General features: G+C 64.7%; 46 protein-coding genes and 1 pseudogene (2 of these 47 running past the window's edge). 28 read left to right on the plus strand and 19 right to left on the minus strand.

All coding sequences use genetic code 11. The features are described 5' to 3' along the window. A protein-coding gene (locus AC1DOX_RS16000; RefSeq protein ID WP_441618392.1) for a DUF3300 domain-containing protein crosses the window boundary here: on the plus strand, positions 1 to 178 show its 3' portion. Its footprint begins 974 nt before the window's first position; 178 of the gene's 1,152 nt are visible here — the last part of the coding sequence; the start codon falls outside the window, past its left edge; it ends in the stop codon at positions 176 to 178. A gap of 130 nt (positions 179 to 308) precedes the next feature. Here AC1DOX_RS16000 and AC1DOX_RS16005 read toward each other — a convergent pair whose 3' ends face one another. The 3 genes from AC1DOX_RS16005 to AC1DOX_RS16015 form a co-directional block, all read right to left on the minus strand. Further along, positions 309 to 1,328, minus strand: coding sequence for a hypothetical protein (locus AC1DOX_RS16005; protein ID WP_477101452.1), 1,020 nt, complete (start codon positions 1,326 to 1,328; stop codon positions 309 to 311). Positions 1,329 to 1,396: 68 nt separating this feature from the next. Further along, entirely contained in the window at positions 1,397 to 1,984 is a 588-nt protein-coding gene (locus AC1DOX_RS16010; RefSeq protein WP_441618396.1) for a hypothetical protein, read from the minus strand. 138 nt (positions 1,985 to 2,122) lie between these two features. Then, entirely contained in the window at positions 2,123 to 4,048 is a 1,926-nt protein-coding gene (locus AC1DOX_RS16015) for a putative Ig domain-containing protein (RefSeq protein ID WP_441618398.1), read from the minus strand. Positions 4,049 to 4,298: 250 nt separating this feature from the next. Between AC1DOX_RS16015 and AC1DOX_RS16020 the strand changes: the two genes are divergently transcribed. Together AC1DOX_RS16020 and AC1DOX_RS16025 are read left to right on the plus strand one after the other, a co-directional pair. After that, positions 4,299 to 4,631 carry an ElaB/YgaM/YqjD family protein gene (locus tag AC1DOX_RS16020; protein ID WP_441618400.1) on the plus strand — a complete coding sequence of 111 codons (333 nt, stop codon included), beginning with the start codon at positions 4,299 to 4,301 and terminating at the stop codon, positions 4,629 to 4,631. Positions 4,632 to 5,043: 412 nt separating this feature from the next. After that, positions 5,044 to 5,310 (plus strand): hypothetical protein, encoded by a 267-nt coding sequence (locus tag AC1DOX_RS16025; protein ID WP_441618402.1) that lies wholly within the window; start codon positions 5,044 to 5,046, stop codon positions 5,308 to 5,310. 192 nt (positions 5,311 to 5,502) lie between these two features. Here AC1DOX_RS16025 and AC1DOX_RS16030 read toward each other — a convergent pair whose 3' ends face one another. Continuing rightward, positions 5,503 to 6,669, minus strand: a complete 1,167-nt coding sequence (locus AC1DOX_RS16030; protein WP_441618404.1) for a zinc-binding metallopeptidase family protein — start codon at positions 6,667 to 6,669, stop codon at positions 5,503 to 5,505. A 259-nt stretch (positions 6,670 to 6,928) separates the two neighbouring features. On the opposite strand from AC1DOX_RS16030, the gene AC1DOX_RS16035 reads away from it, so the two are divergent. The 4 genes from AC1DOX_RS16035 to AC1DOX_RS16050 all read left to right on the plus strand — a co-directional run bounded on the left by AC1DOX_RS16035 (position 6,929) and on the right by AC1DOX_RS16050 (position 9,649). Beyond that, positions 6,929 to 7,606 carry a hypothetical protein gene (locus tag AC1DOX_RS16035; RefSeq protein ID WP_441618406.1) on the plus strand — a complete coding sequence of 226 codons (678 nt, stop codon included), beginning with the start codon at positions 6,929 to 6,931 and terminating at the stop codon, positions 7,604 to 7,606. Between the two features lies 1 nt (position 7,607). Further along, positions 7,608 to 8,252: a hypothetical protein gene (locus tag AC1DOX_RS16040; RefSeq protein WP_441618408.1), complete on the plus strand. Its 645-nt coding sequence runs from the start codon at positions 7,608 to 7,610 to the stop codon at positions 8,250 to 8,252. A 35-nt stretch (positions 8,253 to 8,287) separates the two neighbouring features. Beyond that, the gene (locus tag AC1DOX_RS16045; RefSeq protein ID WP_441618410.1) at positions 8,288 to 9,220 is read left to right on the plus strand and encodes a transporter; all 933 of its coding nucleotides are present in this window, start codon (positions 8,288 to 8,290) and stop codon (positions 9,218 to 9,220) included. Between the two features lie 243 nt (positions 9,221 to 9,463). Continuing rightward, the gene (locus tag AC1DOX_RS16050; RefSeq protein ID WP_441618412.1) at positions 9,464 to 9,649 is read left to right on the plus strand and encodes a hypothetical protein; all 186 of its coding nucleotides are present in this window, start codon (positions 9,464 to 9,466) and stop codon (positions 9,647 to 9,649) included. A gap of 65 nt (positions 9,650 to 9,714) precedes the next feature. On the opposite strand, the gene AC1DOX_RS16055 is transcribed toward AC1DOX_RS16050, so the two are convergent. Next, positions 9,715 to 10,302 (minus strand): HD domain-containing protein, encoded by a 588-nt coding sequence (locus AC1DOX_RS16055; protein ID WP_441618414.1) that lies wholly within the window; start codon positions 10,300 to 10,302, stop codon positions 9,715 to 9,717. 346 nt (positions 10,303 to 10,648) lie between these two features. Here AC1DOX_RS16055 and AC1DOX_RS16060 point away from each other — a divergent pair, with 346 nt between their 5' ends. The 4 genes from AC1DOX_RS16060 to AC1DOX_RS16075 are packed head-to-tail and all read left to right on the plus strand — an operon-like array spanning position 10,649 to position 15,649. Then, the gene (locus AC1DOX_RS16060; RefSeq protein ID WP_441618416.1) at positions 10,649 to 11,353 is read left to right on the plus strand and encodes a DUF3348 domain-containing protein; all 705 of its coding nucleotides are present in this window, start codon (positions 10,649 to 10,651) and stop codon (positions 11,351 to 11,353) included. A 9-nt stretch (positions 11,354 to 11,362) separates the two neighbouring features. Beyond that, positions 11,363 to 14,227: a DUF802 domain-containing protein gene (locus AC1DOX_RS16065; RefSeq protein WP_441618418.1), complete on the plus strand. Its 2,865-nt coding sequence runs from the start codon at positions 11,363 to 11,365 to the stop codon at positions 14,225 to 14,227. Next, a complete protein-coding gene (locus AC1DOX_RS16070; protein ID WP_441618420.1) occupies positions 14,224 to 14,931 on the plus strand; it encodes an OmpA family protein in 708 nt (235 codons plus the stop codon). Before AC1DOX_RS16065 ends, AC1DOX_RS16070 begins: the two co-directional genes overlap by 4 nt. Beyond that, positions 14,924 to 15,649, plus strand: a complete 726-nt coding sequence (locus tag AC1DOX_RS16075) for a DUF2894 domain-containing protein (protein ID WP_441618422.1) — start codon at positions 14,924 to 14,926, stop codon at positions 15,647 to 15,649. Before AC1DOX_RS16070 ends, AC1DOX_RS16075 begins: the two co-directional genes overlap by 8 nt. Positions 15,650 to 15,682: 33 nt before the next feature. On the opposite strand, the gene AC1DOX_RS16080 is transcribed toward AC1DOX_RS16075, so the two are convergent. After that, positions 15,683 to 16,588, minus strand: coding sequence for an adenylate/guanylate cyclase domain-containing protein (locus tag AC1DOX_RS16080; RefSeq protein ID WP_441618424.1), 906 nt, complete (start codon positions 16,586 to 16,588; stop codon positions 15,683 to 15,685). A 192-nt stretch (positions 16,589 to 16,780) separates the two neighbouring features. Here AC1DOX_RS16080 and AC1DOX_RS16085 point away from each other — a divergent pair, with 192 nt between their 5' ends. Both AC1DOX_RS16085 and AC1DOX_RS16090 read left to right on the plus strand, forming a co-directional pair. Beyond that, entirely contained in the window at positions 16,781 to 20,191 is a 3,411-nt protein-coding gene (locus tag AC1DOX_RS16085; protein ID WP_441618425.1) for an adenylate/guanylate cyclase domain-containing protein, read from the plus strand. 4 nt (positions 20,192 to 20,195) lie between these two features. Next, complete coding sequence (locus tag AC1DOX_RS16090) at positions 20,196 to 20,882, plus strand: HD domain-containing protein (RefSeq protein ID WP_441618427.1); 687 nt, start codon at positions 20,196 to 20,198, stop codon at positions 20,880 to 20,882. Here AC1DOX_RS16090 and AC1DOX_RS16095 read toward each other — a convergent pair. Then, on the minus strand, positions 20,863 to 21,888 hold the full coding sequence (locus AC1DOX_RS16095) for a patatin-like phospholipase family protein (protein ID WP_441618429.1): 1,026 nt from the start codon (positions 21,886 to 21,888) through the stop codon (positions 20,863 to 20,865). The genes AC1DOX_RS16090 and AC1DOX_RS16095 overlap by 20 nt on opposite strands. A gap of 216 nt (positions 21,889 to 22,104) precedes the next feature. Then, positions 22,105 to 22,311, minus strand: coding sequence for a DUF6494 family protein (locus AC1DOX_RS16100; protein ID WP_441618431.1), 207 nt, complete (start codon positions 22,309 to 22,311; stop codon positions 22,105 to 22,107). Between the two features lie 214 nt (positions 22,312 to 22,525). On the opposite strand from AC1DOX_RS16100, the gene AC1DOX_RS16105 reads away from it, so the two are divergent. Together AC1DOX_RS16105 and AC1DOX_RS16110 are read left to right on the plus strand one after the other, a co-directional pair. Beyond that, positions 22,526 to 23,632 (plus strand): CapA family protein, encoded by a 1,107-nt coding sequence (locus tag AC1DOX_RS16105; protein WP_441618433.1) that lies wholly within the window; start codon positions 22,526 to 22,528, stop codon positions 23,630 to 23,632. 107 nt (positions 23,633 to 23,739) lie between these two features. Further along, on the plus strand, positions 23,740 to 24,756 hold the full coding sequence (locus AC1DOX_RS16110) for a cysteine synthase A (protein ID WP_441618435.1): 1,017 nt from the start codon (positions 23,740 to 23,742) through the stop codon (positions 24,754 to 24,756). A 77-nt stretch (positions 24,757 to 24,833) separates the two neighbouring features. Here the strand turns inward: AC1DOX_RS16110 and AC1DOX_RS16115 are convergent, their stop codons facing one another. Together AC1DOX_RS16115 and AC1DOX_RS16120 are read right to left on the minus strand one after the other, a co-directional pair. Then, positions 24,834 to 25,520, minus strand: a complete 687-nt coding sequence (locus AC1DOX_RS16115) for a hypothetical protein (RefSeq protein ID WP_441618436.1) — start codon at positions 25,518 to 25,520, stop codon at positions 24,834 to 24,836. A gap of 218 nt (positions 25,521 to 25,738) precedes the next feature. Continuing rightward, complete coding sequence (locus tag AC1DOX_RS16120; protein ID WP_441618438.1) at positions 25,739 to 26,170, minus strand: phasin family protein; 432 nt, start codon at positions 26,168 to 26,170, stop codon at positions 25,739 to 25,741. A 318-nt stretch (positions 26,171 to 26,488) separates the two neighbouring features. Here AC1DOX_RS16120 and AC1DOX_RS16125 point away from each other — a divergent pair, with 318 nt between their 5' ends. From AC1DOX_RS16125 to AC1DOX_RS16160, 8 genes are all read left to right on the plus strand, one after another. Beyond that, positions 26,489 to 29,749, plus strand: a complete 3,261-nt coding sequence (locus AC1DOX_RS16125) for an ATP-binding protein (protein ID WP_441618440.1) — start codon at positions 26,489 to 26,491, stop codon at positions 29,747 to 29,749. 121 nt (positions 29,750 to 29,870) lie between these two features. Next, complete coding sequence (locus tag AC1DOX_RS16130; protein WP_441618442.1) at positions 29,871 to 31,256, plus strand: FAD-binding oxidoreductase; 1,386 nt, start codon at positions 29,871 to 29,873, stop codon at positions 31,254 to 31,256. A gap of 104 nt (positions 31,257 to 31,360) precedes the next feature. Continuing rightward, the gene (locus AC1DOX_RS16135; RefSeq protein ID WP_441618444.1) at positions 31,361 to 31,570 is read left to right on the plus strand and encodes a hypothetical protein; all 210 of its coding nucleotides are present in this window, start codon (positions 31,361 to 31,363) and stop codon (positions 31,568 to 31,570) included. A gap of 65 nt (positions 31,571 to 31,635) precedes the next feature. Then, positions 31,636 to 32,835 carry a polysaccharide pyruvyl transferase family protein gene (locus tag AC1DOX_RS16140; RefSeq protein WP_441618446.1) on the plus strand — a complete coding sequence of 400 codons (1,200 nt, stop codon included), beginning with the start codon at positions 31,636 to 31,638 and terminating at the stop codon, positions 32,833 to 32,835. 263 nt (positions 32,836 to 33,098) lie between these two features. Beyond that, on the plus strand, positions 33,099 to 34,112 hold the full coding sequence (locus AC1DOX_RS16145) for a LysR family transcriptional regulator (RefSeq protein ID WP_441618448.1): 1,014 nt from the start codon (positions 33,099 to 33,101) through the stop codon (positions 34,110 to 34,112). A gap of 167 nt (positions 34,113 to 34,279) precedes the next feature. Next, on the plus strand, positions 34,280 to 35,827 hold the full coding sequence (locus AC1DOX_RS16150; protein WP_441618450.1) for an efflux transporter outer membrane subunit: 1,548 nt from the start codon (positions 34,280 to 34,282) through the stop codon (positions 35,825 to 35,827). After that, positions 35,824 to 37,002: an HlyD family secretion protein gene (locus tag AC1DOX_RS16155; RefSeq protein ID WP_441618452.1), complete on the plus strand. Its 1,179-nt coding sequence runs from the start codon at positions 35,824 to 35,826 to the stop codon at positions 37,000 to 37,002. The genes AC1DOX_RS16150 and AC1DOX_RS16155 overlap by 4 nt, the downstream gene beginning before the upstream one ends. Positions 37,003 to 37,027: 25 nt before the next feature. Then, positions 37,028 to 38,551, plus strand: a complete 1,524-nt coding sequence (locus AC1DOX_RS16160; protein WP_441618454.1) for an MFS transporter — start codon at positions 37,028 to 37,030, stop codon at positions 38,549 to 38,551. 36 nt (positions 38,552 to 38,587) lie between these two features. Here the strand turns inward: AC1DOX_RS16160 and AC1DOX_RS16165 are convergent, their stop codons facing one another. Further along, on the minus strand, positions 38,588 to 40,111 hold the full coding sequence (locus AC1DOX_RS16165; RefSeq protein WP_441618456.1) for a CoA-acylating methylmalonate-semialdehyde dehydrogenase: 1,524 nt from the start codon (positions 40,109 to 40,111) through the stop codon (positions 38,588 to 38,590). A gap of 401 nt (positions 40,112 to 40,512) precedes the next feature. On the opposite strand from AC1DOX_RS16165, the gene AC1DOX_RS16170 reads away from it, so the two are divergent. The 3 genes from AC1DOX_RS16170 to lpdA all read left to right on the plus strand — a co-directional run bounded on the left by AC1DOX_RS16170 (position 40,513) and on the right by lpdA (position 43,836). Beyond that, entirely contained in the window at positions 40,513 to 40,902 is a 390-nt protein-coding gene (locus AC1DOX_RS16170) for a hypothetical protein (protein WP_441618458.1), read from the plus strand. Between the two features lie 108 nt (positions 40,903 to 41,010). Further along, positions 41,011 to 41,853: a cytochrome c gene (locus AC1DOX_RS16175; RefSeq protein WP_441618460.1), complete on the plus strand. Its 843-nt coding sequence runs from the start codon at positions 41,011 to 41,013 to the stop codon at positions 41,851 to 41,853. A 138-nt stretch (positions 41,854 to 41,991) separates the two neighbouring features. Next, positions 41,992 to 43,836 (plus strand): dihydrolipoyl dehydrogenase, encoded by a 1,845-nt coding sequence (lpdA, locus tag AC1DOX_RS16180; RefSeq protein WP_441618462.1) that lies wholly within the window; start codon positions 41,992 to 41,994, stop codon positions 43,834 to 43,836. Positions 43,837 to 43,884: 48 nt separating this feature from the next. Here the strand turns inward: lpdA and AC1DOX_RS16185 are convergent, their stop codons facing one another. Beyond that, positions 43,885 to 44,868 carry a GlxA family transcriptional regulator gene (locus AC1DOX_RS16185; RefSeq protein ID WP_441618464.1) on the minus strand — a complete coding sequence of 328 codons (984 nt, stop codon included), beginning with the start codon at positions 44,866 to 44,868 and terminating at the stop codon, positions 43,885 to 43,887. 131 nt (positions 44,869 to 44,999) lie between these two features. Here AC1DOX_RS16185 and AC1DOX_RS16190 point away from each other — a divergent pair, with 131 nt between their 5' ends. Next, positions 45,000 to 45,641 (plus strand): HD domain-containing protein, encoded by a 642-nt coding sequence (locus AC1DOX_RS16190; protein ID WP_441618466.1) that lies wholly within the window; start codon positions 45,000 to 45,002, stop codon positions 45,639 to 45,641. On the opposite strand, the gene AC1DOX_RS16195 is transcribed toward AC1DOX_RS16190, so the two are convergent. The 3 genes from AC1DOX_RS16195 to AC1DOX_RS16205 all read right to left on the minus strand — a co-directional run bounded on the left by AC1DOX_RS16195 (position 45,642) and on the right by AC1DOX_RS16205 (position 50,228). Next, a complete protein-coding gene (locus tag AC1DOX_RS16195; RefSeq protein WP_441618468.1) occupies positions 45,642 to 46,034 on the minus strand; it encodes a response regulator in 393 nt (130 codons plus the stop codon). Between the two features lie 235 nt (positions 46,035 to 46,269). After that, positions 46,270 to 47,475 carry a CAP domain-containing protein gene (locus tag AC1DOX_RS16200; protein ID WP_441618470.1) on the minus strand — a complete coding sequence of 402 codons (1,206 nt, stop codon included), beginning with the start codon at positions 47,473 to 47,475 and terminating at the stop codon, positions 46,270 to 46,272. Between the two features lie 941 nt (positions 47,476 to 48,416). Next, entirely contained in the window at positions 48,417 to 50,228 is a 1,812-nt protein-coding gene (locus AC1DOX_RS16205) for a hypothetical protein (protein ID WP_441618472.1), read from the minus strand. A gap of 620 nt (positions 50,229 to 50,848) precedes the next feature. On the opposite strand from AC1DOX_RS16205, the pseudogene AC1DOX_RS16210 reads away from it, so the two are divergent. Continuing rightward, positions 50,849 to 51,475 (plus strand): annotated as a pseudogene (locus tag AC1DOX_RS16210) (tyrosine-type recombinase/integrase). A gap of 403 nt (positions 51,476 to 51,878) precedes the next feature. Here the strand turns inward: AC1DOX_RS16210 and AC1DOX_RS16215 are convergent. From AC1DOX_RS16215 to pilV, 4 genes are all read right to left on the minus strand, one after another. Then, entirely contained in the window at positions 51,879 to 52,160 is a 282-nt protein-coding gene (locus AC1DOX_RS16215) for a DUF2502 domain-containing protein (protein ID WP_441618474.1), read from the minus strand. Positions 52,161 to 52,897: 737 nt separating this feature from the next. Continuing rightward, positions 52,898 to 56,092, minus strand: a complete 3,195-nt coding sequence (locus AC1DOX_RS16220) for a pilus assembly protein (RefSeq protein WP_441618476.1) — start codon at positions 56,090 to 56,092, stop codon at positions 52,898 to 52,900. Between the two features lie 508 nt (positions 56,093 to 56,600). Further along, positions 56,601 to 57,629 (minus strand): PilW family protein, encoded by a 1,029-nt coding sequence (locus AC1DOX_RS16225; protein ID WP_441618480.1) that lies wholly within the window; start codon positions 57,627 to 57,629, stop codon positions 56,601 to 56,603. Beyond that, positions 57,626 to 57,671, minus strand: partial view of a type IV pilus modification protein PilV gene (gene pilV / locus AC1DOX_RS16230; protein WP_441618482.1) — the 3' portion only. 545 nt of this gene lie beyond the right edge of the window; only the last 46 of its 591 coding nucleotides appear in the window; the start codon falls outside the window, past its right edge; its stop codon occupies positions 57,626 to 57,628. Before pilV ends, AC1DOX_RS16225 begins: the two co-directional genes overlap by 4 nt.

Here is a 57,671-nt window from a genome sequence, read left to right on the forward strand (position 1 = left end):
CGGGGGCCGGGACAATGGCTTCCAGGGTGTCGGCAGCGGAGGGAGCGCGGTACAGCGTGACGCCAATCGGGGGAATACGAGCCTGCAGTCAGGCTCAGGCCGCTCCGGCGGCTTCGGTGGTGGCGCGCGCGGAGGCGGCGGCTTTGGCGGCGGGCGAGGTGGCGGTGGGCGACGTTAGGGAATCAAAGTCTGTTGGGAGTGGTGCAGGCCGGGTTCCTCTCCTGATATATCGAAAAAACCTGCAGCAACAGGCCCCAACTGCGCAGTAGTCGCCGGCCGGGCCACGCCTGCCCGGCAACGCCTCGCTTTCACAGCAGGCGCTCTGCCTCCTCGAGCAAAACTGTGGGCGACAACATGTCGCCGCGCGCGAAGCGCACCAGCGTGATGGATCGCACCAGCGGCGGATCGCCCGGGACGTGGGCCGTGAGCAGATCGATCTCGTGTGCCGGCCCCGCGTTGTCCGCGTCGACAAGCACGTTCATGGCACTCAGCCGCAAGTGTCGCTGCTCGATCGAAAAACAGGCGCGTGCATCCGCGAGGACCTCCGCCAGACATTCCAACTGACGGTCGAGCGCCCCTTCTTCCGGCCCGAGTTGCGCAAGCTCCTGCTCGTTCACCGCAATCTGCTCGCTCAGGCCGGCTTGCTCGTCGGGAGTGGCATCGCCATCGCCGCCGAGCATCGAACGCATGCCGGTGCCTTGCTGCTGGAGCAGGCGCAGACGCGACACCAGCAGCGTCTGTTCGCGCGTGAGTACGTCGCGGCGTGATTTGCCGGCAGCGAAACGGGCGAGGCCCTCCATGCCGAACTGGTCGAACATCCGCCGCACGATTTCCTCGCGCAGTTCTGCCTCGGTGCGCGCGATGATCCTCGCCTTGTGATCGCCGAAACTGATGGTGGTTTGCGGCACTTCCGTGCGCATAACCTCCCCTTCCAGCGCGACGCCGAGCGTGCGCCGCTCTATCATTTCCATCCCCAGCACCGCAACGGCCTGCTCCGCATCCGGCGACTGGTTGAAGAACTCCCGCAGTTCGGGAGAGCGGCTGAAGGCCAGCTGCACGTCCTGCGGCGTGCCGAAGAAAGTGTGGATATAGGGGTCGTTGCCCCATGCCTGGATGCTGGCCTCACGAGGCGCGGGAAGACCCCTGACGAGCTCGCGCACATAATCCTGCGCTTGCTCCAGCGCAGGCCGGAGCCGCTGCTGGTAGCGAGACACCAGCCGCAGGCGTGGATAGAGCCGGGTCACGCGCTCGGCCAGTTCGGCAATCTCTTGCTTGCGGTGCCCAGGGGCCGACGCCTTGCGCCGGCGCACCCAACCCAGAAATCCCATCTGCATGCTCCTGCCCGGCCTCAGCCTGCCCGGTTCGCTGCTTGGTCAAACTCCTGGCGCCACCCCACTCAGCGGGCGGTCTTGGGCGTGACAGAAACGGCAAGGGCTTCCGTGTAGACGGCCTGCACCTGGTCACCACGGCGAACGGCCTTCAGCTGCTGCGGATCCTCGACATGCACGTCCACCGTCTTGCCTCTTGGCCCCTTGAGCGTCACCAAGCCGGTCTTGGCGTTGACCGCCACGACATCGGCAGTGACCGTCACCTCGCGCCCGACCATGCCCCCGGGCTTGGCGCCAGGAGCGGCCCTGTCCGAGATCTCGCGTTCGGTGCTGGAGCGCATGCCGCTCTGTCTGGCGAGATTCACTGACAAGGCCTGCGTGTACTCGACGGTGACCGTGTCGCCCGCGCGAAGCTGCTCGAAGTTGCGCACGTCCTCGCCGACCTGCACGTCGGAGACCTTGCCCTGCTTGTTCCTGATCGAAATGGTGCGCGTGGCGGCATCGATGGCCGTCACCGTGCCAGTGGCCTTAACCGTTCTGGTTGTCTTGGTAGCCCCCACCCCCGACACCGTGTCCACCTTGGTCTCGGGCTGTGCCATCACGGGAAGGATTGCCGCGCCAAGCACGGCCGCCACGATCAGCTTGCTGAGATTCATGACGAACTCCTTGAGCCCGGTCTGGCCCCATACCGTCGTTCGGTGGCGCCGGCACGACGCTCGCGCTTCTACCGAAGAGGTCAATCAACCATAGCATATGGACAGTTGATCGCCTGCCCTCGCGCGTCTCACTCAAAGCTAGTGAAACAATTCTGTGTAGGACAAGACCCCGCGCCCAGTTCCACCCGCTACGAGGACCCTGCCGTCTGGCAGCAACGTCGCCGTGTGTTGCTCGCGCATTTGCTCGAGACTGCCGACCTGGGACCAGCTTCCAGTCGCGGGGTCGTACAGCTCGCTGGCGAACAAATCCCTGCCGTCGATGCCGCCAGCCACCAGCACACGCCCGCTGGTCAAGCGCGTGGCGGTATGGAAGTCACGTGCCTGGCGCAGGCTGCCTGTCATTGACCACGTGCCCGTCGCCGGTTCGTAGAGTTCAGCGGTTGGGAGCGCTTTTTTACCATCGCTTCCCCCGACTACGAGCACCCTGCCGTCGGTGAGCTGCGCGGCGGCATAGGCGTTGCGGGCCTGACTCATGCTGCCGGTTGGAGACCAGGTTCCCGTGGCGGGGTCATAGAGTTCGGCCGAGGACAGTGCGTCGCCGCCGATACCTTCGCCGCCGGCTACCAGGACCCTGCCGTCCGGCATAAGGTTGGCAGTGTGCTGCTCGCGCGCCTGGCCGAGGCCGCCGGTCGGCGACCAGGTGCCCGTAGCCGGATCGTAGAGTTCGGCGGAAGACAGTGCGCCTTTACTGCTGCCCTGGCCCTCGCCGCCTGCCACCAGTACGCGGCCATCGCGCAGCAGCGTGGCGGTGTGACTGTCACGCTGCTGGCCGAGGCTGCCGGTCTGCGACCAGTTACCCGCGACCGGGTCAAACAGTTCCGCCGAGGAAAGCGGGTTGCGCCCAGCATCGCCGAAGCCCCCCGCCACCAGAACCCGGCCGTCGGGCAGAAGATTGGCCGAGTGCGCTTGCCTGCTTAGCCCAAGACTGCCGGTCTGTGTCCAACTGTTCGTGGACGGGTCATACAACTCGGCGGAGGACAGCGCCCGCTTCCTGTTCCCTGCCGCCACCAGGACTCGCCCGTCGGGCAATAGCGTGGCCGTATGCCGGAAGCGCCCTTGATTCATGGCATCGGCGGGCAGCCACTCACCGACCTGGGCTGCTGCCACCGTCATAGTGAACTGTGTGGTGACGCTGCCGGCACTATTGCTGGCGGTAACAAAAAACGTCGTCTGGGCCAGTTCAACAGTCGGCGTGCCACTGATTTCCCCGGTCTGCGTGTTGAGGCTCAATCCCGCCGGCAACGCAGGGGATACCGAAAACTGGGTCGCTTCGCCACCGGAGTAGACGGGCTCGTTGTACACGATCGACACGCCGACAATGTACTCGGGTAGCGGATCCACATAGACGAAGCCGGCTGGCGGCACGGCCAGCGCAGCCACTTCGATCGTCAACTGGGCCTCGACGCTGTCCACGCTGTTGCCGCCCGTCACCGTATAGACCGCCGGTGCCGTGACTGCCGTGGGGATACCAGAAATAATGCCGGTCTGCGGGTCAATGGCGAGGCCCGCCGGCAGCGCCGGCGACACGCTGTACTGCGTGATCTCGCCCCCTGTGCTGATCGGCGTGTTGGGCGTGATCGGCGCATTGGTCGGGTAAATGACCGACCGGTCCAGGTAGTCCAGGCCGTCCGGCGCGACGGGAACGTCCTTGACCTCGATTTCGACCCGGGTGGAGGCGCTGCCTGCGGCGTTGCCGCAGGTGACCGTGTAGACCGTTGCATGGCTGACCCCGGCAGGCGTGCCACTAATCGTGCCGTTCTGCGGATCGAGACTCAGACCTGGAGGAAGTGGCGGAGAAACCGTGCATTGGGTGATGGCGCCCCCGCTGTTGCTCACCGTTTCCGGGACGCTTGGGACGCCTGCTGCGTAGATCGGTGATTCGTCACGCTCGACCAGACCGGCCGGAGGCGCCAGCGTAGTACCGCCGCCGTCGCTATTGCCGCATCCCGTCACCGCAATTGCCAAAGGCATGAGCAGAATCGCCAGCCAGCGCAGATTCGCCATTTCGGACTCCCGCCGGTTCCTTAATGTGATTAGCATAGGTCGCTGCACTGCGACGGAGTGGCGGAAATCAGTGAGCCTGGGAACGCCGGTACGGACGCGGACAGCCGGGCGCCGCATCTATTCCGCTGTCGCTCTTGCCATCTTCCAGCCCGCTTTTCTTATGGCGGGCTGTCAACGCAAGCCTATATTGGACGCAGTGCCAGTCGTGCTGCGCGACGCACTGCGATGATTTCGCAAACAGGAGGGCAAAATGAACGACATCCAACCCAATTTCTCCATGCACAAGGACACATTGGCCCGCGACGTCGATGCACTGGTGGCCGACGTGCAGGCGCTTCTTCGAGATGTCAAAGCCGAAACCGGCGTAGGGGCAGGCCTCGGGCGCCACGCACTCAAAGCCCGGCAGCGCGCGCTGCAGGAGCGTCTTGCTGCGCTGCGCGAAGACAGCCATGCCAGAGTTTCCGAGTGGGCGAGAACTACCGATCGCTACGTCCATGAGCATCCGTGGCAAAGCATGGGTACCGTGGCCGCCATCGCGGCAACCACAGGCGCTATCGTCGCGCTGGCCACCAGCCACCGTTAGGTCAGGTATTCGTCACTGCGGCGTCAGCATGGCAATGGCTACGTGATAGTTGTGCATGGGCCACGTGGCATTTGCTGCGCCGTCAGTGATTGGCAGCCAAAACATCGACCGAATCTGCAACGCAGAAACTGCGCCAGCAGAGTGCGATTGACCACGCGCAATGGCGGCGGTCTGCCTGCCTGCCTGCCTGCCTGCCTGCCTGCCTGCCTGTGAACAGCAGGATGTTATTCAGGAGGCCAGCCACGGATGGGCTGACGGAAGAGGAAGTGGCGATTTTGGCGGTACAAATCGACGCTGAGGCGTCGCGCATCCGTGTCGTCGCAAGAACCACCGAACTGTAGGACCTTGGTCCAATTGAAGGCCAGCATTGATCTGGACTAACGTGTCTTGGAGCCAACTGAGGAGCAAGAACATGAAGCACGTAGCCATCCTCGCCGCTGCCATATTTGCGGTGTCCGCTTTGCCCGCCATCGGGCAAACGGCGAGCGGAACGAAGTCCCAACCACCTAGCGACGAGATTGTCCACATGCGCCAGGAAATCGCCGCTGCGCGAAAGGCATACGACACCAAGGTTGGCGAGGCAAAGAAGGTCTACGACGAGGCGAAGGCAGCCGCAGCGAAAGAACGCGATGCAGCTATCTCTGCCGCACGCGCGAACGCGCACCAGAAGAAGTCATAGCTGTTCCTCGTCCAGCATCGCGCGCCTGAATTCAGAAGGCGCTCGACAAAATGGAAAGGCGGGCGAGATAGCCCAGTCACCCAAACCTATCTCGCCTGTGTACTAACACGTCGTTGCAGCTTGCGCTCTGCACGCACGTCCCTATTCCGAATCCCATTCCTGTGTCGGCCTCAGGCCAGCACCTTGCCCTCGTCAGCCGTCTTTTCGATCGCACCCCCGGTTTTGCGCGTCGAAGATGATCATGTGCACGAGTTGCAGTTTGGCCACCACAGGCCTGGACATGATGAACGGATAGAAGTCCGGTTGCCCCATGCTGCGCGCCAGCTCGTTGAGGACCATGATCACCTCGATCCACGAGTTAAGCAGCGACAGGAAGCTCGACGCCCCGGGATCATCCGGCGCGTACAGGTCTTCGCTCGCAAACGGGGTCACCCTGCCATCGATATCCTCGGCTTCCAGCCCGAAGCCAAGCGCAGTGCCCATGGTGTCGACCACATGCAGATAGTGCGCCCAAGTCTCGGCCCAGTCTTCCCAGGGATGCATCGTGGCGTAAGAAGAAATGTACGAATTGGCCCAGCCTGCCGGTGGCCCCAATTCGTAGTTGCGCTTCAGCGCCTCGGCATAGCTGGCGCGTTCATCGCCGAAGAGTTGCCGGAACGGCTCCAGCCACTTCGTGTCGCGCACTAGCAAATCCCAGTAGTAGTGGCCGATCTCGTGCCGGAAGTGCCCGAGCAGCGTGCGATAGGGCTCGCGCAGGTCGTGTTTGATCTTCTCGCGCTTGACGTCGTCGGCTTCCTCGACATTCATGGTGATAAGGCCGTTCGCATGGCCAGTCATCACTGCCGGGGCTCCCGGCGGCGAGCGCAGGAAATCGAACATCACGCCTCGTTCGGGGTCCTCCTCGACCCTCGACCTCACCGGAAGCCCGAGCGCGAGCAATTGCGCCACAAGACGCCGCTTGGCCACTTCGATTGCAGCCCAATAGTGCGCGTTGTCAACGTCATTGAGATCCGGGATCGTGCGGTTGAGACGGCAGGCAATACAAAGCGAAGCGGGATCACTCGCATCCAGCATCCAGTTGCACAGAGCCGGTGTCTCGCGATTGCCGCAGTATTTATAGAGGCGATCGTCCCCATCGACGCGCAGCGTGCCGGGCTCGGGGCCGGGGTCGAGCGCGACCAGCGCGAGGGAATCCGGCAGATAACCCAACTGAGACTCGCAATTCAGGCACTGGGTGTTGCGGAAGAAAATGGCTGTGCCGCAACGGCAGTGGTAGGCGCGGGAGAGCTTCTCGTCTCTCTTGCGAAGTTGCCAATCCGTGATCAGCCGATTGGTGAGCGATTCGAACAATTCCAGCATGTGGCGCCCCCAGTGCGGATGCGATGGGTAGTCCAGGCAGACCTTGCAGCCCAGTATAGAAAACCCTCGGCGGCGGGTTTCACCACAGGCTCCGAAACCTGAGCACTATCGTTTTCCCGAAATCCGCCACGCTCGATTTTCTGCAGAAAGCGCTACCCACTGAACCGGGGTTGACTATGATTCACCTAGATCAGTAGCTGATGCATCTTTTGGACCCGCTGTTCTTAATGCAATCCCCTGTTCCTGGAGAGGAATCTGCATGCCAGCTATGAATCCGTCGCACCGCGATCGCGCTCAAGAACGGAAGCCGGTCCTTGACGTCGTGGACCGCGTCTCCGAGATGTGTTTCGGCCTTTACATGGCGCTGACGTTCGTTGGCGCAGTCTCTGCCACCACCGCGGGGCCGGATGCGCCACACACCATGTTGCGCGCGGCCATCGGCTGTAACCTCGCATGGGGACTTGTCGACGCGATCATGTTCCTCGTGCGCACGCTGGCGGGACGCGGGATGCTCCAGAAGCTTGCGTTGACAATAAAGCAGGAGGACAGAACCTCAGGCGTTGCGGCGATCCGCGACGCGTTGCCGCCCGCCATGAATCCGCATATTGCCGACGATGACCTCGAGCCGATCCGTTTGCGACTTGTTTCCGGAGCGGATGTCCCAGACCGGCCGACCCTGCGACTCGCCGACTTTCTTGGCGCGATCCGCATCTTCTGCATCGTCGTGCTTTCGACGTTTCCCGTTGCGCTGCCTTTCGTCCTGCTACACGACGTGGCCACGGCCCTTGTCGTCTCCAGGGTTCTGACGCTCGCCATACTGTTCGGTGGCGGCATGGCGTTGGGGCACTACGCGGGGATCAACCCGTGGCGAGCGGGCCTCGGCATGATGGCGCTCGGCGTGGCCGTGACCATCGCCGTCATTGCGCTGGGCGGATGACATGCGGGTGCGCCTGCTGGCAGTTGCGATATGGCTGGCGTCGAACTGCGTGCACGCGCAGGAAATCGCCACCACCCCGGAGCGCACGGCACCGGATGCGCCGCCGCCCGCGTGGAGCTTCCTGGCGACTGGCTTCTGGAACATGCCGCGGCAGGAAGGCAGCTATGGGTCTGGCATCTTTGCGGCCGATCATGGCCAACTCCACCTGGAAGCGCGCGTCAACTACGAGGCGATACATGCCCAGTCGGGCTTTGTCGGCTGGTCGTTTTCCGGCGGCGAAACCTTCCAGTACAAGGTCACGCCGATCGTTGGCTTCGTTGCCGGCAGCGCGCACGGGCCGATTGCCGGCCTGGAGGCCAGCCTTGCTGTGGGCAAGTTCGACTACTACATCGAAGCCGAATACCTGCCGGGAACGGGCACGACAACGCCCTATACCTATGCCTGGAACGAGCTGGCCTATCGTCCTGTTCCATGGCTCAGGTTCGGTTTCGTTGCTCAACGTACGCGGATCTACGGTGGCGAGCGTGAGTTTCAGCGCGGTGGGCTGCTACAACTCACCTTTGGCAAGGTCACAGGCAGCGTCTACTGGTTCAATCCAAAGTCGCAAGAGCAGGTAGTGATCGCTGCGCTGACCGTCGCGTTCTAGCGGGATCGAGGCGGAATCGCCAGGAGGAGACATAGATGCCAGGGTGGGACAGGCCCGCCGTGCTTGCCCTGTGGCTCCGACGGCTATTGCCTTGCCTGGGCGCGCTCGTCAACGGCTGCATGGCCCAGGAACTTGAGCCGCGCGCCTATTCGGCGGCGCCGATTGGCACGCATTTCCTGCTGGCAACGTACGCAAGGCTCGGTGGCGATGTACTGACCGACCCTTCCCTGCCAATTACGGACGTCAACGCGAAGATCGACATTTTTGCGTTGGGCTATCTGCAGGTGTTCGACCTGCTTGGCCGCACGGCTTCCGTTGGCGTCGTGCTGCCCTACTCGCGCGCCAACGTCACGGGGAACGTGTTCGACGCGCCGAACAGCGTCTATCGTGCCGGCGTCGGGGACGCCTATCTGCGTCTTGCGGTGAATCTGCTGGGCGGCGCCGCAAAGACACCCGCCGAGTTCGCGAGGCATCCGCCAGTCCCCACGCTGGGGGCAAGCCTCACGGTGGTCGCGCCGAGCGGGCAATACCACGCGAACAGACTCATCAACATCGGCGCAAACCGTTGGGCCTTCAAGCCGGAACTTGGCGTTTCGGTGCCGTTTGGTAACAACTGGTTCGCCGAAAGTTCGTTTGGCGTGTGGCTCTTCACCGCCAACGACGAATTCCTGGGCAGCAGGCAACGTCAGCAGAGCCCGATAGCGGTGGTGCAACTGCATGGCGGATACCAGTTCCGGCCCGGCCTGTGGCTCGCCGCCGACGCAGGCTTCTACGGCGGAGGCAATACCACAGTGGACGGCGTCCGCAACGACGATCGCCGCACCAATACTCGGTATGGGCTGACGTTATCGGTACCCCTCGTGGCGAACTGGTCCGGCAAGATCGGGGTGTCCAAAGGCTGGATCACGCGCGCCGGCGGCGACTACAAGGCTATCACGCTAACGGTGCAATATCGCTGGACTGACTGACCGTCAATCCTGGGCGCTTCGCGCACATGGCGGTCTGCCAATGTCGGCACTGGCAAGTCCCGTGATCGGGCAGTCCCTTTTGGCTGTGTCTGGGTAAGGTGAAAGTGCGCCTGCGGCGAGTCAACCGCGGTTGGCGCTTTCCCCTAGTGTCCCGGAATGCAAAGAATGTGTCCCACCAGGTCAAATCATTTGGCAACAAGCTCCCATACTGGAAAGCACGTTTACCCGTGTCGAGTCGTTGCCATGATTGCTGTTGGTGTGTGGATTGTTTGCTCCTTTTTGGTCGGCCTGATGGCTCATACGCTCGGGCGCTTCGGCACCGGCTGGGCGATCTTCTCGATGATGTTTTCCCCATCCCTCGGCCTGCTTCTGGTGGCCATTCTCGACAAGAAAACGCCGAGACTGCGCACGGCCTCCGCGCTGCACTGAATCGGCGGGAAATGCCGGGCGGCCTTGACCGCCGATCTGACGTCCATCCTTCGAAGACCAGTTTTCTAGGCCGGTGGATTGCTGAAGTGTTCTTGCACGAGCCTGGCGGCCGCCTCCCAGAGGGCTGGCGCGCCACGCTGTATGGTCGGCCCGTAACGTGCAAAGACCTGTTCTTCATTGACCTTATGCGCGGTCCAGGTACCACCGTCCGTTGCGACGTTATGGAGTAGTGGCTGGAAGCGGTCCAACGCTTTGGCAAACTTCGCGTCGTCGCTCTCCGCCGCCTCGAATTCAGACCAAAGATTGCGAAACTCGGTGGCCTGCGCATCCGGCAGCAAGGAAAAGATCCGCTCCGCCGCCAGTTGCTCCCGCACCGCCTGGCCGGCATGCATCGACGGATCATGGAACGGCGTATCGCCGGCATCGATCTCCACGATATCGTGGAGAAGAAGCATCTTCACCACGCGGAGCACATCGATAGGCGCTGCCGCATGCTCTGACAGTACGAGCGCATACATGGCGAGATGCCAGGAATGTTCGGCACTATTTTCTCGACGCGACCGATCGATAAGCGGCGACAGTCGTACGACGCTCTTTAGCCGATCAATCTCTCGAAGGAAGGCGAGCTGGCGCTCCGGGTGGGAAAGGTTCACGGTGAAAACAAAGAGTTCAGGATCACCGGAAGAAGTCTAGCAGCCACCATGCGAGCCCTGGTCAGGCAATGCCGTCGTCCATCGCTTCTTCGGGCAAGTGCCGAGTGCCAAGTACCCATAGGCGTCGATTTCCTGCCTGGTTCGCGCCTCGCTCGCAGCGAGCGCCGAGGTAACTTCGCCGGGGTGATCGACGGCCATGAACTCGACCGGCACTCTGCTTACCCCCGAGTCTCTATCGACGATGCCTTGCCGGACCTTGAGCCAGCAAGATTGCATTGCCAGTACTAACGCCAGTTCCGTCACGGCCGCGACCGTGTAAACTCCACTTTTTTTTCATCCTGGCGACATGACGCAAGTGCCACAGCGCACGGGTTTCAGCGGCCCGAAACTGCTACGCCTGCTGGCCAGCCTGACCGACGCCGGGGCCTCCGGCGCCGCGCCGCCGCTTTCCGCCGTGATGAGTCGGTGGCTTGGCTGGACCGACGCCATCGCGCTGTCGGCCGCGCTCAACGGCAGTCCGCCGGAAGTGCCGTCCGAGGCACCGGCGCGCGGGGGTAGTGGCGTAGGTATCGGCGCGAGTATTGGCGATCCCGCCGGCACCCATGTGCGCGCCATGCTGACCGCCGCGATCACCGGGCAAGGCACATCGTCCGACAGCCGCCGCCGCATGCCGGCGCGCCCGGCCACGCCCGATGCGGCCGAGACCGACTTCGCCGTCCATCGCCAGCGCTACATCGCGCTGCAGCAACAGATGGAGCGCGATGTAGCCGGCCTGCGCGGGCGGCTGCGGACGGCACTGGCGTCGCGCACGCCGCGGGCGGCCCGGCTGGCCATGCTGGATACCGTCATGGAGCAGGTGCTCGGCACGCGCGAACAGGCCGTGCTTGCCGCGGTGCCGGGGATGCTGGAACCGCATTTCACACGGCTGCGCGATGCAGAGGGCGCGTGGCTCAACGTATTTCGCAGGGACATGCAGAGCGTGCTGCTGGCCGAACTGGAGATCCGCTTCCAGCCGGTGGACGCCCTGCTCGCCGCCCTGCGCGAAAGCTGACCGATCGACATGAACAAACACCTCACACCACTCGTTGTATTCCTCGCGGGCCTCGCCGTCGTCGGCTGGGTCGGCGCTGGCTACGCGGGCACGAATGCGCTGGCGCTGGCCGTCACGCTGCTCATCGGCGGCTTCTACGTGGGCGGCGCGTTCGAACTGCACCGCTACCGGGAGGCCACCCCCACGCTGACCGCCGCGGTTGCCGACCTTACCGCGCCGCCGACAAGCCTCGGCGCGTGGCTCGACCGCCTGCACCCCAGCCTGCGCACCGCCGTGCGCCTGCGTGTGGAAGGCGAGCGCGTGGCGCTGCCCGGCCCGGCGATGACGCCGTATCTGGTCGGCCTGCTGGTGCTGCTGGGCATGCTCGGCACCTTCCTCGGCATGGTGGGCACACTGCGCACCACCGGCGTGGCGCTGGAAAGTGCCGCCGACCTGCAAGCCATCCGCGCCTCGCTGGCGGCGCCGGTCAAGGGCCTTGGCTTCGCGTTCGGGACGTCGGTGGCGGGCGTGGCCACCTCGGCCATGCTTGGGCTGCTCTCGACGCTCGCCCGCCGCGAGCGCGTGCAGGCGGCGCAGTTGCTGGACGAGCGCATCGCTACCACGCTGCGCCCGCATTCCCGCCATCACCAGCACGACACGGTATTCGCGTTGCTGCAACGGCAGACCGAACTGATGCCCACGCTGGTGGATCGACTGGAAACCATGGCCGCGGCGATGGCCCGCCAGAGCGAAGCGCTCGGCGAGCGCCTGTCGGCCAGCCAGGACGCCTTTCACGCGCGCACCGACGTCGCCTACGCGCGGCTGGCCGATACCGTCGGGCAGTCGCTGAAGGCAGGCATCGCCGACAGCGCTCGCGCCGCCAGCGCGGCGATCCAGCCCGCCGTGGACACCACGATGGCTGGCCTCGCCCACGAAGCGGCCACCATGCGCGACACCGTCACGCAGACCGTGCAGCAGCATCTGGACGGCCTCTCCACCCGCTTTGACGCCACCACCGCCGCCGTGGCCGACACCTGGCGCCATGCCCTGGCCGAACACCAGCAAGCGAACGCCGCCCTCACGTCGGACCTGCGCGCATCGCTCGACGGCTTCGGCGAAACCTTCGCGCAACGCTCGGTGGCGCTGGTCGACGGCATCGGCACCCGCCTCGATACGGCGGCTACCGGCGCGGCCCGGACGTGGGACGCCGCGCTGTCGCGCCTCGAACACACGGGCGAATCGCTCGCCAGCGCCAACCGCCAGGCGATGACCGACGCCTCGGCCGCCTTCGCGCAGCACGCCGCTGCCTATGCGGAGCACGCCACCACCTTCGCCGGCACGGTCAGCCAATCGCACGCCGACCTGCACGCGCAACTGGCCGCGCAGGAGACAGCCCGCCAGACGGCACTCGCCGCGCACGATGAGACGCGCCTCGCCGCCTGGCGTGACACGCTGGCCGGCATGGCCGCCACGATGCGCGACGAATGGCAACAGGCGAGCACGCAGTCGGCCGCCCACCAGCAGGACGTCCGCGACGCCCTGTCGCAAAGCGCGCGCGATATCGCCACGCACGCGCAGGAACACGCCACCGGCACGCTTGCCGAGATCGACCGCCTGCTGCAGGCCGCGACCACGCTGCAAGAGGAACTCGCTTCGCGCGACGAGCAACGCCTCGCCGCCTGGCGTGACACGCTGGCCGGCATGGCCGCCACGATGCGCGACGAGTGGCAACAGGCGAGCACGCGAGCCGCCGCCCACCAGCAGGACGTCCGCGACGCCCTGTCGCAAAGCGCGCGCGATATCGCCTCCCACGCGCAGGACCACGCCACCGGCACGCTTGTCGAGATCGACCGCCTGCTGCAGGCCGCGACCACACTGCAAGCAGAACTCGCCTCGCGTGACGAGCAACGCCTCGCCGCCTGGCGTGACACGCTGGCCGGCATGGCCGCCACGATGCGCGACGAGTGGCAACAGGCGAGCACGCGAGCCTCCGCCCACCAGCAGGACGTCCGCGACGCCCTGTCGCAAAGCGCGCGCGATATCGCCACGCACGCGCAGGCCCACGCCACCGGCACGCTTGCCGAGATCGACCGCCTGCTGCAGGCCGCGACCACGCTGCAAGCGGAACTGGCCTCGCGCGACGAACAGCGCCTGACTGCCTGGCGCGACACGCTGGCCGGCATGGCCGCCACGATGCGCGACGAATGGCAACAGGCGAGCACGCAGTCCGCCGACCACCAGCGGGAGATCCGCGACGCCCTCTCCCGGACCGCCCGCGACATCGCCACGCACACGCAGCAGCAGGCCAGCGGCACCATCGCCGAAGTCGCCCGCCTCGCGCAGATCGCGACCGAGGCGCCCAAGGCCGCCGCCGACGTCATCGCCGAACTGCGCCAGAAGCTCACCGACGGCATGGCGCGCGACAACGCGATGCTGGAGGAGCGCGGCCGCCTGCTGGAGACCCTCGGCACCCTGCTTGACGCCGTGAACCACGCCTCCACCGAGCAGCGCACGGCGGTGGACGGGCTCGTCACGACCACGGCGGACCTGCTGGAGCGCGTCGGCACGCGCTTCACCGAGCAGGTGGCGCAGGAGACGGGCAAGCTGGACGGCATTGCGGCGCAAGTCACGGGCAGCGCCGTCGAGGTGGCGAGCCTGGGCGAGGCATTCGGCATGGCGGTGCAGATGTTCAGTGCGTCGAACGACAAGCTGGCGGAGCACCTCGCCCGCATCGAGGCCGCGCTCGACAAGTCGATGGCGCGCAGCGACGAGCAGTTGGCCTACTACGTGGCGCAGGCCCGCGAGGTAGTTGACCTGAGCATGCTGTCGCAGAAGCAGATCCTGGAGAACCTGCAGCAGTTTTCCGCGCAGCAAGCTGGCGCCGAGGCGGCATGACGGACGATTTCGACGCCGACGTGGAGCCGACCGTCCCGGCCTGGGCGGTGTTCGGCGACCTGATGTCGGTCATGCTGGGGGCCTTCGTGCTGGTACTACTGGGCGTGATCGGTGTGCAGATGGAACTGTCGGCCCGGCTGGAAAACGAGGTCAAGCAGCGGCAGGAGGAACTGAAGCGGCGCCAGACGCTGGAGCAGGCGCTGGCCGGGCCGCTGGCGGCCGGCCGGGTCACGCTCAAGGACGGGCGCATCGGCATCAGCGGCAACGTGCTGTTCGCCCTGAACTCCGACCAGTTGCAGCCGGAGGGCCGCGCACTGCTCAAGAGCCTTGCCGCGCCGCTATCGGCCTATCTGGGCGCGCGCGACGAGATCCTGATGGTGAGCGGCTTCACCGACGACCAGCAGGTCAAGGAGGGCAACCGGCGGTTTGCCGACAACCTGGAACTGTCGGCCCAGCGCGCGCTGACCGTGACCCGCACGCTGATCGACGCGGGCGTACCCCCTTCTTCGGTCTTCTCGGCAGCGTTCGGCTCGCAGCAGCCGGTTGCGCCGAATGCGACGGAGGAGAGCCGGGCGAAGAACCGGCGCGTGGAAATCGCGCCAGTGCCGAGAGTGTCGGCCGGGACCGCTGCCGGGGCCGCAGTGGGGGCTGCAGTCGGGGCCGCAGTGGGGTCTGGAATCGGGGCCGCGAAACCCCATGCATAGCGACGGCCAGCGCGATCCCCGCGCCTTGCTCGACGGCTGGCGCGACAGCGGCGCCGACCGCGTGGACCCGGTGCGCTTTCGCTTCATCGAGGCGCTGGCGCGGCGCGCCTCCGGCTATCAAGGCGAGGCGGGGCGGCTGCTGGAGGAGCGGGTGGCCGGACTGGTCGCGGAGTATGGCGAAGTGCTGGCACGCGCCTCGGGCGAGGTGGCGGTGAAAGTGAAGGCGGAGGTGCCCGAGACACCGCCCCGGATACCGCCGCAACGGCCCGGCGCCCTCGCCGACCTTGCCGCACTCAGGGAACGCCTCGGCCGGCGCGCGCACCCGTCCGCCGTCCCCACGACCCAAGCCTCCACCGTGCCTGCCGCGCTCGCCGCCCCCACGCCGCACCGTACCCACCACGCCGAACCGGAACTCGCCGACTACTTCCGCGACACCTGGGCGCGCGTCAGCGTCGACCGCCAGTTGCGCCAATCGCAGGCGGGCGTGCCAGAGAACGCCGGGCCGCTGAACACGAACCATCTGGTGCATCGCTCGCTGTCGCTGATGCGCGAGGTGTCGCCCGGCTACCTGGAGCAGTTCCTGTCGTATGTCGATGCGCTGTCGTGGCTGGAGGGCATGCACGCCATTTCGCTGGTGCCCGACCGCGAAGCACCCCGCGCACAGGCGCCGCGCAAGGCGCGCGCCAAACCCGGCAAGACGGGGGGCGGCACCATGTGAAAAGCCGGCGCTCGGGGCAACGCCTGCCTGCGGTCACCTATCCGCTTGCAGGAAGAACTCGACGCACTCGTCACTGGCGCCCACGGCTTCGCCGAATGTGAGCCAGCCGTGGCTCCTGAGCGTGATTTCGTCGCGGCGCAGGATAAACGCCTCTTCACCGTCGATGCGGACATGGGTGCCGTTCGAGCTTCTGTCGATCAGCACATACCGCCCCGCACGCGGTTCCACCACCGCCTGGAAGCGCGATGCCCGCCGGTCCGAGACGACGATGGTCATGCTGCCGTCGCGCCCCACGGTCACCGGCGCCGACTCGGCGCTCATTTCCAGCAGTGTGTCGCGATAGCGCAGTGTGAGGAACGACGCAACGAGTTGCAGGTTCACTTCGGCGACCAGCGTCAGGTCGGTGCCCTCCTGCCATATCGCTTCAAACAGTTCCACAGGCTGATCCCGTCCGCGTACCTTGATCGGGTAGAGACAGCGCGTCCTCTGCCGCAGACTGGCGGGCAGGTGCTCCACCGTATCCTTGCTGGTGATGATCTGCCCCCGCGACGCCAGTGTCGTGAGGCGAGCGGCGAGGTTCACGGTGTCGCCGAACACATCGCCGGATGTGTCCAACAGGATCGGGCCGTGGTGAATCCCGATATGGACCGACATGGGCACGCCCGATACCGGCGCCAGCTCCGACACGGCAAGCTGTATGTCGAGCGCGGCCAGCATCGCCGTTTCGGCCGACGGAAACAGCACCATGATCTCGTCGCCGATGGTCTTGACGATCCGGCCATGCGAAGCAGCGGCACAGGACGTCATCGCACGGATACATCGGCCGATGGCCGCCAACGCCGCCTCATTGCCTGCCAACTCGTACAGGCGAGTGCTGCCGCTGACATCCGCGAACATCACCGCCCCACCCGACGCGTCGTTTAGCGATTCCCGGTCCATATGCCTCGCAATCCACGCGGCCATGCTGCGCCCTGGCCGATCGGATCGTCGCCCCAATCCATGCGCTCTCTCAGGGAATTCTGGCACCGCCACCCACGTTGCTCAACCAGAAAGCGCTCTGTCTTCCCTGTCTTGCTAGCCGCCCCGATCACGCGTCTAATGATCCGATGCGGGAAGCGGGTGGGAGGCGACATGCGTTGCGCCGAATGTGACTTCGAGAACCTCGCTGGCGCCAATTTTTGCGAGGCATGCGGAGCCAGACTTGGTCGAAAGTGCCCGCGCTGTGGGGAAGAAGCCAGCCCCACCGCAAAGTTCTGCCGGGGTTGTGGCGCCCCGCTGACCGATGGCGGTTCGGAGCCGGCCATGCCCGCCAGTTCCGCGGATCTGGCCCCCGTCCACTACACGCCACCCCATCTGGCGGAGCGCATCCTGGCCGAGCAGGCCGCCATGGAGGCCAGGGGTGGAACCGGCGGCGAACGCAAGACCATCACCGCCCTCTTTGCCGATATGGCTGGCTCCACGGCGTTGATCCAGGACCTCGATCCCGAAGAGGCGCGCCGCCTGATCGATCCCGTGGTGACGCTGATGATGGAAGCCGTGCACCACTACGAAGGCTATGTGGCCAAGTTCCTCGGTGACGGCATCCTGGCGTTGTTCGGTGCACCGATTGCCCACGAGGACCACGCCCTGCGGGCCCTGTACGCGGCACTGCGCATGCAGGAGGCGATGCGCCGCCACAGCGATCGGGTGCGACTCGACCAGGGCGTTCCGCTGCAGATTCGCGTCGGGATTCACACGGGCGAGGTGGTGGTGCGCTCGATCCGCAAGGACAACCTGCATACCGACTACGATCCCGTGGGGCATACGATTCACATTGCGTCGCGGATGGAAGGTGTCGCCACGCCGGCTTCGATCCTGGTCAGTCCCACCACGTACAAGCTCGCCGAGGGGTATTTCGAGTTCAAGGCGCTGGGAACCACGCAGGTCAAGGGTGTGCGCGATCCGCTTGGGGTCTATGAAGTGCAGGGTCTCGGGGCCTTGCGCACGCGGCTGCAGGTTGCGGCACACCGTGGCCTGGCGCGGTTCGTGGGTCGTCAGGACGAAATGCAGCAACTGCACGACGCCCTGGCGCTGGCAAAGTCAGGGCGTGGGCAGATCGTCGGCGTGCGCGGCGAGGCCGGGGTGGGCAAATCGCGTCTGTTCCACGAGTTCAAGGCCCGGTCGCAGCGAGGCTGCCATGTGCTGGAGACCTTCTCAGTCTCGCACGGCAAGGCGTTCGCCTATCTTCCCCTGATCGAGCTCCTGAAGAACTACTTCCAGATCACCGCACAGGATGGCGAGCGGAACTGCCGCGAGAAGGTAACCGGCAGGCTGCTCACGCTGGAGCGCTCCCTGGAAGAGCATCTGCCCTACCTGCTCTATCTGCTCGGCGTGAGCGATCCGGGTTCCGCGCTGCCCACCATGGACGCGGCGATACGACGCCAGCGCACCTTCGAAGCCATTGCGCGCCTGCTGGTCCGGGAAAGCGTCGACGAGCCGCTCCAGCTGCTTTTCGAAGACTTGCAGTGGCTGGACAGCGAAACTGAGGCCTTCCTCAATCTCCTCATCGACCACGTGCCAGACGCGAGGATTGTCCTTCTGGTCAATTACCGCCCCGAGTACTCGCATAACTGGAACGCCAGGCCCTGCTACACCCAGCTGCATCTGGAGCCGCTGGGGCCGGCGGAAGCCCAGGGCTTGCTCACCGCGTTGCTCGGGGATGACCGCAGTCTTGAGCCGCTGAAGCGGCTTGTCCTCGACAAGACCGAAGGCAACCCGTTCTTCATGGAGGAAGTGGTCCAGACCCTGGTCGAGGAAGGCGCCCTGCTCGGCCAGCCCGGTTGCTATCACATCGAGCAGGCGCCCGCACTGCTGCACATTCCAACCACAGTGCAGGGCGTGCTCGCGGCCCGTATCGACCGGCTCCCCCTCGCGCAGAAGGAGCTGCTGCAAACGCTGGCCATCATCGGCAAAGAGTTTCCGCTGAGTCTCATCCGGCTTGTCAGCGGGTTCGACGAAGCCAGGCTGCGCCCGCTCCTGGCCGACTTGCAGACTGCGGATTTCATTTTCGAGCGCCCCGCCTTCCCGGAGGTGGAGTACGCGTTCAAGCATGCCCTCACGCAGGAAGTTGCCGGCAATTCGCTGCTGACCGACCGGCGCAGCGCGCTGCACGAGAGCACGGCCCAGGCCATCGAGACCCTGTTTCCCGGGCGACTGAAAGACTACTGCGGCGAACTCGCCCACCACTACAGCCTCAGCGGCAATATCCCGAAGGCTGTCGAATACCTGCATTGTGCCGGCCAGCAGGCGCTGCAACGCTCCGCCCAGCTTGAGGCCATCCGGCATCTCGGCACGGCCCTCGACTTGCTCAAGCGCCTGCCCGATACGCCGGAGCGAGCCCGTCAGGAACTCACACTGCTGCTGACGCTCGGTCCCATCCTGATGGCAATGCGCGGCCAGGCCTCCCCGGAGGTCGAAGCCACCTACCGGCGTGCGCTCTCGCTGTGCGAACAGGGCGAGCAGAACTCGTACTTTTTCTCGGCGCAGCTCGGACTGTGGGCGTTCTATCAACTGCAGGCGCAATACAAGGTGTCAGCGCCGCTGGCCAAACGGCTGGTCGGCATGGCGATGCGTTCGCAGAAGCCCAAAGAGCTTGCGGAAGGTCATCGCGTCGTCGGCGCCACCACGTTCCGCCTGGGCCAGTTCGAAGTGGCGCGCTCCCACATGGAACAGGTGCTTGCATTGCAGCGCCCGGACACGCCGTTATATGACTTCCTGATGGGATACGGACGAGACCCCGCCGTCCACGCGATGAGCACACTGGGCTGGATCCTGTGGTATCTGGGCCTGCCGGATCTGGCGCGCACGCGCTCCCACGAGGCGCTCGTCATGGCGCGGCAGCGCCCCGACTCGGTCAATCTCGCGCTCTGCCTGGTCTTTGCCGCAGAAGTCCATCGGTGCCGCCGTGAGCCACAGCAAACCCGCGAGTACGCCGAAGCAGCCATCGCGGTCTCGTGCGAACAGGGATTTCCGATCTATCTGGCATGGGGAACCGTGCTGCAGGGATGGGAGATGGCCGAACAGGGGGACCCCCTGAACGGAATTGCCCGGATTCATCAGGGCTTGTCGGCCTATTCCGCTACCGGCGCGTCGCTGGGCCGGCCGAATCTGCTGGCCATGCTGGCCGAAGCCCGCGGAAGAGCGCGGCAAATCGAGGCAGGTCTGGATTCTCTGGCCGAAGCCCTGGCTTTTGCGGAAGACAAGGGAGAGCGACTCGATGAATCCACATTGCACCGCCTGAAGGGGGACCTGATGCTCCAGTTGTCCGGCAAGGAGGACGACGCCGAAGCCTGTTTTCAGAAGGCCATCGCGGTGGCGCGCCATCAAGGCGCCCGGTCACTGGAGCTGCAAGCTGCGCTGAGCCTGGCTCAACTGTGGCGGCAACAGGGCAAGCCGGACGCTGCGCGCGAGATCCTGGGGCCGATCCACGGCACCTTCACCGAGGGCTTCGACCTGGCCGACTGGAAGCAGGCCAAAGCCGAACTCGATTTACTGCAGCCATAGCAACATGCCACAGTCCCCCGGCCCGGAGTTGGCGAACCCGACAGCGAACGCGATGCGCGCCCGCTTTCTGGCGCTGTGGTCGCGTTGCGGCGGTCATCGCGCCGAGGAGGTCTATGCCTCCCTCGCCTGCCGCTATGGCGAGCCAGCTCGGCACTATCACACGTTGCAGCATGTCCGCCGCTGCTTGCGCGATCTGGACTGGGCGCGCGACGCCATCCCCGACGCCGACGTCGTGGAGCTCGCGCTGTGGTGTCACGACGTCATCTACGTCCCCGGTGCCAGCGACAACGAACGATGCAGCGCCGAGTGGTTCCGGCATTGGGCCGGGAACGGGATCGCGGCCATGGAACGCGTCGCCGGGTTGATCCTGGACACGTCGCATACCCGCCCGCCAGCCGATGCCACCGGTTGCTTTGCCGTCGACATCGACCTTGCGGTACTGGGATATCCGCGCACATGGTTCTGCCGTGACGCCGTGCACCTGCGTGCGGAGCGCCCCGACCTCGACGCGATGACCTATGACAGCGCCGAACGCGCCTTCCTCGGCACCCTTCTGGCGCGCCCGCGCATCTATCTCACCGAGCCGTTCCACACCCGCTACGAAGCCCGCGCACGCCGCAACCTGGCGTGGCGGCTCGCACTGCCGGCGCCACCGGACGCGTCAACGCCACTCAAAGAAACTCCCCCTTGATATCGACGCTCGATCTCTGGCCGACATCCTCGTAGGTCCGCGCAAGCCACGCTTCGGCCTGCGTCCTGCCCAGATCGCGCAGATGGCAAAGGAACGACCAGTCGGCGTTGTACTTGCTCGATACATCCAGCGCGGCCATGGTCTCGTCGGAGCGGATCGAGTGAATCAGCATCTCCTTCATGTCTTCCCGATCCACCTTGCCCTGCTGAATCAGCGAGGTCACGAAGGCAATCGCGCGCATCTCGCGCATCAGGGACGAATTGAAGCTGACCTCATTGAGGCGATTAAGAATGTCCGCCGCAGTCGTCGGCACACCCCGGCGTACGATCGGATTGATATGCACGATCACGACGTCACGCGTACTGCATTCATAGATCAGCGGGAAGATGGCGGGATTGCCCACATAGCCGCCGTCCCAGTAGTACTGACCGTCGATCGTCACCGCCTGGAAGAGCGTCGGCAGACATGCCGAAGCGAGGACCGCCTCGACGCACAGGTCCGCGCCGGAGAAGATGCGAATCCTGCCGGTCTCGACATTCGTCGCGCACAGAAACAGGCGGATCGGGCACTGCCGGCGCAATGCCTCGAAATCGACCTGCCCCTCCAGCACGTCCCGCAGCGGATTCATGTTGTAGGGATTGAACTGGTAGGGCGACAGCACGCGCAGGGCCATATCGGCCATCGCGTACAAGGGCGAATGGTTCAGGCCGAAGCTATGCGTCCCCTTCAGCCAGGGGACCCAACGAAAAGGGCTGTATCGCTCCGCCGACTGCGCGATGGCAAGCCAGAACTCGTGCAACGCCTGACGTGCGGCATTCTGGCCGCCTTGCCGCAGGCCATTGGCCAGCACGACGGCATTCATGGCACCCGCGCTCGTGGCACTGACGCCCTCGATGGCAAGCCTGCCGTCTTCCAGCAGACGGTCGATGACACCCCAGGTGAAGGCGCCATGCATGCCGCCTCCCTGCAATGCCAGGGCCACAGGCTTTGCTTGCTTGCCGTTCATCGCTACGCTCCCGCTGGGCGGGGTGCGTCATGTCCGCACCCGCTGTCGCGCTCCGTTTTGCATCGTGTACCGCACTTACGGAGTCCGTCCCGATCATGCGGCCGACACGCAAACTGCGCGTTATGGAAGGAGTGTAGTGAAGAAGTGACACGCGAGCGTAGTGTGCAGCGCGTCATTCACCACCAGACGCGCGCGCACTCGCTGTCTCGCGCGGCCTCACTCAAGCCGGATCTCTCCGTCGAACTGGACATTGAGTTGCAAGGCGTCCAGCTTCAGGGTGACGGCAACCGGAAAGCTCTCCGTGCCGGAGATGGTGCCGGCCGCCATCGCCTTCGCCACCGCCTGCTCGATCTCCCGCTGCGAACTCACGCCGACGACCTTGAGGAACTTGCGGATGCTGATATTGAAGGTCTCTTCATTCATCGCGCTCTCCTGGGGCTACAACTAGGGGGCAAGGGCCGGGCCGCACGTATCACGGCGCCAGTATGCGAATGCCTTGCAGGTCATTCTAGTGCTCACCTCCAGGGCATGTACGACGGCCCTTGGCGGCGCTACGCTACAGGCATCCAGCAACGTCTTCGCTGCGTCGCTGCGCGTTGTCGATGTGCTGTGTCGCTACGTTCCGCGGATTGATGCCATGCAACATGTGCGCCTTTTCCTTTGCGGCGATGTCATGACCGGCCGAGGCATCGACCAGATCCTGCCGCATCCGTGCGCCCCGCAGCTCCATGAACGCTACTGCCGCTCGGCCCATGACTATGTCAGGCTGGCCGAACAGGCGAACGGACCATTGCCACCGCATGCCGATGCCACCTACCCGTGGGGCGATGCGCTCGCGGTGCTCGATAGCCGCCAGCCGCACGTCCGCATCATCAATCTCGAGACCGCCGTCACGACGAGTGACGACCACTGCGCCCGGAAGGAAGTCCTCTACCGCATGCATCCCGACAACGTCGGATGCATCGCAAGCGCACGGATCGATTGCTGCGTGCTGGCAAACAACCACGTGCTGGACTGGGGTCGCGCAGGGCTTCGGGAAACGCTCGCCACGCTTCATCGCGCCGGCATTCGGACCAGCGGCGCCGGTGCGGACGAAACCGACGCCGCCGCGCCGGCAACGCTCGGGCTGGCCGACAACCGCGCGCTGCGGATCTACGCCTACGCGGCCGAAAGCAGCGGCGTGCCGCCATCGTGGGCCGCCACGCCACATCAAGGCGGTCTCAACTTCCTGCCCGATATCTCGATGAAGCGCGCTGACGAAATCGGGCAGGGCATGGCCGCCGAACGACGTGCCGGCGATATCGTCGTGATCTCGCTGCACTGGGGCTCGAACTGGGGCTTCGAGGTTGGCGACGACGAGCGCGCGTTCGCCCATCGCCTGATCGATTCAGGCGGAGCCGATCTGGTGTACGGCCATTCCTCCCATCACGTCAGAGGGATGGAGGTCCATCGCGGCCGGCTCATTCTCTATGGTTGCGGCGATTTCCTGAATGACTATGAAGGTATCCGCGGCCACGAGCGCTTTCGCCCGGACCTGGCGCTGATGTACTTCCCGGTCATTGACGCCGAAACCGGTGCGTTGCTGGAAATGTCAGCGGTGCCGATGCAGATCCACCATCTGCGCCTGCGTCACGCGCCGGCCGAGGGCGTGTCGTGGCTTCGCACCACCCTGGTCCACGAGAACGGCAAGTTCGGTGGTCAGGTTATCCAGGACGACACCGGCGCCCTGCTTCTGCAATGGTGACGACACGGCGTCAATGTGCAGTTTTCTGCGCGCCGCTTGTTATTCCTTCGTCATCGAACTATCACTCTGGGTGACACCCCGCTCAGTTGGGGCACCGGGAGTGGCTTATGGACGTCAGGGAAGGTTTCATCGGCACGGTTGGCCGCACGCCACTTATCCGGCTGGCCGGACTCAGTGCCGAGACTGGTTGCGAGATCCTCGGCAAGGCCGAGTTCCTCAATCCCGGCGGCTCTGTCAAGGACAGGACCGCGCTCTACATCGTCCGCGATGCCGAACGACGCCACCTGCTCAACCCGGGCGGCACGGTGGTGGAAGGCACCGCCGGCAACACCGGCATTGGCCTGGCCCATATCTGTGCGGCGCGCGATTATCGCTGCATCGTGGTGATTCCCGACACGCAGTCGCCAGAAAAAATGGAGCGCCTGCGGTTGCTCGGCGCCGAGGTGCGTCCGGTGCCGGCGGCCCCCTATGCAGATCCGAACAACTACCAGAAGGTGGCCGGGCGTCTTGCCCAGGAGATCCCCAACGCCATCTGGGCCAACCAGTTCGACAACCTGGCCAACCGCCAGGCCCACTATGAAACCACCGGCCCGGAAATCTGGCACGACACGGCGGGCAAGATCGATGCCTTTGTTTGCGCCACCGGCACCGGCGGCACGCTGGCCGGGGTGTCTCGCTACCTGAAGGAACGGGAACGCAATCCGCCCGTGCGCATCGTGCTGGCGGACCCGATGGGCAGCGGCCTGTACCATTTCGTCAAGCATCGAGTGGTCAAGGCCGAGGGCAATTCCATTACCGAAGGCATCGGCTCCAGCCGCGTCACGGCCAATCTGGCCGACACTTTGATCGACGATGCCGTCCAGATTGACGACCAGACTTGCGTCAACATGGTCTACAGGCTGTTGCGCGAGGAGGGGCTTTGGCTCGGCGGCTCATCGGGCATCAACGTCGCGGCCGCCGCCTGGCTCGCCCGCGAGATGGGCCCGGGCCACACCATCGTCACCCTGCTCTGCGACCGCGGAGATCTGTATGCCGCGCGGCTGTTCAACGCGGAGTGGCTGGCGGCCAAAGGGTTGACGCCGAAGCTGCCGGTCGCCCGTCACCACGGCGGTACGCCGGTGTGATGCCTTCCCACTGGATTGATCGAGGCGCGCCACACCGAAACGGATGGCGCGCCGCACCGCCCGGCAGCGGTCAGGGACTACTCTGCCGTCGCGTCCGCAGGTTCGGCGGCCGGCTCGGAAGCTGGTGATTCGGACGCTGGCGGTTCGGACGCCGTAGCCTCCTTCGGTGGGCCCTCATCCTTCACCACGTAGGACGGATCCTTGATCCATCGGGCCATATCCTTGGAAATGAAGATCGCGCTGCGATCCAGGATCGAGCAGGTCCCTTTGAAAGCCCCCCAGAAGCCACCCACGGACCAACGATTCACCTTGGTCTGCCGAGTAATTTTGCCGTCCTCCAGCAACTCGGCGACCACCGTAATGGCCTTCGGGCCCGTCCAGGCACCACCACCGATGCCGAGCACATGAGTGATCTTCAGCCGGAGAACTTGCGCCCCATTGGGATTGGCACCCGCCTCAATCGTTGCCGCGCCACCCTTATTGCGCTTTCGCAGGACTTCTCCGACGCGATTTGCCAGGATGTCTTCGATGTGGCATTCGGTCTTGACCTGCTCGACCACTCCCGCGCCGGCCGCATAGGTCACGGGGGTTTCCAGCACGACTTGCGACGCAGCAAGCGCGGATGCGCTCGACAGGCAGAGGCCAATAAAGAGAAAAGACTTCACGATGATGATGTAAGCAAGAATTTGCGGGCAACGGCTGCGGCAATCTTGCAAGACAATGAGGGAAGGCGCGCAGGATAGATCACGACAGAAGGGGTTCACACCCCTCTTTTGTCGTATTCAGATCCTGGACTGGACGTCGAATTGTCGGGCTCCAAATAGCGGATGACCCGCCAGCCCGCGCTGGATAAGGAAAGCGTGGACTGCTGCGATTCCGCAACACTACGATCGTTGCGATTGTCGCAGCCGCTCAATCAGCCCGCCTGGAACATGGGAGGTTTCAGGCGAGCCCGGTGTCCACGGTCGACACCGTTCATCGTCTACGTTGACTTGCCCGTTCCCTTCATCAGGTTCTTCGCGTCTTCGATATTCTGCTCCGCGCGCTTGGTGATGACGGCCAGCGCCTCGGCCTGCGATTTCTGCGCCATCTCCGCCAGTTCGCGCATATTGTTGAACGCCGTCTGCAGGCCTTGTTGCACGAACTCGCCCTGCTTGGCCATGGCCTCGGCCGGATTGCCGCCCGAGGTCATCTGCTGCGCAGCGGACTGGATCTCCTGCATGACCTTGCTCAGGATCTCCGTCTGCTTCTGCACGAGTGCCTGCATACCTTCGTAGGCAACCTTGTTGGCCTCCGTGATGGCCTCGATATCCTTGCGCCGCGCTTCGATCACCGAAGCCATGTCTACGCCGGGGAGCTTGTACTGTTCTAGCAACTTGGTGAAATCGGTGAACGGATTGGGCGATGTAGCCATGACGCATCTCCTTGCTGTGGGTAAGGGAAGCCGAGAAATGGGGCCGCGCCGGACGACGGATGGTGTTGCCCAATTGCCGCGCGGTAGCCTGAGTGTAGCGCCTGCCGCACGGCACTTGGGAACTGCGTGTGTACTGAGATGCCCAGCGCACTTTCCGGCCCCGGAACCATCGAACGGATTCGCTTTCGCCCCCTGCGACGAGCTTCGGCGGCAAGCGCAGTTCGCACTAGACTGAAGATCACAGAACTGCCCTCCGGATTGTCCGAACCATGCTCAAACTCGAAGGCGTGGCCAGCTTCGTTGCCGTCGATAACCAGCATGGCGCCTGAAACTCGCTACTCTGTCCGCCTGCTCGGCGACTTCCATCTCGACGGCGCCGACGCGCCGATGCCTGACGCGAACTCTCCGCGCTTGCAGGCGCTGCTGGCCTATCTGATTCTGCATCGGGACGCGCCGCAGACGCGCCAGCAACTCGCCTTCCTGTTCTGGCCCGATTCCTCCCAGGCGCAGGCGCGCAATGCATTGCGTCAGCTCCTGTTTCATCTGCGCAAGGCGTGGCCGCACGCCGCCAGCTTCGTCCACGCCGATGCGCAAATGGTGCGATGGCTGCCCGATTCCGCGTTCGATGTCGATGTCGCGCAGTTTCAGGCGGCCCTGGCCACCGCGGCGCGGGCCGCAAGCCTCAACGACACCGCCACCGAGGAAGAGCTCCTGACGCATGCCGCGGAGTTGTATCGAGGCGACCTACTGGCGAGTTGCTTCGATGAATGGATCGCCCCGCAGCGCGATCAGTTGCGCGAAGCGTGCATCGCGGCGCTCGTGCGGGCGAGCCAGTTGAGCGAGGACAGACGCGACTACGCCAAGGCGTTGAAGCACGCGCAGCAGTTGCAGCGGCTCGACCCATTGCGCGAACCGACCTATATGGCGCTGATGCGCCTGCATGCGCTGAATCACGATCACGCATCCGCGTTGCGCGCCTATCGCAGCTGCGTTGAAACCTTCACGCGCGAGTTGGGGGTCGCGCCCAGTGAAGCCTTGCGCGAGGCCTACGCACGCCTTGCTGCACAGGCCGCGCCCACGCAGCGTCGACGCACTCGGGACCCCATGCTGTCGATGATCGGACGCCACGAAGAATGGCGACGGCTTCTCGAAGTGTGGCAACGCAGCCAGCTTGGCGACAAGCAGTTCGCCCTGATCTCGGGCGAAGCCGGCATCGGCAAGTCGCGTCTGGCGGAGGAATTGCTTGTGCACCTTGCCGGGCAAGGCTTCACCACGACGCACTCGCGCGCGTACGCGGCCGAGGGTCAGGTCGCGTTTGCGCCGGTCACCGGCTGGCTGCGCAGCCCCGCCTTGTACGAAGCGATGAGCGGACTTGACAGACTGTGGCTGACCGAAGTCGCACGCCTGTTGCCGGAACTGCTGACGCAGCAACCCGGCCTGCCGCCGCCCTCCCCGCTCACCGAATACTGGCAGCGCCAGCGGTTCTTCGAAGCGCTGGCGCGTGCCGTGCTGGCGAAAGACGGGCCGTTGCTGCTGTTGCTTGATGATTTGCAATGGTGCGACGCGGAGACCCTCGAATGGCTGCGCTTCCTGATGCGCTTCGACGTGAACGCGAAGCTCCTCGTGGTTGCAACAGCGCGGCATGAAGACATCACGCCATTGCACGCCGTCAGCCGGCTGCTCGACGCCTTGCGGCGCGACGACCAGCTCACCGAGATGCTGCTGGGCGCACTGGATGCCGCCGAAACCGCGAAGATCGGCGCCCAGATCATCCATCGGCCGCTGGGCGATGCGGAGGCAACCCGGCTATTCGAGGAAAGCGAAGGCAATCCCCTGTTCACGGTCGAGATGATGCGCGCCCGGTCGGACACCGCAACGGCGGGCGGCACGCCGCACGGCACGGTCCCCAAGTTGCCGCCCAAGGTGTACACGGTGATCTCGAACCGGCTGGCGCAACTGTCGCCTGCCGCGCGCGATATCGTCGGCGTCGCGGCGATCATCGGGCGAGCATTCACCGCCGGTGTGCTGGCCCAGGCGAGCGACGTGCGCGAGGACGCCCTGACCGGGGCGCTGGACGAGCTCTGGCAACGAGGCATCGTGCGCCAGCCAGACAGCGGAGGCGTCGCCTTTGACTTCAGCCACGACAAGATCCGGGACGTGGCGTATGCCGAGGTCAGCCCGCTGCAACGCCGCCGCCTGCATCAACGCGTGGCGCGCGCCCTCGAACAGGCGCCGGGCGACGATGTCGACGCGGCAAGCGCGCAGATTGCCGCGCACTACGAGCAGGCGGGCATGCCAACCGATTCGGCCGCTTTCTATCGGCGCGCGGCCGGTGTTGCGCAGAGTGTGTACGCCTATGATGAAGCCATCGCGCTGTTGCAGCGCGGGCTGGCACAAGCCGATCAGATCGTCGATCCACAGGAGCGCGCGCGGCAGTCGCTGGCATTGCAACTCGACCTTGCCCCGCCGATCCGGATTTCCCGTGGCTGGGCGGCACCGGAACTCGATATGCCGCTGCGGCGCGCCGTGGAACTCAGCAAACAGGCGGGCGACTTCGGTCAGCAGGCGCGCGCCCAGGTCAGCCTTGCCTTCTTTCTCGTCGTCAGTGCGGAGCTTGCCCAGGCACGGAGCCTGAGCGAGGAAGTCATCGCGGGATTGGGCACTGCGGGGTCGGGTACCTACACGTCGATGGCATGGACCAACATCATGGGCAGCCTGGTCCAGCAGGGCGACTGGGTGGCGGCAGAGCCAGCGTATCAACGCGCGCTCGGCGCCTACGACGAAAGCCAGCACGCCGAGCATGTGTCGCTGATGGGCGGCAACTTCGGCGTACTGGCCGCCGCGTGGTCGGCCCATGCTTTCTGGTTCACCGGGCTCGCCGATCAGGCCTTGCGGCGCGGGCGCGACGCGCTCGAGGTGGCAAACCGCCTGGCGCACCCGTTCTCCCAGGCGCTGGCGCTGTCTTACCTTGCAACGCAGCACGCCCTGCGACGGGAGCACGGTCTCACGATTCACTACGCCCGACAGGCGCGTGAGATCGCCGATCAGTACCACGTCGGGTACTACCTCGCCTGGGCTGACGTGCTGCTCGCCTGGGCCAACGCGAAGCAGTCGCCCAGCGCCGGCGCCGTGGCGGCAATGCAGGCGGCGATCGACGGCTTTCATGCCACCGGGGCGCGCCTGCGGCTGCCGCTGTATCTCGGCATGCTGGCGGAATGTCTGGGTGACGTCGGCGAGACCGAGTCCGCGCTTGCGGCGCTGGATCAGGCGCTCGATCATGCGGAGCACACCGGGGAGCACTGGCTGGACGCGGAGCTTTATCGCCTGCGCGGCGAGCTGCTGTTGCACCGCAGCGCCAATCTCGCCGAAGCCGAGTCGTCGCTGGTCAGGGCCATCGAGATCGCCACCGCCCAAGGGGCTCGGCCTTTCGAGTTGCGCACCGCGCTGTCGCTGGCATCGTTGCGCGAGCCCCGGGAGGGCATCGGCGCGCGCCGGGTGGTCGAGTCGCCGCTCGCCCGATTCACTGAAGGCTTCGACCAGCCCGACATCGTCCGGGCGCGCGCGCTATTCGCGCGTTAGTCATGGTTGAGCCGCCCGGCGCCGGCGGCGTCAGAGATTGACGCAAATAACGGTGCGCCTAACGCTTTCCAAACGCCGAGGTTGATAAAACTCCTGCATACCAACCGGACAGGAGGCAACCATGGAAGGTGCTCTGAGTGAAACCGTCGCTACCACGCTCCAGGCGCATTTTCGCGGGCAACTGATTCAGCCTGGCGATGCGGCCTATGACCAGGCCCGCGCGGTGTACAACGGCATGATCGACAAGCGCCCGGCACTGATCGCGCGCTGCACGGATGTCGCGGACGTCATTGCGGCGGTGAACGCCGCGCGAGACAGTGGAATGCTGCTGGCGGTACGTGGCGGTGCGCACAATGGCGCCGGGCTCGGCACATGTGATGGCGGACTGGTGATCGATCTGTCGCCGATGAAAGGCGTGTTTGTCGATCCAAAGCGCAACACCATTCGCGTCGGTGGCGGCTGCACCTGGGGCGATGTGGACCATGCCGCCAGCGCCTACGGGATGGCAACGCCCAGCGGGTTCATCTCGACCACGGGTGTGGGCGGGCTGACGCTTGGCGGAGGCATTGGCTACCTGAGCCGCGCCTACGGCTTGACGATCGATAACCTGCTCAGCGCCGAGGTCGTCCTGGCCGACGGGCGACTGGTCAATGCCAGCAGCGACGAGAACGCGGACCTGTTCTGGGCGCTGCGCGGTGGTGGCGGCAATTTCGGCGTGGTCACCTCGTTCGAGTTCAAGGCCCATGCCGCCGGCACGGTCTACGGCGGCCCGATGCTGTGGCCGATGGATCAGGCGCGCGAGTTGATGAAGTGGTGGCGCGATTTCATCCTGACCGCGCCAGAGGACATCAACGGTTGGTTCGGCTTTGTGACGGTGCCGCCCGGGCCGCCGTTCCCCGAGTCCGTCCACCTGCAGAAGATGTGCGCCGTGGTGTGGTGTTACACGGGCCCGCTCGATCAGGCCGAAGCGCGCTTCAAGCCGATTCGCGATGCCATGCCGCCAGCGGTGGACTTTGCCGGACCCATTCCATGGCCGGTCTTGCAGAGCCTGTTCGACGCGCTGTATCCACCCGGCCTGCAGTGGTACTGGAAAGCCGACTTCGTGACCGACCTGAGCGACAAGGCCATCGACCTGCACATCAAGTACGGGCACCAGTTGCCGTCCATGCACTCGACCATGCACCTGTATCCCATCAACGGCGCGGCGCATCGCGCGGGCCCCAATGACACCGCGTTCAGCTACCGCGATGCGAACTTCGCCAGCGTGATTGTCGGCGTCGATCCGGACCCGGCCAACAACGACCGCATCGTGCAGTGGGCCAAGGATTACTGGCTGGCGTTGCACCCGCACTCGGCTGGCGGCGGCTACATCAACATGATGATGGACGAAGGCAATGACAACGTGAAGGCCGCCTATCGCGACAACTACGCGCAACTGGCGGAGATCAAGCGCAAGTACGACCCGGCAAATCTGTTCCGCGTGAATCAGAACATCCGGCCCGCCTGAGCGTGGGCTGAAGGTTGCACCTGCTGACGTCACCGTGGGACTCGCCGCCCTGATTCCCGGCGATTCCCACTCCCCTTGCCTGCTGGAATCGCGAGGAGATGTTCATGAGCAAGCTGGTTTGCGCGGGGCTCGCTGCCCTGGTGCTGCTCGCTGCCTGCGCTGACGCAGAAAGCGGCGTGGACTGTGCCGGCGGCATATCGATGGGTGGCTTAGCTGCGACGGGTGCAACGGGTGCAATGGAAGCGCTGGGGGAATTGGCTGGCGCAGCCTTCCCGACGAACGGCGGGCAGTTTTCGCTTTATCTGTTGCGATAGTTGCGTTAGGCCAGGCCCTGCGGGAGACCTATAAAGAAGGCGTGTGGACCTCCGATTACGCCTCGATGAATCCCGACTGTCCCGCCGTCCTGTTCGGCGCCTTCGACCGCCATAACTTCGGCGACCTCCTGCTGGCGCAAGTGATGGGACGCCTGCTGGCCGACCGGCGCCTGTTGTACGCCGGCCTTGCTGACCGCGACCTGAGGGGTCACGGTGGACATCGCGTGCACGCGATCACGCGTCTGGCCGCCGCTGCAGGCGACGCCGCGGTCGACATCATCCACGTGGGCGGCGAGATCCTGACCTGTCATGCGTGGGAAGCGGCCATCATGCTCCTTGGCACAGAGCCAGCCCGGTCAATCATCGCCCGGCTCGATTCCCGCGCGCCGGAGCTCACTGCGTGGGCGCGCGACCTGCTTGGGCTGCCGGATCTGGCGCCTTACCTGCTGCCGGCCGGATTGTTCCCGAACACAAGGCGCGTGATCTATCACGCCGCAGGCGGCATCGAATTCGATCGCCTTGACCGGGCCATGCAGGAGGAAGTGGTCACCAAGCTCAGATCCGCCGCCCATGTCAGCGTCAGGGACCGGCAGACCCGCGCGATGCTGGCAGCGCATGGGGTGCTCAGTCATCTGGTGCCCGACCCCGCCGTCATGGTCCGCGAGTTGTTCGGCACGCGCATTGACAGCCGATGGCACCGTGGCGAACTGGCGGCCCTGCTGGCGACCTTTCCGCACGGTTATCTCGCCATGCAGTTCGCCGCCGAATTTGGCGACGACCAGACGCTGACGCTGCTTGCCGGGCAACTCCAACGCATCGCGCGTTCCACCGGTCTCGGCGTCGTGCTGTTCCGTGCCGGCGCGGCGCCGTGGCACGACGACCTGACCTGCTACCGGAGGCTTGCGGCGCGGCTGGACGATATGTCCGTCGCACTCCTTGAGTCACTCAACCTGTGGGATATCTGCGCGCTGATTTCGCATAGCCGCTGTTATGCAGGCAGCAGCCTGCATGGCGGCATCGTCGCCAATGCCTTTGGCGTGCCGGGGCTTGGCCTGCTGCGTCCCGGACAAGGCCCTGATACCAGCAAGCAGGCTGCCTTCTGGTCCACCTGGGACACGGCTGGTGGCCCTGCAGCAGTACCAATTGAGGCGATGGCTGACGGGGTGAATCAGGCCATGGCAAGCGACCCCTTTCAGCGCGCGCGACTGGCCAGCGAACTCGTCAGTGCGTGCCGTGCGAGCTTGCAGTCGGCACATGGTGACTGAGCCGGCACCTGCCGATGCAGAGGAAGAAAGCGACGCAGTCGTCGCTGGATCTCAACGCTGCATTCCCACGCGCAATGGCAGCGGTGCCAAAAGCACAACACACCATTGCATTTGCCTCTGTGGGACGCATGGTGCATCTGAAGCGATAAATGTGACGTCCGTCCCCATTTACGACGAATTCATGCGTCGTTAGTATCTGACCAGTCAGTTATTTGATGAGCGTGCGCAGAGAACCTGGACGCGCATCGAACATCCCACGCAACATGAACAATTCGGAAGTATTGGAACGCAGCCCTCACCTGAGCCTGCCAAATCGCGCTGACGCGTTGTCAGCAAGCTTTGCCACGAGCTACGCGGGCATCATGGCGTTTATGGCCGTGGCCAGCGCGGGGAGCTTCGCCAAGGCGAGCGAACGCCTGGGTATCGGGCGTTCCGCTGTCAGTCGCAGTGTCCAGAAACTGGAGGCGCAACTCAGCACGCAGCTGTTCCTTCGCACCACCCGCACCACGACACTCACGCGCGAAGGCCGGCGCTTCTTCGAGAACTGTCATCGGGGAGTGACGCATATGGTGGATGCCATGGACGACCTGTTCGAGCAGCGCATGGGCCCGCCGCGTGGCCTGGTCCGCATCAGCGCTTCGGTCGGATTCGGCAGAAAGGTCGTGGCGCCGTTGGTGGACAAGTTCGCGAAGGCCTACCCTGACATCACCATCGACCTTCTGCTCGACGACCGGCTCACCGACTTTGCCTCGGACCGCGTCGATGTCGCGTTCCGTAGTGGGCATCTCGAAGATTCCAGCCTCATCGCCAAGCAGCTGATACCGATGCAAATGGCACTGGTGGCCGCGCCTTCCTACGTGGAAACACACGGGCTTCCAGATTCGCCGGACGATCTGCCTGACCACACGTGCATCAACTTCCGTCTCTGGAATGGTCGCTTGCTCGAATGGGATTTCAAGGTCGATGGGCTGTCGCGGAAATATCTGCCCGCGGCCCGTCTCACCTTCAACAATTTCGATCTGGTATTGCAGGCGGCTTTGCAGGGACGGGGTCTGGCGCTGCTGCCGGGCTACCAGGTCCGCCAGCACATCGCGTCGCAGAACCTCGTCGTGGCACTGCCCTGCCACACGCACTGCGATCGGGGGCACTACGTTTGCTATCCGAGCCGGCAACACTTGCCAACCCGCACTCGCGTCTTCATCGACTTCATGACCACGGAGATCCGCGCACTCGATCTGGATTGCCTTGGCCAATCTAACGCCGATCCGGCGCTGTGACGCCTCAAGCTGACCGCGCGATTGGTGTCAAGGCGACAACACACTGCGCACCGTGACGGCACTACCGGCATCCCACGCCGAAGTCTAGGATTCTCCCCAAGCCGTCCATTCGGAAAATATTCGATGCAGGTTCGGTGATGCCATTCCCGCCACCACCCGCAGCGATCATGACGCAACCCCTCAGCGACTTTCGGCTGTCTCCGGAAGCATCCTCCTGGACCGTTCCGGCGTTGCGGCACCCTGGTGAACTGGGCGTGCTGAGCGCACTGAGCGTGTTCGGCGCAGCGATGTTCCTGACGGGCTGCGCCAGCATGACGGGGCTGGAGACGCAGGCCACGGTCGATGACGCGAACCGCCTTGCTGCCACCGCATCGCTCGGCGCCACGCCCGTGTCGCCGGCAGCATGGCCGAGGCGCGCATGGTGGCAGGACTTTGGCGACCCGCAGCTCGATGCGCTGGTCGAGGCGGCGCTGGCCGGGCAGCCGACGCTGCGCGTCGCCGCGGCGCGCGTTCGCCAGGCCTATGCATTGGCGGGCGGTGCCAAATCCGCGCTGTTTCCGCAAGTCAACCTGGACGCCACGAGCACGCGCCAGCGCTTCAGCGAGAACGGCCTGGCGCCGCCACCGCTCGCAGGCAGCTGGAAGTGGTCCAGCGACGTGCAGCTCGGCCTCGGCTACGAGCTGGACTTCTGGGGCAAGAACAAGGCGACGTTCGACGCCGCGCTCGACCGCGCCCGCGCAGCGGAAGTCGACTACCACGCCGCGAGACTGATGCTGACGACGTCCGTGGTGCAGACCTACCTGAGGCTCGACGCCGCCTATGCGCAGCGCGCGCTGACCGAACAGACCTATCGCCAGCGTCAGAACACGCTGGACCTGACGCGCCGGCGCGTCGATGCGCAACTTGATTCGCGGCTCGACATGAAGCAGGCCGAAGCCGCACTGCCGGCCACGCGCGAGCGCCTGGCCGCGATCAACGAGATCATTGCGCTAACCCAGAACCAACTGGCCGCGCTGGCGGGCAACGGCCCGGATGCCGGCGCCGATATCCGCCGCCCGCAGCTTCGCGATGGCTACGCGGCAGCAGTGCCGGCTTCCCTGCCGGCCGATTTGATCGGGCGCCGGCCGGATGTGGTCGCGCAGCGCTGGCGGGTCGAGGCGGCCAGCCACGAGATCAGGGCGGCCAAGGCGCAGTTCTACCCCAACATCAGCCTGACCGCATTTGCCGGCCTGCAGAGCCTGAGCCTGTCCGACCTGCTGATGGCGGGCAGCCGCACCTTCGGTATCGGCCCGGCGATTTCGCTGCCAATCTTCGACGGTGGCCGCTTGCGTTCCAACCTCGGCGTCACGCAGGCGGAATACGATGCCGCCGCCGAACAGTACAACGCCACGCTGATTACCGCCCTGCACGACGTCGTCAACCAGCTGGTGTCGTTGCGCTGGCTGGCCGAGCGCGCGAGCGAACAGAAAGAGGCGCTGCAGCTGACCCAGGAAGCCTACGACCTGGCCGTGTCGCGTTATCGCAGCGGCGTCGGCAACTACCTGCAGGTGTTATCGGCCGAAGGCCAGGTGCTGCAGCAGAAGCAATTGCTGATCGATATTCAAACCCAGGAGCGCACGCTGCACCTGGAACTGATCCGCGCCCTCGGCGGCGGATACGAAGTGGCTGCCACGCCCGCCAACGGCATGGGCGCGGCGACAAGGAGCGCCTCATGAACCCCGCCAGCCAACCCAAATCAGCCATCGACGTACCGGCGGAACCGGTCGGCGTCCGGACGGCACGGCGCTGGCGCATCGCCGCCGCGGCCGCGGTCGTCATCGCTCTCGCCGCCGCAACCGGCTACTGGCTGCAATACAGTCGCCATTGGGTATCGACGGAAGACGCCTACGTCGAAGGCAATGTGGTGCAGGTGACCCCGCAGGTAGGCGGCGTGGTCACCGCAATCCTCGCCGACAACACCGACCTGGTCGAGTCCGGCAAGACGCTGGTCGAACTCAATGGCGTCGATGCGCAGCTCGCCCTTGCCACGGCGCAGGCCCAGCTTGCCCGCACGGTGCGCCAGGTGCGCGGCCAGTTCGCCACCGCTGGCCAGGACCGGGCCAACGTCGAACTGCGCTCGCTTGATCTGGCGCGGGCCCGGGAAGACATGGCACGCCGCTCGGCGCTGGTCGCAAGTGGTGCGATCTCGGGCGAGGAACTGGTCCACGCCACGCACGCCGTGCAAGCCGCCCGTGCGTCGCTGTCTATGGCCACCGAGCAGCTCAAGCGCAACCAGGCGCTGGTCGAGCGCACCTCGGTGGACTCCCACCCCGATGTGCAAGCGGCTGCCGCGCAGGTGCGCAATGCCAGCATCGCGCTGTCGCGCACGTGCATTCCGGCGCCGGTGGGTGGCGTGGTCACCAAGCGATCGGTGCAAGTCGGGCAGCGCGTCAGCGCCGGCGTGCCAATGATGTCCGTCGTGCCACTGGATCACCTGTGGGTCACGGCCAATCTGAAGGAGTCGCAACTGCGCGATATCCGCCTGGGCCAGCCGGTGACGTTGACCACCGACCTGTACGGCGATGGCGTGGTGTACCACGGCCGCATCATCGGGCAGGACGCCGGCACCGGCAGTGCCTTTGCGCTGCTGCCGGCGCAGAACGCCACCGGCAACTGGATCAAGGTGGTCCAGCGCGTGCCGGTGCGCATCGCGCTGACTCCGGCCGAAGTGGCGGCCCACCCGCTGCAGATCGGCTTGTCGATGAAGGTCTCCGTCGATACGCGCTCCCGCGACGGCAAGCGGCTGGTCGCCATCGACGCGTCTGGCCAGAACTACCGCACCACGGTGTTCGCCGATGAAATGGCCCGCGCGGACGAATTCGTGCGCCACATTGTCGAACAGAACCTGTAAGCGGCAACGCAACGGAGGAGAGAGCATGAGCCCTGCCACCCCCCCGCGCCTGCTGCTGTTGACGATTGGCGCGCTGACCGCGATCGACTTCCTGCAGAACGGCATGGTGGCCTTCGCCGCCGCCCCCATCATGGGCGAGATCGGTGCGAGCCCCGAGGAGTACAGCACCATCGCGGCGGCCTACGCCAGCGTGGCCGTAGTCGTGATCGCGCTGCAGCGCTGGATGGTGGAGCGCGTGGGATGGCGCCGCTATGTGCAGGCTGCGCTCTGCGTGGCTGCGTTCGGTGCGGTCCTGTGTGCGAATGCCGACAGCTATCCCGCCCTTCTGGTCGGCCGCATGGTCATGGCGCTGGGCTGTGCGGGCATGGTCACCTCATCGCGGCTGGCGGTGAACCTGATTCCGCCCAGCCCTGCGCGCTTCACCGGCATCAAGGCGCTGGTCACGGGCGTGTGCGGCAGCATGGCGCTTGCGCCCTGGCTGGCCTCGGCCATCGTCACCGGGGACCGCTGGCCGCTGATCTTCTGGCTGGTGGCAGCCGCCGCCGTGGCGCTGCTCCCCGCCACCAGCATCCTGCCCGATGACACGACGGCGCCGGCGCAACGCTCCGACGCGCATCCGCTGCGGCTTGCCGCATTGGCGGCGGGCAGTTTCCTGGTCTTGTTCGTGCTGCAGCGGTCCTACTATGATTTCTACGCCAACCGCCTCTGGCTGGTTGTTGGCGCGATGGCAGGCGCCAGCGCCCTGCTGGCCTTTATCTGGACGGAATCCAGGAGCGACCGGCCGCTGCTGCGACTGCGCAGCCTGGTCGAGCCGCGCTACCTGAGCGGCCTGACGCTCTTTACGTTCTGCTATGTCGCGCTCGGCTCGAATGGCTACCTGCTGCCCATTGTTCTCCAGCGCTCGCTGGGGCACTCATGGTCCACCACCGGGCAGTTCTACGCGCTAGGCCTGGCCGCCGCCGTGGCGACCTGGTGGGTCATGTCGCGCCTGCTGCCGCGCTGGCCGGGCCCGCGCAAGTACTTCGTCGCGGGCTTCCTGGCGCTGGCGGCCTCTTCCTGGCTGATGAGCCGACTCCCGCCCGCCCCCGACCTGTGGCGCCATGTGCTGCCCGCACTCGCGCTCTATGGGGTCTTCATCATGACACTGGTCCCCGTCACGGCCATGCAGACCTTCAACGGCGTCACGCAGGACGAGTCGGTGTTTTCGAACGCTCAGCAGACCAAGAACATGCTGGGGCAGATGGGCCAGGCGCTGGGCGTGACGATTGCCACCGTCGGGCAGCAGTGGCTGACGGCGTTGCACTACAGCACGCTGCATGGCGCAGTCAATCCTGGCAGCCCGCAGTTTCACGAGGCCCACACGCGCTACACGGCCGCGCTCTCCGCCTCGATGGACCCGATTCGCGCCGCGGAACTCGCCACGGCGCAGATCGCGCAGGTGATGGTGCAGCAGTCCGCGTTGCTGGCCAACCTCGACCACTTCCGCGCGCTGGCGGTGGTGGCGCTGGTGGCCATCGCGGTGAGCCTGGTCCAGAAGGTGATTCGATAAGCGCCCACCCCGCAGGGAAAGCGGGCGCTTTCCCGCCTATTTGGCCACGGGCATCGCGAACTCCGCACCTTTGGCGATGCTGTCGGGCCAGCGCTGCATGACGCTCTTGTAGCGCGTGTAGAAGCGCACGGCTTCCTCGCCGTATGCGTGATGATCCCCGAACAGCGATCGCTTCCAGCCCCCGAACGAATGCCATGCGGGCGGCACCGGACTCGGGATATTGATGCCCACCATGCCGATCTGAATCTGCCGGGCAAATGCGCGCGCCGTGGCACCGTCGGATGTGAAAAGCGATACGCAGTTGCCCAGTTCGTGCGCGTTGACGAGCGCAATCGCACTCGCGAGATCCGGCACGCGGACCACCGACAGGACCGGCCCGAAGATCTCCTCCCGATAGATGCTCATATCGGGTTTCACGTCGTCAAAGAGCGATCCGCCGAGGAAGAAGCCCGCTTCGTGGCCGGGCACGGTATGGCCGCGACCGTCGACGACGAGCCTGGCACCTGCCGCGACGCCCGCATCGATATAGCCGAGCACCTTGGTGCGATGCGCGGCGCTGATAAGCGGCCCCATGTCCAGATCGGGCTCCATGCCGCCGCCGATCCTGAGCGAGCGCACGCGCGGCGCGAGACGCTCGACCAGCTCATCGCCAACACGCCCCACCGCCACCGCGACGGAGGTCGCCATGCAGCGCTCGCCGGCCGAGCCATACGCCGACGCGATCAGCGCATCGACCGCTTGATCCAGATTGGCGTCCGGCATGACGACCAGATGGTTCTTCGCGCTGCCCAAGGCCTGCACGCGCTTGCCGCGCTTTGCGCTCTCGGTGTAGATGTACTCGGCGACCGGCGTCGAAGCGACCGCGGAGATCGCGGCCACGTCGGGATGCTCGATCAGCGCATCGACGACGGCCTTGCTGCCATGCACGACGTTGAAGACGCCTTTGGGAAAGCCCGCCTCGATGAACAGCTCGGCAAGCCGGATCGATGCCGACGGTGTGCGCTCCGAGGGCTTGAGGATGAACGTGTTGCCCGTGGCGGCCGCCATCACGAACATCCAGCACGGTACCACCACCGGGAAATTGAACGGCGTAACGCCCGCGGCCACGCCGACCGGCTGACGCAGATTCCAGTTGTCGATGCCGCCGCTGATCTGATCGGTGAATTCGGTCTTGAGCAGGTTCGGAATGCCACACGCGAATTCGACGATTTCAATACCGCGCATCACCTCGCCCCTGGCATCCTCGAACAGCTTGCCGTGGTCGCGCGTAATGAGCTCGGCGAGCTCGTCCTGATGCGCCTCAAGCAGTTCCTTGAACCTGAACATCAAACGCGCGCGCTTCAGCGGCGCGGTTTCGCTCCAGGCCGGAAACGCGGCTTTCGCAGCGGCGACGGCAGCATTGACTTCCGCTACGCTCGCGACCGGCACGCGGGCCGTCACCCGGCCCTGCGCGGGATCGAATACCTCGGCGAACCGCCCGCTCGTGCCTGCGGCGCGTTGACCATCGATGAAATGACCCAGATCGCGCACGCGTGCGGCGCTGTGATTTGCTTCGCTCATACGTCCTTCCTACACGTTAGATGGGCGATTCACGCTTGAATAACCGGCGCGCCCCTCGCCCGCACTGCGCCACACGCGATCCGTGCGGCCATGCAGTGCCATCCTGCCCATGTCAGTTTGTGCAAACATCCACCGACGCCTGCCATCAGGTCCGTGTGACCGTCGGGATCAGGCGTCTGCTGACGACTCGTTGAAACAGTGTATGTTTTGCGGGCTGTCGCCGAGGCCCTGACTGTGGCAGCCTGGGGCCATTTGGTGCTTATTTCTGGCCATCGCGCCGGGATCTGCAGGATCTCGCATCTCTGACCTCGCGCAGCCGGGATTGGTCCGCTTTGACCCAACGCCCGGCGCATGGCAGCATCGCGAAACCTAGAATTTCCAGACCATAAACAGGAGCCTCAATGATCGGGAATCGGCTTTTGCTGATCGCGGCCGTCGCCACACCGCTGCTGGCGGGCTGCGCCAGCGGCACGAGTACGGAATACCTTGAATCGCAGGACGGCAAGCAGCTTCACTCGGACGCCAGCGTGGGTGATCTGGTGCTGTGCCTGAAGCAGAAACTCGGGGACGATGCCACTGTGCTGGCCTATCCCGAGCCCGGCAAGGTCGATGTGCGCGTCGGCTATGGCCATCGCGCCGATGCCGGGTACTCCTACCTGATCAGCCTGCGCGCCGCCGCGCAGGGTACCGATGTCGCGATCCGCAGCGCGGGCGAATGGCGCCCGATGCTGAGCCAGGGCCGTGTCACCGGCTACGTGCAAGATTGCAAGTCGGGGACAGCGGTGCGGTGACGTTGGGGAATGCGGGCGGGCGCCCCCCACGGCTTTGCGCCCCCGCCATCGCATACACTGAGTTCAAGCCGCACGTCCCCCACGTCCCCCGGTTCTGGAGAGAGACCCATGAAGGCCTGGATTGCAAAGGCAGTTGGTGCGCTTGGCTGCGCCATGGCGTTCCTGGCAAGTTCGGCGAGCGCCGAGCCGGTGACGCTGGTCATTTCGGCCGATACGCAACAGCGTAGCTGGACGGTCGATGTACTGCTCAAGGACCGTCGCCTCACCAATGTGACGGTGGAAGACGAGAACCTGAAACGCCGCCTGACGTTCAGGGCGATCCCGGTGGCCGCGCTGCTGCGCGGCATGCCAGTGGCGGCCGATGCAACCGCGACCACCGCGGCCAGCGACGGCTATGTCTCCCACCTGCCGATGCGCCTGTTGCTGGCCGATAGCGCCGACGCGCCGCGCGCCTGGCTGGCGGTCGAGAATCCCGCCAGGCCGTGGCCCAGGCTGAAGGGCCAGAGCATCGGGCCGTTTAGACTGATCTGGACGCTACCGTCGGGCCACGCCGCTTCCGTGGTCAACGAGAGTCTGTGGACCTACAACATCGTGCGCATCAACATCACAGCATCGCCAGCGGAGCGCTTTGCGGCCATCCGGCCCGCCGCCGACCAGCCCGCCGACGGCCCCGTCATGCGCGGCTTCGCCACCTTCCAGCGCGTTTGCTTCTCTTGCCACTCGATGAACAAAGTTGGCGATGCTCACCTTGGCCCGGACCTGAACGTGCCATACAGCCCGGTGGAGTATCTGGGCGACGACAAGCTGGTCAAGCTGATCCGCGACCCGCAGTCGTTGCGCTGGTGGCCTGACGCACGCATGTCGGCCATCGACGAAAAGACGCTCTCCGAAGCGGATCTGAAAGACCTGCTGCTGTATCTGCATCACATGGCCGGACGCAAGGGAACCTGACGCTCGCCCCTGCCGAGGGCGACAGCAAACGGCGCCAGGTACCTAGGGTAAATACCTAGTTCCAGCCACCGTGGCGGCATCCTTGAAATCCTAGACTGGTAGTTTTCGCTACACGACAACCAGAAAAAGGAAGCCAAGATGGCCGCGATCGAAGTGAAGGTGCCTCAGTTGTCGGAATCGGTCTCCGAGGCCACGCTGATCCAGTGGAAGAAGAAGGCGGGAGACGCCGTTGTGCGCGACGAGATACTCGTCGAGCTGGAAACCGACAAGGTGACCCTCGAGGTGCCGGCACCCGAGAGCGGCGTGCTGGCGACAATCGTCCAGCCGGACGGCGCCACGGTGCATGCCGAGGAAGTCATCGCAACGATCGACACCGAAGGCAAGGCCACGGCCGCCGCTGCCGCCCCTGCCGCTGTACCCGCTGCCGCTCCGGCCGCGGCCCCGGCATCTTTCTCCGCGCCGCCGCCCGCTGCAGCTACCGCTACCGCTCCCGCCCCGGCATCCAAGGCAGCGCCGGTTGGCGCGGGCGCCGACGCATCGGCCGCTGCTGATTTCGACGTGATCGTGATCGGCTCCGGGCCCGGCGGCTACATCGCGGCGATCCGTGCCGCCCAGCTTGGGAAGACCGTGGCCTGCATCGAGGAATGGCTGGACCCCGCCGGCAAACCACGGCTCGGCGGTACGTGCCTGAACGTCGGCTGCATCCCCTCCAAGGCGTTGCTCGCCTCGTCCGAGAATTTCGAACAGGCGCGGCACGGGCTGGCCGAACATGGCGTCCAGGTCAAGGGCGTGACGCTCGACCTGGCGGTGATGATCCAGCGCAAGGCCGCCATCGTCGACAAGTTCACGGGCGGCGTGGAGTTCCTGTTCCGCAAGAACAAGGTCACCTGGATCAAGGGCCACGGCAAGTTCCAGGGACGTGCGGCCAATGGCGTCGTCACGGTCGAGGCGAGCGAGGGAGGCAAAGGCGGCGGCGTGAAGTCATACACGGCCCGCAACGTGATCATCGCCACGGGCTCGAAGGCGCGCCATCTGCCCAATGTGCCGGTCGACAACAAGATCGTGTCCGACAACGAGGGCGCCCTCTCCTTCGATTCCGTGCCGAAGCGGCTGGCCGTGATCGGCGCCGGCGTCATCGGGCTGGAACTCGGCTCCGTCTGGCGCCGGCTGGGCGCCGAAGTGACGATCCTCGAAGCCCTGCCGACCTTCCTCGGCACGCTGGATGAGGCAGTGGCGAAGGAAGCCGGCAAGCTGTTCAAGAAGCAGGGCCTGACGATTCACCTCGGCGTGACGATCGGCGACATCAAGAGCACCGCCAAGGGCGTCAGCATCCAGTACAAGGACAAGGATGGCGCCGCGCAGAAGCTCGATGCCGACCGGCTGATCGTCTCCATCGGCCGCGTGCCCAATACCGACAATCTCGGGCTCGACGCCGTCGGCCTGGCGGCCGATCCGCGTGGCTTCATTCCCGTGGACGAGCATTGCAAGACGTCCGTGCCGGGCATCTACGCGATCGGCGACGTCGTGCGCGGCCCGATGCTCGCCCACAAGGCGGAGGACGAAGGCGTGATGGTGGCCGAGGTCATCGACGGCCAGAAGCCGCATATCGACTACAACTGCATCCCGTGGGTGATCTACACCGAGCCCGAGATCGCGTGGGTCGGCAAGTCGGAAGCACAACTCAAGGCCGAGGGCCGCGAGGTCCGCAGCGGCCAGTTCCCGATGATGGCCAACGGACGGGCGATGGGCCTGGGACGCCCCGATGGCTTCATCAAGATGATCGCCGACGCGAAAACCGACGAGATCCTGGGCGTTCACATCATCTCGGCCAATGCGTCGGACCTGATCGCGGAAGGCGTGGTGGCGATGGAGTTCAAGGCCGCGTCCGAAGACCTCGGCATGATCAGCCATCCGCATCCGTCGTTGTCCGAAGTCATGCGCGAGGCCGCACTGGCCGTGCAGAAGCGCGCGCTGAACATGTAGCGCTGCCCGGTTGGCGGCGCCTGCCGTCGACCGCGGTGATGGGCCGCGTCAGTCCGCGCCCATCGCATGCCGCTTGCGATAGTCGGCAGGCGTCACCCCCAACACGCGCATGAAGGCGCGACGCAGCGTATCGACGCTGGAGAACCCGCATTCGGCGGCCACCTGCTTGGGCGCCAGGTCGCCCGCCTCGAGCAGTTGCCGCGCCACGCCAACGCGTGCGGCTTCCACCCAGCTGGCCGGCGTCACGCCCACTTCGTCATGAAACAGCCGCGTCAGGTGCCGCGCGCTGATACCCATCCTCGCCGCCAGGGCCGGCACGTCGTGCGGCTCGGCCGGATGCGCGGCCACCCATCGCTGGAGTTCCTGCAACGCCGACCGGTTGGCCGCCGCTGGCGCGGCGCGGCTGAACTGCGCCTGCCCGCCGGGACGCTTGAAGAACATGACAAGCTGGCTGGCCACCTTGAGCGCCACCTCGCGCCCGAGATCCTCCTCGACCAGCGACAGCGCCAGATCCAATCCCGCCGTGACGCCCGCCGACGTCCGCACCTTGCCATCGCGCACGTGAATCGCGTCGGCATCCACGCGGATCTCCGGATAGCGGGCCGTCAGCGTATCGGCGGCGGTCCAGTGCGTCGTCACGCGCCGTCCGTCCAGCAGCCCTGCCTCGGCCAGCAGGAACGCACCGCTGCAGACCGAACCGTAGCGGCGCGCCCTGGGCGCAACCAGCCGCATCCAGTCCAGCAGCAACGACTCCGACGGCGCATCGCCGGCATGCGGCGCACCGGCCACGAGCATCGTATGCAGGCGGGGCAATCGTGCCGCCCGGGGATCGTCCTCGATCACGATGTCCGGCAACAGCCGCACGCCGGATGAGGCGCGAATGGCGCCCGGCCGCAGGCTCACCACCAGCATCCGGTAGGCCTCCGTGCCGGCCTGGAGATTGGCTTCGGCAAAGACATCGAGTGGCCCGGAGACGTCCAGCAACTGGACACCTTCGATGGCTAGCAAGGCGATGGTTCGGGGGGCAGGCATGGCGAAATCCGGAAGGTCGGGAATGGTGTCTGAATCGCAATCGATTGTCTCAAATTATCGTATTACGATCATTGCAGCCATGCTACCCGCACTCCTACACTCGGACAACCCCTACCCGAACAGGAGCAGACATGCACTTCACCCTTGGCGAAATCGCCGTGCCCGATAGCCAGCTTGCCCGCGACATCACCCAGCTTGTGCGCGACACGGAGTTGCCACTGCTGTTTCACCACTCCAGCCGCGTCTACTACTTTGCCGCGCTGGCCGGCAAGCGGCGCGGCCTGAAGGTCGACCCGGAACTGCTCTACGCGGGCACGATGTTCCATGACATGGGACTGACGCCCGCCCATAGCAGCCCCGACAAGCGCTTCGAAGTGGATGGTGCGAATGTTGCCGCCGATTTCCTGCGCAGCCGCGGAATCGCTCAACAAGACATCGACAAGGTATGGACCGCTATCGCGCTGCACACGACGCCGGGCATCCCGGAATTCATGGACCCGGTGGTGGCACTGGTGACGGCCGGTGTGGAAATGGACGTGCTGGGTATCCAGTACCACACGTTCGCGGACGAGGACCGGGAGCGGATCGTGCACGCCCACCCGCGCACCGAGCATTTCAAGGAGGACATCATCCAGGCCTTCCATGACGGCATCCGTCACAAGCCCGACACCACCTTCGGCAACGTCAAGGCGGATGTGCTGGCCGACAAGGACCCACACTTCCACCGAGGCAATTTCTGCAGCGTGATCCGTTGCTCGGCCTGGAAAGGCTGATCACGGGAGGCGGAGGATCAAGGGCTGATCACAGGTGGAGAGGTGGCGCCGCACCACTGCCCGCAGCGCCTCGAAGCTCACCGGCTTCGACAACACCATGTCGGCGCCGGCCATCAGGCAGGCCAGCCGCTCCTCCGGGCCGGCGGTCGCCGTGATGACGACGATGGGCAGGCGCTTGATATCCTCGCGGGCCTCCCTGGCCCGGACGGCGCGCGCCAGTTCCAGGCCGTCCATGCCGGGCAGGCCGACATCCGTCAGCAGCAAGGCCGCCGGTTCGCGCTGGAGGGATTGCCAGGCCGCGACGCCGGTCTGGCAGGTATCGACATGGCAGCCGCCGGATGCCCGCAAGCTGGTCTTCCAGGACCAGCATGCTGACCGGATGGTCTTCGGCAACGACGATGCGTGGCAGCGCGAGAGTGGCAGTAGGATGATCGGGCAAGGCAGGCGGTGACGAGCAACGATGCCCCGATCTTGCACGAGAGCGCTGCTGGCGGGTTGCGGAAATTTCCGCAACCCGCCGGCAGCTTCTTCCGAAAGTTGGGGCTGCCCTTGCAGATCGACGCGCCGGGCCAGCGATGCGCCAGTGACGCCCTCGCGATCCCGGCAGTCGCCTGCCCGGTGCGATGGCTTAGCGGGTGGTGAAGGACCAGCTCAGGTTGACCGGCTGGGTTCCCAGCTTGCCGGCTACGGTCACCGAGTAGCGCTGCTTGCTGACCAGCGGCGACTGCGGCGTGCAGATGGCCAGCCCGCGTGCGTAGCTGGACATTCCGGCAGAACGGCTATCGACCTTGAGGCAGGAGACGTTGCGGCCCTGCGCGTCGGTCAGTGTGAAGGTATCGGCGGCGAACTGCAGGCTGGTATTGATGGCTTGCAGCAGGACTGGATAGCCTATCGTCTTGCCCTCGTAGCCGGGAGCCGGGTTGGGGCTTTCATTGTTGACCCAGGTCGGCGGCACGTCGGTCTGGCCATCGAAGGGATAGGCCACCATCAGGTTGTCGGTACCAGCCTTGCTGGCGTCGGCCAGGTCGATGGTCTGGAAGTAGGTCGCGGCAGTGCCGCTGCCGTTGGGGCCGACGCTCTCGGCATAGCCACTGCCAGCCGCCTGGTAGCCGCCCAGCAGCGCAGCGCGGTGGAAGGGGGCATTGAGCAGATCCACCACCAGGGCGTCCTTGGGCGATAGCGACAGTTGCGCATTGGCGACCGAGGTCCACCTGCTGGCGCCGGCCACCACTTCGGCAGTGGCATTGGTCGGGTACACCGCCTGGATGCGCGCGTCTGGCGTGGCACCGGTATAGCCAGGCTTTCCCGACTGTTCGGAGTGGGTCAGCAGGTTGTTGACCAGCATATAACTGGTGTGGTTCTGCGCCGCCGTGCCGAGCGCTGTGCGTGCCACCAACGGCGGCAGTCCGACCTGTTCGCGCCGGAAATTGACATAGCAAAGGCCCGCACTGCGCGGCTCGCCGAGCACGGTGTAGTTGCCGACGCCGGCACCGCGGGCGGGCAGCAGGCTGACCACCGTGGTGTTGGCCGGTGCCGGCGCGCTGCCGCTGACGGTGTAGCACGCGCCCCCAGTGGCGGGCGTGGTCGGCGTGGTCGGCGTTGTAGGCGTCGTTGGAGTCGTCGGCGTCGTCGGGTTCCCGGAGCCGCCTCGTCTGCTGGTGTATGGCTGAGTCGCCGAGCTGCCACCCGAGGCGACTGCCTTGGTAGCACTATCGTCGCCGTCACCGCCGCAGCCGGCCAGCACTACAGCGGCGCAGGCAGCAATCAGGTGGAGCGTCGGATAGAGGTATGAAGGGCGCGCCGTGCGCGCTTGAATGGCGGAGTTCGCAAGCAAGGATTTCCCAGGCATCGGTCTGCAGGCAAGTTGACGAAGATGGAGGGGAACTGCCCAGGCATCCGCCCGCACAGGCAGACGCCGGACGGGTGCGGGCGCGACGGCTTGCGATGGCAGAAATGGCGCCCGGGGCTGAACCGGTCGGGCACGATCTTATGAGGCAGCACCGTGCAGCGTGCAGCTTGCTAACAATGGCTTACGTGTGACCCGCCGGCGGAGCACTTGGTGGTGTGGGGGGATCCGCGGAAGGCCTATGTTCCGACGGCCGGGACCGGCCGTGCATTCAACAGGTCGATGCAACACTAGACGCTGCGTGAGCAGTGGAGGTGTTGCAAATGAAGCAGAGGGCTGTATCTTAGGCTGTACCTTAGGTAGGCTAAGTCGGACCAGCTTCCGACCCCGACAAAGCTAAATATCAATGACAGCCAGTCTTCGTCTCATAGCGATATATGCCGAGGCTGAAATGCAATCGCATGCTCGGCGATACGTAGCCGACTGTGTTGTAACAGCGCTCGACCTTGAGCCAACTCGCCCCTGGTTCCTGGTAAAAACGAAATCAGATGCGGAGCGTGACCTGCTAAGGGGGAGCGAAACGCTCCTGAGAGAATTCAAGGAGGTCTTTCGGGCGCGTGGGTGCCCTGATTCAATTGTCCAGAGTCTAATGTTCACTTTCCAGTCACTGGATACTGTGGAGCGAGATTACGCGGGCAACTGGCATTGGGCGCTGACGTAATCAACGTTCTGAATATCTTCTGTCGACCGCATCGGCTGACTGCTCAGGGTCGTCTCCTGTCTGCCGGTGTCGTTGTATCGAAGCTCCTCGTTGTTCAAGCGCTTGTCGATCAGAAGCGGTAATAGCATCCCGGCTTACTTTTGGAACGATTGCCGCCAGGTTCCGTTCGCTGGCAGCTATTAGTTATCGAGTGGGCTTCCGCTGTGGGTCAGGACTCTCCGACACTGAATGCAACGCCTGAGTACTCGCCCTGGAACGAGCGGATTTCGCGTGGGCCGGTGTACTGCACGACGCTGTTCCGAAGGGTTTCGTAGTTGGGGCCGCTACGTGAATACGCATAGGCGGAACCGATGCGCAGCAGGCTGGCGGCTCCCGTGCCGGTCACGCTGGACGGATGGTAGCCGCTCAACAGCACGGCGGAGATCCGGGCGCCCGCGTTATCCACGACCCAGTTGACGGGTTCGTACGACGCCAGCACCAGCACGATCGGGCCGCTGCCTGCACGCACCGTCACGCGCACATCGCGCTTGACATGCGAGCCGGATAGCTGTGCAGCACCGCTCTTGCCTTCATAGACACCGACGATATGTACCTGAGCGTTGGGTGGCACGCCGTTTAGGCCCGGCATCGTTGCCGTGGCGCCACTGCCATAGCTACCTCGCAGCGCGCCCGTGCCCCCATACTGGGATGACCCCGTCGGCGCGTAGGTGGCGGCCTTTTCTGCATCGATCATCATCTGCAGCTTGCGCAGTTGCTGCTGCAGGGCATAATCGGACACCACCTTGTGCAGATCTGCGGCGTCGCCGTTCGGGGTGACCTGATCGCCGATCCACGTGTCCGCGCCGCGCACCAGGAAGCCATTGCGCGATCCGATGCCACGCACATAATTGAAAGCGAGGTCCGCTTCCACCGGCGTGACGGCTTGGGCATCAATATCGAACGACCATAGTTTCCGCCCGCTCGCTTCTGTCGACATAAGGAGCAGGTGTGTGTCGTCGAGTCTAGCGAATGGACTGTTAAAATACGGCGCGGTGCGCCACCTTCCAGCATTTCCTGTCGTCAGGTCCAGCCAGCCGATATCGCCCATCGCCGGATAGACGACCAGCTTGCCGGAACGCATCACGACGGCATCCGGTGTGGGAATGGCGCCGCTGCTGCGGTCAATCGCCACCTTCCGTATCGCTGCGGCCTGGATGCCTTCGGGCGTGCGCGTGTGCTCCGCCAGGGTCCAGTTCGTCGAGTGGCCTATCAGGACCCGCGCCGAATCGTCGGAAAGGGCAATCCCCATGGCGCCGCGCCCGGCCAACGGATGCGCCTCGATCGTCCCGGACACGCCGTCTCCCAGCATCATCTCGCCGGTACGAAGAGTGAACAGCACCGCCTGCAACGGCGCCAGCCAGTCCACCAGGCGTCCGGCGTCGGCAAGCTCCCATATCCGGGAACCCGTTTCCGCATCCACGAAGATGAGCCCCTGTGGTTGTCCAACTGCCACCACCACGCGACCGTTTGGTGAAACGGCGTCGCTTCCGTACGATCTGCGCGGGAGCGCGGCGATGACTTGCCCGCCGGGCACTTCCACGAGCACGCCCTCGCCAGACGAATCACGCATCACGCCCACGCCGGCTTGGGAGGCCAGCGCCGCGGACTCTACATACTTGAGCTTTCCGCCAGTTACGATACGTGCCTGGCCCAGCGGTTTGATAGGCCGCAGCGGCGGTAAGGCAAGCAGAGCGCCAACCGTACGCATGCCATAGAACGCCCGCAAAGACGCATCTTGTCCCTGAAAGCAGGTGATATCCAGCGGCTTGGCACGTACAGAGGCGACGCTATCGAAACGGCCGACCTGCACATTCTTCGAGCAGTTCAGCGCCCGCAGGCCCATCCGCGCGTCGATCTGCGCGGCCAGGGCTTTCGAAGCCTGTTTGTCGTCTGCCAGCAGCGCCTGCAGACGCTCCCGGACGATGCGCACATCCGATGCTACCGGATAGGCCGCATTGACCTTGTCCGGCACGGACATCATGGCTTCCTCGATGCGCGTGCAGCCCGAAGCGGCCGCACAAACCACGATGGCCGCCAGCAGATTCTTCCGGTTCATGACCCCTCTCTATCTTATTGTTTGTCCGGCCTGTGTGCGACCCTATCAGACGGACGAACCGGGCGCCTGGCAATCGCAATGATGTGTCGCTCCTAAGCTACAGGGGACACACCTGAACCGCCTCGGGAAAGCCCGGGCTGTCCGGGATTTGGCGCGCCTGTGGGAAACGACCATATTCCGACGGTGCAGTAAAGCACCCGTTTCACGGTGCGACCGGCAACGGACAGGAGAACTATGAGAGCGCGCCAAGGTGGATAGCATGGGAACTTCCGCTTCCGGGAAACGCGAAGGAACGCTCAGGGTCGGTAGTTGCCTCTGGCTCCAGGACAACCATGCGCACTTGCTATGGGGCAGAGACCGGCCACTAGGGGACGATGGCCATCGCCCGAGGCGCGGCTGCAGCCTGCCCCAATTCAGCCATTTGTATATCCGTTCTTGTACACGAGCGGTCGTTCGACGCCGTAGCGTCAAATGTCCCAGAAGGGTCGGTCAGTGACCACTGGCAGGGCTCAGACTGGTTTCCCTTCACCTGAAAGGAGACCATCATGGAAGCCACCCCTCTCGTCCAATCGCGTCAGGTTCCATGGAACAAAGGGAGACTGACGGGCCAAAAGCCGCCACTGAAATTGAACGAGATTTGGGCGACACGAGCCCGGCTTCAGCTTACGACGAACATTCGCTAACTGGCGATGTTCAACCTTGCCATTGACAGCAAGCTCCGAGCGTGCGATCTGACCCACCTGCGGATGTAGGACATTTGCGTGGGCAGCCAGGTTGGCGCCCGCGCAACGGTCATGCAGATGAAAACTCAGCGGCCGGTGCAGTTCGAGATCACCGAACAAACTCGCCAAAGCGTTCAGTGTTGGATTCATGCTCGCGGACTCAAGCTGGGCGACTATCTCTTTCCGAGTCGTTTGCACGCATCGCCTCATCTATCAACGCGACAGTATGCGAGGATTGTTCATCGCTGGGTCGCCGCCATTGGCCTTGACGATTCGGCCTACGGAACGCACTCGATCCGACGCACCGAAGCATCGCTGATCTATCGACGGACCAAGAATCTGCGCGCTGTTCAACTACTTCTTGGGCACACCAAGCTAGAGAGCACGGTGCGCTACCTTGGCATTGAAGTGGACGACGCGCTGGAAATTGCAGAGCAGACCGAAGTTTAGTTAGGGGCTTGGCCGGCTAGCGGTCGCCTGCCGGCCAGAAGCGGCCCGTTACCAGTTAACACACACTGGCCGAAGTGCTTCAAACCTCGGACGCTTTCCGCAAGATGAACGAACGGTAATGGTCGCCGGCGGCGCACCCGTCGCCATCATGCACGGGTGCGTACATGATCAGTGACTGTTCGCTGAAGGTAGTCGGAAGCGACCCGGTCAAGCCAGCCCCCTCCTAAGTTGTCGCCTGCCTGCATCGGCTGGAGAGTCGTAATCTGTCGAGTGTAGCGGCCAAAGGCGCAATCGGGAACTGCAGTCGGCTGACAGGGTGTCCCGAGCAAGGCGCCGCTCGTAGGTCCAGCGCCTCCTTTGTGCTACAAGGCCGCCACATGCCAGAGACGCGGCCTGCACACGGCTAGCATTTCCCCTTCTTTGCCTGCCCCGGGGGACAACCGCCATTCCCCTTGCCGCGGCCGGTGTAGTACTTCTCGCCTTTGGGACCGTTGTGTTTGCGCCAGTAGTCCGGATCGCGGTACTCCCCGCCATCCCAGTAGTAGCCCCTGCTATCCCGGCTGCCGAAGGTGATGGTCACACCGGGCGCCTGGATACGCGCATTCCCTACGTCTACATTGACATCAGCCGCGCTCGCGGCCCAAACGCTGCACGCGAGCATGATCGCAATGACAGATTTTTTCATGGAGCCCCCTTGGTGATGTGTGAAACAGGCGCCGCAAACAATAGCAGCATCCGAATGGATTCATGGCTATTGTGGCCGGAACCCTGCTTCAAAACCGAGGCATCCTCTTAACGTAAGAGCTAGCCTTGGATGGCTGAGTCGGCCGAAAAGCGGTACTTCGCACGCGCGCAATTGAACGGCCGCCCCCGACCCGCCAGCAGAAATCTCGCCCCACAGACATCGAATCCCGTTGATTCCTGGTCTGTCGACCACGTTTGACTACTACCGCCTGTGGTCAGTGCTTGCCATGTTCCAGATGTGCCTTCCTACGCCGATTGCTGGCACGCATTTCAGCTTGACCTTCGGCGCGCGATCGGCCCTTGTCGCGATCCGCGGCATTGGGGCCATTGCTATTGCGCATCCTTGGCCGCTCAAGTGCATGTCCGAGCGCCCACCGAAGTCACCACCGGCCCTGGTGCCGCCACCCAGGCCACCTCCGCCACGTTGTGCGTGAGCGCCGAGCGAAGTGGCAAACAGAATTACGGCCGCGAGCAATGGAGTTCAGCAGCGCCACGGCCGCGCGTCTCAATCAAGACGTCCTCGTTCGACGTGTCTGCACCTCAGCATGAAAGGGGTTAGCCCGCGCTGCCCCCTTCATGATGGTCAAACGCGGACCACCCGTTGCGCTTGGGCCCGCCTGATGTCGCTCTGTGATCAGATCGCGCGACCCTGTCGCGCTGCTCGGCCACAGGCCGGCCTCAGCGCTTATCCGTTTCCGAATACCAGTAGATCCGCTTGCGCTTGCCGACGCCGGAGATGCTTACCTGCTGCACACCCAGCCCTGACTTGTCGTCACCACCGGTGGTGCTTGTCTGGTTGCCAGCACCCAGCAGTACCGGGACCACCGAGGTTTGGCCACCGTCATCAACCGCAACCATACCAAACACGGCCGACGGCGGGAAACCGCCGCCGTCCAGCACAACGTTGCGCCCGGTGTTCTGTCCGGCACCCGTGAGGAAACTGAACGCGTAGCTACGTGCCACGCCCAGGTTGGGATAGCACATGCCCGCCTTAGGCACCGCGGGAGTGTTGGTGCCAACTGTGGTGTACTGCCCCACCGTCAGCGGCGCATTCACTGCCTTCTCCCCCGGGTTGAGCAGCGTGATATAGAAACCGGAACGTGAGCCGTCATAGAGCGACGACGTGGCATCAACCAGATTTGCTTCGGTCAGCGGCGTCCAACTGGCTGGCATGCCAAGGATATTGCTGTCCTTGATCATGTAGAGCCGGTTGACCACGTTGTATGCGGTGCCGGGCGTGGCCGACGCCGAAAACAGCGGGTGCTCGCGATCTCCCGAGCCAAGCGTGACCGCATCGTAGCCGCGCGTCGATACGACGTCTGGCGCGTAGAAGAACTTGCGGGCATTGTTGGTGTTCGCATCGCCGCCGAGCGTCGCGAGCCTGGTAAATGTCCAGTTGACTGGCGCATTGCCCGTAGCGGATTCGAAATCGGCACGCCAGACATTACCGCCGACGTCGCCGACATACAATCTCTCGATATACCCGTCACTGTTGCGGTCCACCACTGCGATATCCGAAGGAATGGAGCGGGTCAGGCCGGGCACAGCCAGACAAGTACCAGTGACACCGCCGCACGCCGGCAGCGCGCTCCAGACGATGCTGCCGCTGAAGGCATCGAACGCGACAACGCCGCGCCCCATGGAGTCGACGCCCGGCGACGGATCGCTGTCCTCGGCCGGGTCATAGCCTGCACCCATCACGATCAGGGGCCGGCTGTAACCGCGCACGCGCATCACACGCGGCTGCGACCACGTTTGCCCCAGCTCGGCCAGGTCGGCGTTAGTCCGCTTCCACAGGAACCGGGGGGTAGTCGGGTCGGTCACGTCAAGCGCATAGACCATCCGGCCGCCGCGGCGCGCAGTCAGGTAAAGAATGATGCGCGGATTGGCCGGATCGCGCAGGTCCTGGAGCACAGTGGTGCTACCGTCGAAGAAGTAGTCACGAGGCTGCGGCGCCGGCGTGATGCCATCCGGCGTGGTCGAAAGCTTGATTTCCGGCGAGTTGACGTAGAGACGGCTCAGCTTGCTGAAGAACTCGGGCGCAATGAAGCCCCACAGTTCTCCGCCTGGCCGCACGCTGCCGATGCCCTGCGTTCGGTTGGCATTGACCGCATGGAAAACCCCATCGTTTGTGCCGTAGTACACCACCACGCCAGTGCTGCCGCCGTAGTTCACCACTGCCGGGCGCGAATGCAGGACGTCCGCATGAATTGAGGCACGCACGCTAACCGGGGAGCCTGGGCCGGCCTCGGCTTCCGTTCCGGCCAGGCTCTTCGAATCGGTGGCCGCAACGTCCTGGCCACGGACCCACGCAATCATCTTCGGCAACTCCGTTGCGGAGAGCGTAGTGGAACCGCTTATCCCGGCGTTGACCGCCGCGAGCCCGCTCGAACCCGTGAGCCAGCTGTTGGACGTATCGAACGACGGCAGCGCGCCCGTGGCCGGGCAGTTGTCGATGCCATTGCAAGTGAGCAGCCGACGGGTGTCCTGGCTGGTGAGGAACTGGGCGCGCAGCATCTCTGCCACGCCCCCTTTCTCCACAACTTCACCATCTGGCGAATCGAGATTCCATCCCGCGCTGGCAGGACTGTTCACCCAGAATCCCTTGGCGGGCCAGTTCTTCACGCCTGTGCTCCCGTAGCCGCTCGTACTAAAGGTCAGTGGCGGGTCGGCGGTCCAGAAGCTCACGGCGTTCGGCGATATGAAGCCCGTAGATGCGTTGCTGATGGCACTGGCGCCCGTGGAGTCCTGCAGTACGAGCTTGCGATTGGTATCGTAGCCAACCTTGTACTGCTTCAGGTTACCCATCCAGCGCGGCGCCGCCGTAGCATCGGGCCGGAACATGCCGACGTACACCTGGTTCAAGAACTGGCCCTGCGCATTGACCGATGCAGGGAGACTCACGGAAGCAAACACGCTGTTGACGGCCTGCACCTCATTGAAAATCTGCAGCAGGGCCGAAGTCAGTCCATTGACATCGCCAAGCTGCACGACATAGGACTTGCCACCGCCGTTGCTGCCCATGCTGCTGGCCAGCTGAACGTAGTCAGGATTCTTGCCGTCGGTCACCGCGATCGTATACGTGGTGATGTTCTGGCGGTTGTCCATGTTGCCCAGCACGTCGCTCTGGTACATAAAGCGTGCCCATTCATCGCCCCAGCTGCTCTGGTACTTGGTATTGGCCGGCAGCACGATTTCCTGCTGTTGCGTCGTGCTGGCGCCGGCCTTGCCCAGGGCGTCAAAGGCAGCCTGTCCGGTGTCCTGAGGCTTGCCATTGTTGACCGCGTTGGCGATATAGATGACAAAATTGTGCTGACACGGGTTGTCGATGGGCGTCGTGTACTGTGTGCCAGACAGCCCGGTACGACCCGCGTAGTAGGCCCAGGCCTCCTGCATGCCGCCGGCGACCTGCGAATTATTGGCGTTGTCGGCCTGGCGGTCGATGCTCTTCACGTAGGTCAGGAAGCTGTCGATGCCGGTGCTGTCCATCAGCGGCAACTTGTAGGGCGCCGCCGAGGGAAAGCGGAACTTGCCGCCCACATTGCTGCCGTTGCCGAACATCATCACGCCGAGATTCAGGTTGCCAAGCAGCGTGGGGCTCTTCCGGATCGAGTCCACCGCGTTGTAGAGCGCGCATTGCTCTGCGCCCACGTCCTTTCCGTCGTTGTTGCTCGAGACCACCCCCGGCGTGGAGCAGGTGAAGCTGGCGGAGGCATCCCAGGTAGAGGCATTGTCGAACAGGATCAGAACGTTCGGCTTGCCCGAATCTGGCTGGACGCCTGTGTACAGGTCGATGTCCTCGGCCCTGGCCGAGTGCAGGACGGAGACTACGAGCCAACTGGTCAGGGCAAGGCGAAGGACGATGGGGCGCATAAAAGAGTTCCCTGTAGAACGCATACGGTAGAGCAGGTGCAGCAGGCAGGTAGGCGCGAAAACTATGGGCACGCAGTGCCGTATGGCACTCGTACCGCAACACCCTGGTGCAGGGTGGCAGGATCCCGGTGTTGTTATTGCCGCCGCCGACAAAGCAGGACACATCGTCGGCACTCGTTTCATCGAGTTCGATGTTCTTGATTGGCTTGCTGGTCTCACAGACGGGTGCAGCCACCTGGGCCGTATAGTCCGCGGTGCCATCGCCGTTGACATCCACCGGCACGCTCGCGGCCACCGGGTTGGCCGTGAAATTCTGGCTGATGACCTGCTCAATACCCTGCTGTGCGGCGTTCTTCGCCTCCACGCCATGCTGCTGGTTGGCGGTGATCTTCGTATTCACCACGCCTGAGTTGACCAGCGAGATCGTCATCAGCAGAAAGATGACCAGGAAAACCAGCGTGACAAGGAGGGTCGTGCCAGATTGCTGGCGCCGAGTTCGTTGCATGAATTACTCCCGGGGGCCCGCCACATTGACGAGCCTGGCAACCTGCGCATAGACGTGCCGCTTGTATCCGTCATTGAACGGCCCGCTCGGCTGGGCGCGTCCGAGGTCATAGGAACGGCTGTCCTTCCATCCGGTTGACATACGTGAGGTGCGGGCCAGCACGTTGATTCGCACGGCCGTCACGTTCTGCCAGTTGGCCAGTGCCGTGCTCCAGTCGTAGCCGGCAACGGCGGTACATGCAGCGGCATTGTTGACGCCAGGATCGCCAACATAGCAATCGGGGGAGCCGTTGTTGTCCATATCCACGCCGTACACAAGATGCATGTCCTGGATGCCCTGGGCGATGGCGCTGACCTGGAAGGCACCCCCGGAAAGCTCCGCCATCTTGAGCGTCGGCACGCCGTCGCCGGTGCCCGTGCACTGATCGCAGCCGGCCAGGTAGAAGATACGCACCACGGCCTGGCGCAATTCCGCCGGCACGGCGGCATTGCACGTCTTGGTACGCAACGTGAACGCCGGCGCGCTGGCACCGAATACGAGCGATGCCGTGTCGTCCGCGCAGTACGACGCCTGCAGATAGGACTGTCCCAGTGAGACGGCTGCTGCGGGTGTCGTCGATACGCGCCGGACGACCACGATCTCGGACGTGGGCAGAAGGTCGGTCAGGCAAGGCGCCACGGTGCCCGGCGGAAATCCCTGCACGCCCAGGGGCATTGTCACGGGCGAACCCGAGAAGCCGAGGGCGGCGGCGTCCGTTGCGCACAGGTCCGGGCTGGAGGGTATCGCCGACTTGGCCAGACCCGACGCACCAAAGAAGCCTGCAAGTTCGATCTCCCGGCCTAGCGTATCGAGCAGGTAACGCCCGTTCTCCATCTGCTCCGCGCTGTTGGAGAACTCGGCGCGCGTGCGTGTGGTGGACATATAGAGGCTGGCAAGCGCCGTCAGCAGCAACAGGCTGAGCGTGATGCCGACCATCAGCTCGACGAGCGAGAAGCCGTGCTGTCGCACCAGGCGAGGCGGTGTCCGGTTCACGAGAGCACTCCGATGCGGACCTGTACGCTCACCGCGCGACGA

The organism is Cupriavidus sp. 01L415 (assembly GCF_056400065.1).

Excerpts from the sequence above, each read along its gene's own strand:
- AC1DOX_RS16140 (WP_441618446.1), top strand. The coding sequence starts at position 31,636 with ATGAATCCCGACTGTCCCGCCGTCCTGTTCGGCGCCTTCGACCGCCAT.
- AC1DOX_RS16095 (WP_441618429.1), bottom strand. The coding sequence starts at position 21,888 with ATGAACGGCAAGCAAGCAAAGCCTGTGGCCCTGGCATTGCAGGGAGGC.
- AC1DOX_RS16025 (WP_441618402.1), top strand. The coding sequence starts at position 5,044 with ATGAAGCACGTAGCCATCCTCGCCGCTGCCATATTTGCGGTGTCCGCT.
- AC1DOX_RS16170 (WP_441618458.1), top strand. The coding sequence starts at position 40,513 with ATGATCGGGAATCGGCTTTTGCTGATCGCGGCCGTCGCCACACCGCTG.
- lpdA (WP_441618462.1), top strand. The coding sequence starts at position 41,992 with ATGGCCGCGATCGAAGTGAAGGTGCCTCAGTTGTCGGAATCGGTCTCC.
- AC1DOX_RS16035 (WP_441618406.1), top strand. The coding sequence starts at position 6,929 with ATGCCAGCTATGAATCCGTCGCACCGCGATCGCGCTCAAGAACGGAAG.
- AC1DOX_RS16110 (WP_441618435.1), top strand. The coding sequence starts at position 23,740 with ATGGACGTCAGGGAAGGTTTCATCGGCACGGTTGGCCGCACGCCACTT.
- AC1DOX_RS16155 (WP_441618452.1), top strand. The coding sequence starts at position 35,824 with ATGAACCCCGCCAGCCAACCCAAATCAGCCATCGACGTACCGGCGGAA.
- AC1DOX_RS16185 (WP_441618464.1), bottom strand. The coding sequence starts at position 44,868 with ATGCCTGCCCCCCGAACCATCGCCTTGCTAGCCATCGAAGGTGTCCAG.
- AC1DOX_RS16135 (WP_441618444.1), top strand. The coding sequence starts at position 31,361 with ATGAGCAAGCTGGTTTGCGCGGGGCTCGCTGCCCTGGTGCTGCTCGCT.
- AC1DOX_RS16175 (WP_441618460.1), top strand. The coding sequence starts at position 41,011 with ATGAAGGCCTGGATTGCAAAGGCAGTTGGTGCGCTTGGCTGCGCCATG.
- AC1DOX_RS16015 (WP_441618398.1), bottom strand. The coding sequence starts at position 4,048 with ATGGCGAATCTGCGCTGGCTGGCGATTCTGCTCATGCCTTTGGCAATT.
- AC1DOX_RS16085 (WP_441618425.1), top strand. The coding sequence starts at position 16,781 with ATGCGTTGCGCCGAATGTGACTTCGAGAACCTCGCTGGCGCCAATTTT.
- AC1DOX_RS16020 (WP_441618400.1), top strand. The coding sequence starts at position 4,299 with ATGAACGACATCCAACCCAATTTCTCCATGCACAAGGACACATTGGCC.
- AC1DOX_RS16145 (WP_441618448.1), top strand. The coding sequence starts at position 33,099 with ATGAACAATTCGGAAGTATTGGAACGCAGCCCTCACCTGAGCCTGCCA.
- AC1DOX_RS16090 (WP_441618427.1), top strand. The coding sequence starts at position 20,196 with ATGCCACAGTCCCCCGGCCCGGAGTTGGCGAACCCGACAGCGAACGCG.
- AC1DOX_RS16105 (WP_441618433.1), top strand. The coding sequence starts at position 22,526 with ATGCAACATGTGCGCCTTTTCCTTTGCGGCGATGTCATGACCGGCCGA.
- AC1DOX_RS16120 (WP_441618438.1), bottom strand. The coding sequence starts at position 26,170 with ATGGCTACATCGCCCAATCCGTTCACCGATTTCACCAAGTTGCTAGAA.
- AC1DOX_RS16040 (WP_441618408.1), top strand. The coding sequence starts at position 7,608 with ATGCGGGTGCGCCTGCTGGCAGTTGCGATATGGCTGGCGTCGAACTGC.
- AC1DOX_RS16045 (WP_441618410.1), top strand. The coding sequence starts at position 8,288 with ATGCCAGGGTGGGACAGGCCCGCCGTGCTTGCCCTGTGGCTCCGACGG.
- AC1DOX_RS16220 (WP_441618476.1), bottom strand. The coding sequence starts at position 56,092 with ATGCGCCCCATCGTCCTTCGCCTTGCCCTGACCAGTTGGCTCGTAGTC.
- AC1DOX_RS16125 (WP_441618440.1), top strand. The coding sequence starts at position 26,489 with ATGGCGCCTGAAACTCGCTACTCTGTCCGCCTGCTCGGCGACTTCCAT.
- AC1DOX_RS16130 (WP_441618442.1), top strand. The coding sequence starts at position 29,871 with ATGGAAGGTGCTCTGAGTGAAACCGTCGCTACCACGCTCCAGGCGCAT.
- AC1DOX_RS16010 (WP_441618396.1), bottom strand. The coding sequence starts at position 1,984 with ATGAATCTCAGCAAGCTGATCGTGGCGGCCGTGCTTGGCGCGGCAATC.
- AC1DOX_RS16205 (WP_441618472.1), bottom strand. The coding sequence starts at position 50,228 with ATGATGTCCGTGCCGGACAAGGTCAATGCGGCCTATCCGGTAGCATCG.
- AC1DOX_RS16190 (WP_441618466.1), top strand. The coding sequence starts at position 45,000 with ATGCACTTCACCCTTGGCGAAATCGCCGTGCCCGATAGCCAGCTTGCC.
- AC1DOX_RS16160 (WP_441618454.1), top strand. The coding sequence starts at position 37,028 with ATGAGCCCTGCCACCCCCCCGCGCCTGCTGCTGTTGACGATTGGCGCG.
- AC1DOX_RS16080 (WP_441618424.1), bottom strand. The coding sequence starts at position 16,588 with ATGGACCGGGAATCGCTAAACGACGCGTCGGGTGGGGCGGTGATGTTC.
- AC1DOX_RS16030 (WP_441618404.1), bottom strand. The coding sequence starts at position 6,669 with ATGCTGGAATTGTTCGAATCGCTCACCAATCGGCTGATCACGGATTGG.
- AC1DOX_RS16065 (WP_441618418.1), top strand. The coding sequence starts at position 11,363 with ATGAACAAACACCTCACACCACTCGTTGTATTCCTCGCGGGCCTCGCC.
- AC1DOX_RS16005 (WP_477101452.1), bottom strand. The coding sequence starts at position 1,328 with ATGGGATTTCTGGGTTGGGTGCGCCGGCGCAAGGCGTCGGCCCCTGGG.
- AC1DOX_RS16050 (WP_441618412.1), top strand. The coding sequence starts at position 9,464 with ATGATTGCTGTTGGTGTGTGGATTGTTTGCTCCTTTTTGGTCGGCCTG.
- AC1DOX_RS16150 (WP_441618450.1), top strand. The coding sequence starts at position 34,280 with ATGACGCAACCCCTCAGCGACTTTCGGCTGTCTCCGGAAGCATCCTCC.
- AC1DOX_RS16060 (WP_441618416.1), top strand. The coding sequence starts at position 10,649 with ATGACGCAAGTGCCACAGCGCACGGGTTTCAGCGGCCCGAAACTGCTA.
- AC1DOX_RS16075 (WP_441618422.1), top strand. The coding sequence starts at position 14,924 with ATGCATAGCGACGGCCAGCGCGATCCCCGCGCCTTGCTCGACGGCTGG.
- AC1DOX_RS16070 (WP_441618420.1), top strand. The coding sequence starts at position 14,224 with ATGACGGACGATTTCGACGCCGACGTGGAGCCGACCGTCCCGGCCTGG.
- AC1DOX_RS16215 (WP_441618474.1), bottom strand. The coding sequence starts at position 52,160 with ATGAAAAAATCTGTCATTGCGATCATGCTCGCGTGCAGCGTTTGGGCC.
- AC1DOX_RS16165 (WP_441618456.1), bottom strand. The coding sequence starts at position 40,111 with ATGAGCGAAGCAAATCACAGCGCCGCACGCGTGCGCGATCTGGGTCAT.
- AC1DOX_RS16100 (WP_441618431.1), bottom strand. The coding sequence starts at position 22,311 with ATGAATGAAGAGACCTTCAATATCAGCATCCGCAAGTTCCTCAAGGTC.